The organism is [Chlorobium] sp. 445, from assembly GCA_002763895.1.
Lineage (GTDB): Bacteria > Bacteroidota > Chlorobiia > Chlorobiales > Thermochlorobacteraceae > Thermochlorobacter.
This window is the reverse complement of the sequence record NSLH01000006.1, coordinates 57,315-106,439: the sequence shown is the minus strand read 5'-3', so window position 1 is coordinate 106,439 and position 49,125 is coordinate 57,315. Positions and strand designations below refer to the sequence as shown.

39 protein-coding genes, 2 tRNA genes and 3 pseudogenes (1 of these 44 cut by a window edge) are annotated in these 49,125 nt (G+C 46.6%); 29 read left to right on the top strand and 15 right to left on the bottom strand.

Annotated elements, in window-relative coordinates; genetic code table 11:
- The first annotated feature begins 141 nt into the window (after positions 1 to 141).
- The 8 genes and pseudogenes from CMR00_04110 (at position 142) to CMR00_04075 (ending at position 12,006) form a co-directional block, all read left to right on the top strand.
- Complete coding sequence (locus CMR00_04110; GenBank protein ID PIO48663.1) at positions 142 to 2,076, top strand: hypothetical protein; 1,935 nt, start codon at positions 142 to 144, stop codon at positions 2,074 to 2,076.
- Between the two features lie 386 nt (positions 2,077 to 2,462).
- Positions 2,463 to 2,948, top strand: coding sequence for a hypothetical protein (locus tag CMR00_04105; protein PIO48662.1), 486 nt, complete (start codon positions 2,463 to 2,465; stop codon positions 2,946 to 2,948).
- Between the two features lie 258 nt (positions 2,949 to 3,206).
- A complete protein-coding gene (locus CMR00_04100; protein PIO48661.1) occupies positions 3,207 to 3,776 on the top strand; it encodes a hypothetical protein in 570 nt (189 codons plus the stop codon).
- 22 nt (positions 3,777 to 3,798) lie between these two features.
- The gene (locus tag CMR00_04095) at positions 3,799 to 7,290 is read left to right on the top strand and encodes a hypothetical protein (GenBank protein PIO48660.1); all 3,492 of its coding nucleotides are present in this window, start codon (positions 3,799 to 3,801) and stop codon (positions 7,288 to 7,290) included.
- 135 nt (positions 7,291 to 7,425) lie between these two features.
- Positions 7,426 to 7,626 (top strand): hypothetical protein, encoded by a 201-nt coding sequence (locus CMR00_04090; protein ID PIO48659.1) that lies wholly within the window; start codon positions 7,426 to 7,428, stop codon positions 7,624 to 7,626.
- Positions 7,627 to 7,799: 173 nt separating this feature from the next.
- A pseudogene (locus CMR00_04085) lies at positions 7,800 to 11,028 on the top strand (isoleucine--tRNA ligase).
- Between the two features lie 200 nt (positions 11,029 to 11,228).
- The gene (locus tag CMR00_04080) at positions 11,229 to 11,654 is read left to right on the top strand and encodes a molecular chaperone DnaK (protein PIO48667.1); all 426 of its coding nucleotides are present in this window, start codon (positions 11,229 to 11,231) and stop codon (positions 11,652 to 11,654) included.
- Between the two features lie 85 nt (positions 11,655 to 11,739).
- Positions 11,740 to 12,006: a twin-arginine translocase TatA/TatE family subunit gene (locus CMR00_04075; protein PIO48658.1), complete on the top strand. Its 267-nt coding sequence runs from the start codon at positions 11,740 to 11,742 to the stop codon at positions 12,004 to 12,006.
- Between the two features lie 197 nt (positions 12,007 to 12,203).
- Here the strand turns inward: CMR00_04075 and rny are convergent, their stop codons facing one another.
- The 4 genes from rny to CMR00_04055 all read right to left on the bottom strand — a co-directional run bounded on the left by rny (position 12,204) and on the right by CMR00_04055 (position 17,323).
- Complete coding sequence (gene rny, locus CMR00_04070) at positions 12,204 to 13,790, bottom strand: ribonuclease Y (GenBank protein PIO48657.1); 1,587 nt, start codon at positions 13,788 to 13,790, stop codon at positions 12,204 to 12,206.
- Between the two features lie 367 nt (positions 13,791 to 14,157).
- Entirely contained in the window at positions 14,158 to 14,436 is a 279-nt protein-coding gene (locus CMR00_04065; protein ID PIO48656.1) for a cell division protein ZapA, read from the bottom strand.
- A gap of 45 nt (positions 14,437 to 14,481) precedes the next feature.
- Complete coding sequence (locus CMR00_04060) at positions 14,482 to 14,802, bottom strand: hypothetical protein (protein PIO48655.1); 321 nt, start codon at positions 14,800 to 14,802, stop codon at positions 14,482 to 14,484.
- A gap of 94 nt (positions 14,803 to 14,896) precedes the next feature.
- Positions 14,897 to 17,323: a phenylalanine--tRNA ligase subunit beta gene (locus CMR00_04055; GenBank protein ID PIO48654.1), complete on the bottom strand. Its 2,427-nt coding sequence runs from the start codon at positions 17,321 to 17,323 to the stop codon at positions 14,897 to 14,899.
- Between the two features lie 289 nt (positions 17,324 to 17,612).
- On the opposite strand from CMR00_04055, the gene CMR00_04050 reads away from it, so the two are divergent.
- From CMR00_04050 to CMR00_03995, 12 genes and pseudogenes are all read left to right on the top strand, one after another.
- A complete protein-coding gene (locus CMR00_04050) occupies positions 17,613 to 20,084 on the top strand; it encodes a hypothetical protein (protein PIO48653.1) in 2,472 nt (823 codons plus the stop codon).
- Positions 20,065 to 20,460: a hypothetical protein gene (locus tag CMR00_04045; protein ID PIO48652.1), complete on the top strand. Its 396-nt coding sequence runs from the start codon at positions 20,065 to 20,067 to the stop codon at positions 20,458 to 20,460. The genes CMR00_04050 and CMR00_04045 overlap by 20 nt, the downstream gene beginning before the upstream one ends.
- On the top strand, positions 20,385 to 20,837 hold the full coding sequence (locus tag CMR00_04040) for a hypothetical protein (protein PIO48651.1): 453 nt from the start codon (positions 20,385 to 20,387) through the stop codon (positions 20,835 to 20,837). Before CMR00_04045 ends, CMR00_04040 begins: the two co-directional genes overlap by 76 nt.
- Positions 20,830 to 21,213, top strand: coding sequence for a hypothetical protein (locus tag CMR00_04035; GenBank protein PIO48650.1), 384 nt, complete (start codon positions 20,830 to 20,832; stop codon positions 21,211 to 21,213). The genes CMR00_04040 and CMR00_04035 overlap by 8 nt, the downstream gene beginning before the upstream one ends.
- A 62-nt stretch (positions 21,214 to 21,275) precedes the next feature.
- Positions 21,276 to 22,289: a hypothetical protein gene (locus CMR00_04030; protein ID PIO48649.1), complete on the top strand. Its 1,014-nt coding sequence runs from the start codon at positions 21,276 to 21,278 to the stop codon at positions 22,287 to 22,289.
- Complete coding sequence (locus CMR00_04025; protein PIO48648.1) at positions 22,252 to 22,470, top strand: hypothetical protein; 219 nt, start codon at positions 22,252 to 22,254, stop codon at positions 22,468 to 22,470. The genes CMR00_04030 and CMR00_04025 overlap by 38 nt, the downstream gene beginning before the upstream one ends.
- An 18-nt stretch (positions 22,471 to 22,488) precedes the next feature.
- Positions 22,489 to 23,214, top strand: a complete 726-nt coding sequence (bshB1, locus tag CMR00_04020; GenBank protein PIO48647.1) for a bacillithiol biosynthesis deacetylase BshB1 — start codon at positions 22,489 to 22,491, stop codon at positions 23,212 to 23,214.
- A 59-nt stretch (positions 23,215 to 23,273) separates the two neighbouring features.
- The gene (locus CMR00_04015; protein PIO48646.1) at positions 23,274 to 24,854 is read left to right on the top strand and encodes a phosphoglycerate dehydrogenase; all 1,581 of its coding nucleotides are present in this window, start codon (positions 23,274 to 23,276) and stop codon (positions 24,852 to 24,854) included.
- A gap of 93 nt (positions 24,855 to 24,947) precedes the next feature.
- On the top strand, positions 24,948 to 25,787 hold the full coding sequence (locus CMR00_04010; protein ID PIO48645.1) for an acetyl-CoA carboxylase carboxyl transferase subunit beta: 840 nt from the start codon (positions 24,948 to 24,950) through the stop codon (positions 25,785 to 25,787).
- A 128-nt stretch (positions 25,788 to 25,915) separates the two neighbouring features.
- Positions 25,916 to 28,194, top strand: a pseudogene (locus CMR00_04005) (aconitate hydratase).
- A gap of 239 nt (positions 28,195 to 28,433) precedes the next feature.
- On the top strand, positions 28,434 to 29,600 hold the full coding sequence (locus tag CMR00_04000) for a hypothetical protein (GenBank protein PIO48644.1): 1,167 nt from the start codon (positions 28,434 to 28,436) through the stop codon (positions 29,598 to 29,600).
- 24 nt (positions 29,601 to 29,624) lie between these two features.
- Complete coding sequence (locus tag CMR00_03995) at positions 29,625 to 29,987, top strand: hypothetical protein (GenBank protein PIO48643.1); 363 nt, start codon at positions 29,625 to 29,627, stop codon at positions 29,985 to 29,987.
- Here the strand turns inward: CMR00_03995 and CMR00_03990 are convergent.
- The 3 genes and pseudogenes from CMR00_03990 to CMR00_03980 all read right to left on the bottom strand — a co-directional run bounded on the left by CMR00_03990 (position 29,984) and on the right by CMR00_03980 (position 34,092).
- A pseudogene (locus CMR00_03990) lies at positions 29,984 to 33,738 on the bottom strand (2-oxoglutarate dehydrogenase E1 component). The gene CMR00_03995 and the pseudogene CMR00_03990 sit on opposite strands and share 4 nt — an antisense overlap.
- A 169-nt stretch (positions 33,739 to 33,907) precedes the next feature.
- Positions 33,908 to 33,994, bottom strand: a tRNA-Leu gene (locus tag CMR00_03985).
- 15 nt (positions 33,995 to 34,009) lie between these two features.
- Positions 34,010 to 34,092, bottom strand: a tRNA-Leu gene (locus CMR00_03980).
- A gap of 232 nt (positions 34,093 to 34,324) precedes the next feature.
- Here CMR00_03980 and CMR00_03975 point away from each other — a divergent pair.
- Genes CMR00_03975 through CMR00_03965 form a run of 3 tightly spaced genes read left to right on the top strand, consistent with a single transcriptional unit; the run spans position 34,325 to position 36,585 of the window.
- The gene (locus tag CMR00_03975) at positions 34,325 to 35,098 is read left to right on the top strand and encodes an ABC transporter ATP-binding protein (protein ID PIO48642.1); all 774 of its coding nucleotides are present in this window, start codon (positions 34,325 to 34,327) and stop codon (positions 35,096 to 35,098) included.
- Positions 35,099 to 35,135: 37 nt separating this feature from the next.
- Positions 35,136 to 35,813, top strand: coding sequence for a hypothetical protein (locus CMR00_03970; protein PIO48641.1), 678 nt, complete (start codon positions 35,136 to 35,138; stop codon positions 35,811 to 35,813).
- Complete coding sequence (locus CMR00_03965; GenBank protein ID PIO48640.1) at positions 35,797 to 36,585, top strand: hypothetical protein; 789 nt, start codon at positions 35,797 to 35,799, stop codon at positions 36,583 to 36,585. The genes CMR00_03970 and CMR00_03965 overlap by 17 nt, the downstream gene beginning before the upstream one ends.
- On the opposite strand, the gene CMR00_03960 is transcribed toward CMR00_03965, so the two are convergent.
- The 4 genes from CMR00_03960 to CMR00_03945 are packed head-to-tail and all read right to left on the bottom strand — an operon-like array spanning position 36,571 to position 39,253.
- Positions 36,571 to 37,326, bottom strand: a complete 756-nt coding sequence (locus tag CMR00_03960; protein ID PIO48639.1) for a hypothetical protein — start codon at positions 37,324 to 37,326, stop codon at positions 36,571 to 36,573. The two genes, CMR00_03965 and CMR00_03960, sit on opposite strands and share 15 nt — an antisense overlap.
- Positions 37,221 to 38,426, bottom strand: coding sequence for a hypothetical protein (locus tag CMR00_03955; protein ID PIO48638.1), 1,206 nt, complete (start codon positions 38,424 to 38,426; stop codon positions 37,221 to 37,223). The genes CMR00_03960 and CMR00_03955 overlap by 106 nt, the downstream gene beginning before the upstream one ends.
- 2 nt (positions 38,427 to 38,428) lie before the next feature.
- A complete protein-coding gene (locus CMR00_03950; protein PIO48637.1) occupies positions 38,429 to 38,602 on the bottom strand; it encodes a hypothetical protein in 174 nt (57 codons plus the stop codon).
- A 30-nt stretch (positions 38,603 to 38,632) separates the two neighbouring features.
- Positions 38,633 to 39,253 carry a hypothetical protein gene (locus CMR00_03945; protein PIO48636.1) on the bottom strand — a complete coding sequence of 207 codons (621 nt, stop codon included), beginning with the start codon at positions 39,251 to 39,253 and terminating at the stop codon, positions 38,633 to 38,635.
- Positions 39,254 to 39,493: 240 nt separating this feature from the next.
- Here CMR00_03945 and CMR00_03940 point away from each other — a divergent pair, with 240 nt between their 5' ends.
- The gene (locus CMR00_03940; protein PIO48635.1) at positions 39,494 to 40,402 is read left to right on the top strand and encodes a hypothetical protein; all 909 of its coding nucleotides are present in this window, start codon (positions 39,494 to 39,496) and stop codon (positions 40,400 to 40,402) included.
- Positions 40,403 to 40,514: 112 nt separating this feature from the next.
- On the opposite strand, the gene CMR00_03935 is transcribed toward CMR00_03940, so the two are convergent.
- Together CMR00_03935 and CMR00_03930 are read right to left on the bottom strand one after the other, a co-directional pair.
- A complete protein-coding gene (locus tag CMR00_03935; protein PIO48634.1) occupies positions 40,515 to 40,964 on the bottom strand; it encodes a hypothetical protein in 450 nt (149 codons plus the stop codon).
- Entirely contained in the window at positions 40,961 to 41,335 is a 375-nt protein-coding gene (locus tag CMR00_03930; GenBank protein PIO48633.1) for a hypothetical protein, read from the bottom strand. The genes CMR00_03935 and CMR00_03930 overlap by 4 nt, the downstream gene beginning before the upstream one ends.
- A gap of 254 nt (positions 41,336 to 41,589) precedes the next feature.
- Between CMR00_03930 and CMR00_03925 the strand changes: the two genes are divergently transcribed.
- Positions 41,590 to 42,435, top strand: coding sequence for a tRNA pseudouridine(38-40) synthase TruA (locus CMR00_03925; protein ID PIO48666.1), 846 nt, complete (start codon positions 41,590 to 41,592; stop codon positions 42,433 to 42,435).
- Positions 42,436 to 42,512: 77 nt separating this feature from the next.
- On the opposite strand, the gene CMR00_03920 is transcribed toward CMR00_03925, so the two are convergent.
- A complete protein-coding gene (locus CMR00_03920; protein PIO48632.1) occupies positions 42,513 to 42,959 on the bottom strand; it encodes a hypothetical protein in 447 nt (148 codons plus the stop codon).
- A 464-nt stretch (positions 42,960 to 43,423) separates the two neighbouring features.
- Between CMR00_03920 and CMR00_03915 the strand changes: the two genes are divergently transcribed.
- Positions 43,424 to 44,212, top strand: coding sequence for a hypothetical protein (locus CMR00_03915; GenBank protein PIO48631.1), 789 nt, complete (start codon positions 43,424 to 43,426; stop codon positions 44,210 to 44,212).
- A gap of 157 nt (positions 44,213 to 44,369) precedes the next feature.
- On the opposite strand, the gene recJ is transcribed toward CMR00_03915, so the two are convergent.
- Positions 44,370 to 46,079, bottom strand: a complete 1,710-nt coding sequence (recJ, locus tag CMR00_03910) for a single-stranded-DNA-specific exonuclease RecJ (GenBank protein ID PIO48630.1) — start codon at positions 46,077 to 46,079, stop codon at positions 44,370 to 44,372.
- Positions 46,080 to 46,284: 205 nt separating this feature from the next.
- On the opposite strand from recJ, the gene CMR00_03905 reads away from it, so the two are divergent.
- The 3 genes from CMR00_03905 to CMR00_03895 form a co-directional block, all read left to right on the top strand.
- Positions 46,285 to 48,129: an elongation factor 4 gene (locus CMR00_03905; protein PIO48629.1), complete on the top strand. Its 1,845-nt coding sequence runs from the start codon at positions 46,285 to 46,287 to the stop codon at positions 48,127 to 48,129.
- Between the two features lie 105 nt (positions 48,130 to 48,234).
- Positions 48,235 to 49,077 carry a signal peptidase I gene (gene lepB, locus CMR00_03900; GenBank protein ID PIO48628.1) on the top strand — a complete coding sequence of 281 codons (843 nt, stop codon included), beginning with the start codon at positions 48,235 to 48,237 and terminating at the stop codon, positions 49,075 to 49,077.
- Positions 49,078 to 49,098: 21 nt separating this feature from the next.
- Positions 49,099 to 49,125, top strand: partial view of a hypothetical protein gene (locus CMR00_03895; GenBank protein PIO48627.1) — the beginning only. 1,260 nt of this gene lie beyond the right edge of the window; 27 of the gene's 1,287 nt are visible here — the first part of the coding sequence; the start codon lies at positions 49,099 to 49,101; its stop codon lies off the right edge, out of view.

Below are 49,125 nucleotides of genomic sequence, written 5' to 3'. Positions count from 1 at the left end.
GCTAATGCTTTTACAACTCTCACTGTGACTGGAAATGTGACAGCGCCATCTCTCACTCATACTAATGAAGGCGTGGTGCTGGCGCTTGTGTCGCCAGCTTCAGGCAATGGCACAAATGATGCAAGTTCATCAGGCGCAATCATGACTGTAAATGGGAATTTTGATTTCACAGGGGCACGCTTGGGGTTAATAGGTAATGGTACGAACTTTTCTGTGATTTCGGGAGATGTAAGACAAGACAATCTACTATACCGAGGCGGCTTTGCCAATGGAACCATGCGTCTTGAGGTCAAAGGGAATTTCCAGCTCAAAAACACGAGTCGCTATAATGGTAGACGCGGTGGTGGCGGTAGCGTCCCCCAAATTCGATTCTCAGGCACGAGCTTACAAATATTTGATGCCGACCCAGACATATGGTTGGGGTCGAGTGGAGAAACCAATGCCATTACGAACTGGGAAATTGCCTCTGGGGCAACAGTACAAATGAACAGCAGCTCAGGTATCGCCATTCACAATCAGTTTGGGCTTACGGTCAATGGTACGCTGGTGTGTCAAGATGGTGCGCAGCTGATTGCAACCCTCACGGGCGGTGGCTCCGGTCAGACACAACTCAATATGGGTCCAAACGGCATCATCCGCGTTGCTGATGTGGATGGCTTAGGCGATGGAACGCTGCTTGACCCTACAAGCGCTGCTCCACTCTTTATCCGACGTACATCGCCAGGCTCATCTACACCAAATGAATGGAACCTAACCAGTATTAACACAAATGGTACGATAGACTACAACGGCAGCGCGCCGCAAGTCATTACGCCCCGCAACCAGCAAGCCTTGTATGTGCCTAACACGCAGTATTATAAACTTACTATCTCAGGTGGCGCTAAGACGCTTGGTAGCGCAACGGCGGTGGTAAGTAACCAACTGACGCTCCAAGGTGGTGCTGTGAGTGGCACGACAAATGACACTGTGCGCATCTTGAACAGTTCTACAGCAGCTATTTCACGCACATCTGGGTGGATTAATGCCCCACTTGAACGCGCGGTTACAGGTGTAAGCGCGCAATACTTTTTCCCATTAGGTGATGCGGCAGTCTATCGTCCAATTACGCTGCAACTTACAGCTAGTACGAGGCTGCTGGCAAAACTCGTTAGTAGCAATGCAAATTCCTTAGCGGGTGTTACTTCCCCTCTGCAAAAGGTGTCGGACCTGCGCTACTATGAATTCAACAACTTAGGTATTGGCGCAGCAACGATGGAACAAGTGCGCGATATGGCTATCAATAGCGATGATGCAGTTAATCTAGCCAGTTCAAACTCCACACTTAAAATTGCGACGCGCACATCGGCACTTTGGCTAAGCCAAGGTCCAGCCGCAGTCAATACCAGCACACTCCCGACAACCTTTAACTCGTTCACGTTCAGCGAGTTGGTCGGTGCAGGTACTGACTTTTTTGTCTCGCTTGCCACCGAAAATCCAGCGGATGATCCGCTGCCGGTGGAGCTTGTGGAGTTTGTTGGACGAGCGACGGGTTTAGGCGTGGAGTTGCGCTGGAAGACGGCATCGGAGCGAGACAATGCGGGATTTGTGCTGCTGCGCAACGGTCAGGAAATTGCACACTACCGTGATGTAGAGGCGCTGCGTGGCGCGGGCACACTGCCTGTCGGGCGGCAATATCAGTTTCGCGATGTTGCTGTGCAAGAAGGCGAGCGGTATGTCTATCGCTTGCGCTCGGTAGACTTTGACGGTACCACACACGACTACGAACAAACCGTTGAAGTTGAAGCCACACGCTTGATTCGAGACTATGAACTGATGCAAAATTATCCCAATCCCTTCAACCCAAGTACAACCATCCGCTATGCGCTTCCTGCAGCAAGCGAAGTGAGTCTGCGTGTCTATGATATGCTCGGACGCATGGTCAGTGAGGTGCTACGCTCTGTAAAGCAGGAAGCGGGCGTCTACGAAGTGCGTTTTGATGCGCGTGGGCTATCAAGTGGCGTTTATCTCTACCGACTGGAAGCTACATCGGCACAAAGGCGGTTTGTAGAGACAAAGAAAATGCTGCTAATGAAGTAGGTTTCAGATGCTTTGCCTCTGCTAAGTTTTTTTGAAGAGGAAACGGCAGAGGCAGAGCGCACCACAGCGTACTAGGCTTGCGGCGGCTTTGCAGAGCAATGGCTTTGCGAGTCTAAACAGGCGAGCGCAATTGAAATTGCTAATATGCAACGCACAAGACAAAGAAACGCAAGGCAAACACCGAAATTGGATTGATCATGTGCAACTCAAAACAGGTACAACTGTCTGCGAAAGTGATGAGAAAATGATTTGAGATTTATGACGATATTCTGGACATGAGTCTTCACCATACTAGTACCTCCTTCACCTGCAGTTTTAAAGGGCAACAAATCCAACATCTGTGAAAACATCAAAATGGAGGAACAATGATAAAGGTGACTACAATAATGAAAGCACTTCGCGTACGACACCAAGTGCGCTGGGGACTTAGCCTCATGCTGCTTGGGTGGCTAATGCCAACGGCACTGTTTGCTCAGAGCTCCTACACTTGGACAGGCGGCGGCGATGGAACAAGTTGGAATAACTCAAATAACTGGAATCCTAATGGCGTGCCGAATGGCACAACTGTTGATGTCATATTTCCGAGTGTGAGTCCGACGCTGACGAACATTCCTGTGAACACACAAGTGCGCGATTTTACGCTGAGCGGCACGAGCAATGTCACACTAAACGGTGACTTGAACATTGGCAGAAACCTTAGTGTCCCAAATGGCTGCACTTTTACTGCGGCGTCGGGCACCACTGTAAAACTAAATGGAAATAGCGTGACACAAGATATCGGAGGGGCTGGCACCACACAGTTCCATAACTTGACAATCGAGAAACTAGGTAGCGATGTTCAGACGACGATAGTTTCGTTGTCAACCGTGTGACAGGCTACACGCTCAATAACCCAGTACGGTTTGTGGGAAATATCACAACGACGGGAGAACTCTATGTGCGGCAGGGTGTGCTCAACTGTGCGCCTACTGCAGGTGCGACCTTTAGCCACCAAATCCAAAGCATGCGGGTAGGCGGACCTAACAGCACGCAGACACAGGAACCTTTCCCCTCATGTTACAGTTAATACGGGCTTTACGGTTACAGCAAATGCACAAAATGTTAATGCCACACTGACTGTATTAGGAGATGTGGTTGCAAATCAAGTTGCAACAACGAATGGTGGTGTTGCAATTGCAATGACTTCTCCTTTTTCAGGGGGAAGCACGGCAACCTTTAACGTGCGAGGCAATTTGCTATTGACTGTACCAACAGGTTTAGGATTTAATCTCTATTACAGCACGATACCTGGAGCATCAATTCCTGCATCAATTACGATGAATCTGGGGCAGACAGGTGTAGGCGGTACAGGCGGCTTTACCATGACAAGTGGAATAATTCAAGCCAATCCAAGCGGTACAGTTATCCCCACTATAAACTTTTTGGGCGGGACACTTGCAAATCCAGCGGTGCACAATGTAGTCTTTGGCGTACAGTCTGGTGGTACGCCCTCTGCAAATGCAAATATCACTTACAATGTCAATGGTGTCGTAAATGTGATTGGAGGGTCGAGCTTTGGAATTTCTCGAAATCAAACGCTGACGATCAACGGCACAGTAATTGTAGATAACAGCGCTGAAATTACAGGCGTGAACATCGGTACTGCTTCCGGGCAACCCCACACTGGCATTTGGGCCGAACGGGCGTCTGGTGGTGCGTAACCTCACAGGGTTAGGTGATGGTATGTCAGCAACTGCCTTCGGATTTTGTATTACACGGCGTGGTAGCCCTGTGAATTGGAATCTCACTAACATTAACACGCAAGGCACGATTGAATATGCTGCAAATGTGGCAGGGGATCAGACCGTAACAGCGCGTACCTACAACAATCTGGTCATTAACCGTCCTGCAAGCAACTTTACGCTGCCTACAACATTGACAAATCCGTGCATAGCAGATGGAAATATCACGGTCAACAATTCGCTGGTGATTCAACAAGGGGTGTTTGTTTTAACGAATGCGGCAAGTGGAACTCGTGCACACACCGTCAACGGAAATGTTACGATTGGCTCTGCGGCAAGTTCAGCTACACTGAGCTCTGCGAACACTGCCTTGCTGCTCAATACACAGAACACGACAACTTCTGCACTGACCATCAATGGAAATGTAACTATCAATGCCAGTGCAACAAACGGGGTCATGATAGCACTATCAGCGATTAGCACAAGCACAACCGGCAGCACGCTGACCATCAATGGCGCATTTACGACGGCCGGCTCAAGTTTTGTGCGGCTTTTTGGCAATGCGCAAACCTCAGGCAATCCAAACCTTACGCTCAATTTAAGAGGCGATGTAACACTGGGCACAAGCAGCCGATTTGTAGCAACACGCAATCCGACGGCAACAACGGTGCCGACGGTCAGCCTGGGCGGTCTGACCCCGAACACGGTCAATGTGCCTGTGGAAGTGTGGTGGGGCAGCGTAGGCGATGAAGGCAATGTGCGTTGCAATTGGTCAGTGCCATCAGGTGCAGATGTTACACTCAGCACAGGTTCAGCGATAGCATGCATGAACACATACTCGCTGACTGTAAATGGTACCTTGCGTTGCCAAGACAACTCGGCACTGATTGCAACGCTGACCGGGAGTGCCACAGGGCTGTCCAACTTTGTAATGGGAGCGGCTGGGTATCTGACTTGCGCTGACCCGCAGGGGTTAGGCGATGGGACATTCCTTGCTCCGGCAGCGAATCAACCGCTGTTTGTGCGTCAGCAAGCACCAAGTAATGCGGTGCCACAAGGCTGGGCACTTACGAGCATTGTCTCAAATGGCACGGTGGAGTTTAATGGCAGTAGCACACAGAATGTAGATGCGGGGACTTACTACAATCTGGTGATTAATAATACAGCAGGAAATATGGTGATTAATTTCCCTGAAACGAATCCAAGTCCGCCCCCATCGAGTTTGGGAGCGCCAGATATCGTAACAGGGAACTTGACGGTGACGAATTTGCTGGATGTGCAGCGTGGGATATTGGTGCTGACGCCAACAACGGGAAGTGCGCCGTTGACGCACACATTCAATGCAGTAACGATTGGAAGTGCAACCAGTACTGCAGACATTGTAGGTGTGCCAGCTGATCCGCCGCCGCTGCCACAGTATTACAGCTTTACGACCAACACGGGAATTGTGGTCAACAACCGTGCGAACACGACCGTGACGGTTAATGTCAACAATGACATCAGTTCTACCACGCCTGCACACAGCGGTGTAGGCGTGGTGATTGGCGGGATTGATGCAAACCCCGGTTGCGCAACAACCATCACGGTTGGAGGCAATTTCAATTTTACCCAAGAGCTCTTTCTGATTGGCAGTGCGAGAAGTGGCGGAACAGGGTCACTTACAAACAAAGTGTTGCAAGTAGGTGGCAACTTCACAATGAGCAACACTGCAAGTCGCTTTATTGGCGACTGGTTTGGATACGTGAGCGACCCGAGAATTCGTCTTGTGGGAACAAATGCAACGCTAACGATACCGTCTGTGGTATGGCTGGGCACAAAAGGAGAGACCAATGCGCTGTGCCAGTGGGAGATTCCATCTGGTGCGCAGGTAACGATTCCCAATGGGTCAGCACTGGTGTGTATGAACAATCGGTCGGTACAGCTGGGCGGTACGCTCATCTGCGAAGATGGCTCAGAGATGATCTCGACGCGTACGGGTGGCTCAAGCAGTCTTGCGGTGTTTCAGATGCAGCCTACTGGGGTGTTGCGCATTCGTGATGTGCATGGCTTAGGCACAGGCACACTGCTTGACCCACTAGCAGCAAATGCTCCTGTTTTTATTCGCCGCACGGCACCATTTTCCGAAGAACCGCCACCAATTTTTAACTGGGATTTGACGAGCCTCAATAACAATGGTCAGGTCATTTATGACAACAACAGTACGACACAAGCGATTACGCCCCGCAACGCCACAAGTGCCTTTGTCCCGAATGTGCGTTATCATCAGTTGGTGGTCAAAGGCAATGACAAGACCATTTCAGGGGGCAGTGTAGTGGTGGGCAATCTGTTAGATATCGATGCTGTGATCAACATTCCAAATGTCAATGATACCTTGCGCCTGCTCAATACGGCGCCGGCATCGCTGAACTATGCGGGCGGACATATCAACGGCTATCTGGAGCGGGCAATGTCGGGGACAAACACTTACCTGTTCCCGCTTGGGGATGGGAGTGTGGAGCGACAAATTGAACTTGTAGTCAATGCGGCAAGTGCGACAGCGATGCGCGGACGCTTGGTAACAGGCGATGCTAATGTTGAGGTGACAAGTAGTGTGGTATCGCCGCTGGTAGCGGCATCGTTCTTACGCTATTATGCGTTTCAGAACACAGGTAACGCTACAGTGGATGTGACGCAAATAACAAACATGCGTGTGCGTGCAGATGATGATGTGCAGAACAGTGCGACGAACACGACCTTGAAGGTGGCGACAGCGACGCCGAGTCCATGGACGGGGCGCGGACCTTCGAGCGTCAATACGAGTGCATTGCCAACGGTGATAACATCGGATGTGATTAGTCCGGCGCTGACGATAGGGAGCAATCAAGCGTGGTATGCGGCGTTGGGGACGGAGAATTTGGTGGATAACCCCTTGCCGGTGGAGCTTGTGGAGTTTGTTGGACGAGCGACGGGTTTAGGCGTGGAGTTGCGCTGGAAGACGGCATCGGAGCGAGACAATGCGGGATTTGTGCTGCTGCGCAACGGTCAGGAAATTGCACACTACCGTGATGTAGAGGCGCTGCGTGGCGCGGGCACACTGCCTGTCGGGCGGCAATATCAGTTTCGCGATGTTGCTGTGCAAGAAGGCGAGCGGTATGTCTATCGCTTGCGCTCGGTAGACTTTGACGGTACCACACACGACTACGCGCTGCAAGTAGAGGTAATTGGACCACGCGTGAGTCGAGAGTTTCGTCTGGAGCAGAATTATCCGAATCCATTTAATTCGAGCACGGTGATTGCCTACGAAGTGCCTGAGCCAAGTGAAGTGAAGTTGTCGGTGTATGACTTATTAGGTCGCAAAGTCGCGGATCTTGCTGAAGGGCGCAGAGATGTTGGGCGATACGAAGTGCGTTTTGATGCACAAGGCTTAAGCGGCGGACTCTACATTTATCGTCTGGAAGCCAGTTCAGCGCGTGGGCGCTTTGTAGAAGCACACAAGATGCTGCTTTTAAAGTGAGCGCTAGCAGAAAAGCGATCTCTAAATGCAAATTGAAATTCTCAGTAGCCTTTTTGCGTTAAAGCTCAATGTAGTAAAAAACACAGTAGTGCAAACAAACTTTGCTTGCAACACATAAACTTTTGGAGGAAAAAAATGGACGAAGTCCGTGGAGGTGTCATCACGCAGGTATTAGTCAGCATTGGCAGAGCGGCGGATATGGGCGCCAGCAACGCATGGAAAGTCGTTGAAAGCACTTTTGAAGCTGGCAACAAGACTGCAACCACGCTGGCTGAATCGTTTAGCAAAGCCATCAACCGCACCGTGGATTCACTGACGGGAGGCAATAAGAAGTAGTGTGCAAAATTGCCCTCGCTGAAGCAGCGGGGGCAACTTTTTTAAGATTTTTGGAAAATTCCCCTTTGTTTATTAAAGCTCACCCAATATATTTGCAACTTTCAATAAACCGCGCAATTGCGCATGCAAAGAGCCACAAAGCACCAAGTAAGTTTAGAGCAAGAATTACGGTAATGCGTAGGTTCAAAGAACTTCCCTCCGACGTTTCATACAGCGCACTTGAGACCGATATTCTCGGCTTCTGGAAAGCACATCGCATTTTTGAAAAAAGTATCTCCACGCGTGCACACGCACCAAGATTTACATTCTACGAAGGACCGCCCACAGTCAATGGCAAACCAGGGGTGCATCATGTGCTAAGCCGTACAACGAAAGACCTGATTTGTCGCTACAAAACGCTCAAAGGCTACTGCGTGCCACGCAAAGCAGGTTGGGATACACACGGCTTGCCTGTGGAAATTGCCGTTGAAAAAAAATTAGGTCTGAAAAGTAAAGCCGCCGTGGAGTCGTACGGTATTGCAGAGTTTAATCAGGAAGCACGGCGCTTGGTCTATTTCCATATTCAGGACAATAAGGAAGGGTGGGGCAAGCTTACCGACCAAATGGCGTATTGGTGTGATCTTGAAAACGCTTACATCACATGCGACAATAACTACATCGAATCGGTCTGGTGGGGCTTAAAACAAATCTTTGACAAAGGGCTAATTTACAAGGACTACAAAATCGTACCACAAGACCCCAAGTCGGAAACCGTGCTCAGTTCGCACGAATTAGCGCTGGGTTATAGAGAAGTCAAAGATCCAAGTGTCTATGTGAAGTTCAAGCGCAAAGGTGCAGAGAACGAGTATTTACTTGCTTGGACGACAACGCCATGGACACTGATTTCAAACATCAGTCTGGCTGTTCATCCAGAAATTGATTATGTGCGCGTGAAAGTTAAAGATGAAATCTATGTGCTTGCCAAAGCCCGGCTCAGTGTGTTGCAGGAATCATCGGATGGTGCACCAATTGAAATTCTTGAAGAGTTCAAAGGTAAAGCCCTGGAGTTTGTAGAGTATGAGCAGCTCTTGCCGCATTTGAAAGTGAAAGAAAAAGCGTTTTTCGTTACACTCGGCGAGTTTGTCTCTACAGAGGATGGTACAGGCATTGTGCATTGTGCGCCAGCATTTGGTGCCGATGACTATGAAATTTCTAAGAAGTATGGCTTGCCGATGTATCAGCCCATTGCGCGCAACGGGGTATTCACCGATGAGGTGCCGCGCTATAGCGGGAAGTTTTTCAAAGATGCTGATCCTGAAATCATTGCGGAACTCAAGCAAAGCGGCAAACTGCTGCGCAAAGAAACAATTACACACAGTTATCCTTTTTCGTGGCGCTACGATGTGCCCGTGATGTACTATGCGCGCGAGTCGTGGTATATCCGCACAACAGCGGTCGCAAAGCGCATGGTCGAACTCAATAAAACTATCAACTGGCAGCCACCTGAAATTGGCACAGGACGCTTCGGCAATTGGCTTGAAGAAAACAAAGACTGGGCGCTCTCACGCGAACGCTTCTGGGGCACACCGCTGCCTATTTGGGTATCCGAAGACTTCAAAATCGGTGATGACCATACCTCCGGCAATCTCTTCTGCATTGGCTCCATTGCCGAGCTGCGTGAAGGATTGATTGACATTGATGGCAAAACCTACAAACTTGGTGATGCCTTAGACCAAGGTTTAGTCGAACTTGATTTGCACAAGCCATTTGTCGATAGAATTTACTTTATCAAAAATGGCAAGCGCTTTACGCGCACCCCTGAACTCATTGATGTGTGGTTCGACTCCGGCGCAATGCCCTTTGCACAGTATCATTATCCGTTTGAGAACCGCGAGCTCTTTGAACAAAGCTTTCCAGCCGATTACATCTGCGAAGCCGTCGACCAAACGCGGGGCTGGTTTTACACCCTGCATGCAATTGCAACACTGATTTTTGACCAACCCGCCTTTAAAAATCTAATTGTGGACGGGCATATTTTGGACAAGCACAAGCAAAAAAATGTCCAAGTCCAAGGGCAATGTGGTTGACCCCTTTGTCGTGATGAATAAATATGGGGCAGATTCGCTGCGTTGGTATTTGGTAAATTCCAGTCCAGTGTGGCTACCGAAAGCCTTTGACGAAGATGAAATTGTCGAAGAGCAACGAAAATTCTTCCGTAGTTTTATTGAAAGCTATAAGTTCTTTGCGCTCTATGCTAATGTTGATGGCTTCGAATACAAAGAAGAGCGCTTACCAGTCGCAGAACGCACCGAGCTGGACCGGTGGATTTTATCGGCACTCAATACGCTCATCAAAGGTGTCGATGAAGCCTTGGCAAATTATGATCCAACCAGCGCCACTCGGCTCATTGAGGAATTTGCAGTAGATAATCTTTCAAATTGGTATATCCGTCGCTCACGCCGTCGCTTCTGGAAGGGAGAGATGGGCGCAGATAAACTTGCCGCCTATCAAACCCTCTATGAGTGTCTTGTGACATTAGCAAAACTTGTGTCGCCCTTCTGTCCCTTCATTGCTGAAGAGATTTACCGCAATTTGAATACCATAACGCAGAAAGAGCCTTACGAATCGGTGCATCTGGCTTACTTCCCTGAAGTAGAAGAAGCCGCTATCGATAAAGCATTAGAGAAGCGGATGAAAAAAGCGCAAACGATTTGCTCACTGGTACTCTCGCTGCGTAAAAAAGCCGAAATCAAGGTGCGTCAGCCGCTTCGACGGATGCTCTTGCCTGTACTTGAAAGTGAGACAAGACGCGAACTTGAGAAAGTAAAAGACATCATTTGCGATGAAGTCAATGTCAAGACAATTGAGTTTGTAGATGATGAGTCGGGTATTGTGAGTAAAAAAGCAAAGCCGAATTTCAAGACACTAGGCAAAAAATTTGGTAAAGATGTCAATGCGGTCGCAAATCGTGTGCGTGCGATGTCGGCACAGGAAATTTCAAGATTGGAAAAATCTGGTGCATGTGAACTCGAGGTGGCTGGACGGCACGTAAAGGTAGAACGAGAAGATGTAGAGATTTTATCGGAAGATTTAGAAGGATGGCTCGTAGCATCCGATGAATCGCAGAAGCTTACGGTCGCTTTGGATACTGAACTGACAGAAGAACTTCTTGATGAGGGTGCCGCACGTGAATTTGTCAGTCGGGTTCAAGCACGCCGAAAAGAAAGTGGCTTGGAGATTACCGATAGAATCATTTTACGCGTTGAAGCCTCTGCCGCATTGCACAAAGCTATTGAGCATAACAAAGCCTATATTCAAAATGAAACACTTGCGGTAGAAATTGATTTCGCACTCAATGGCGGTAAGCGTTTTGAAGAAGAGATTAACGGTGAACGATGTACGATTGAACTTGAAAAAAAATAGCGTCTTAATTTCATTAACCTCAATTCGTAGTAAGAGCAATGGCAGCAAAGGATAAAAAAGGCGCAAAGGCAAAAAAAGTTGTGGCAAAGTCGCCTAAAATTAGAGCCGCAGCAAAATCTACCAAGCTTGCAGGTGCAAAATCGGTGGAGAAAAAAAGCGCTGTCGAAGCGGCGCCTACGAAAGTAGTGAAACCGAAAGAGGTGAAAACATCAAGTCAAACGGATGCAAATGAAAGCGTGCAAGAGCAACGCCTGACCAAAACCTATCTGACACCTGAAGAGCTTAAGCACTTCGAAGAGATTTTACTCCAAAAACGTGCAGAGGTCTTGCGTGATTTGGAAATCATGCGCAATGCTTACAGCGAAGACAATAATCACGAAGAAAGTAATTCAAGCTACTCTATGCACATGGCAGATCATGGCACGGAGACCATGGATAAGGAGCAGCACTTTATGTTTATCGCCCGTGATGAACGCTATCTGAGTTATATCGATAAAGCCTTAGAGCGCATAAAAAATGGTACCTATGGCATCTGCGCAGTCTCTGGCTTACCGATTCCGAAAGAACGCTTGGAAGCTGTACCGCATACAGCTGTGCGCATTGAGTATAAAAATCGTGGTAAATGAAAACTCAAAAAAAGATTGGAAAACTGACGAATTTGTATAAATTGAATGGTTTCTTTCAACTTAGCTGAAAACTTAGAGGAACACCATGTTTGGACTTGGCGGACAAGAGCTGCTTCTTATTTTGCTCATCATCCTCATTTTCTTCGGTGCAAAGAAATTGCCAGAACTGGCACGGGGACTGGGCAAAGGAATCAATGAGTTTAAGCGTGCGCAAGCTGGCATAGAAGAAGAAATCAACAAAGTAGCAGAGATGCCAAAAAGCGTAGACAAAGAGTTAGCAGACAAGATCAGCCAGATGAGCGACGAAGAAAAAGCAAAACTGGCTGAACTGCTCAATACTTCAAAGAAGTAGCTACAATAAGAGACCGTAGAGCATACGGGCAGCAAGAGTGAGCGGCAGACAAGAAAATCCGTGGATTCAAGGCAGTTAAAAAGCACAAGGGTTATCCTTGTGCTTTTTTGTTTGGGTAGCGCGCAAGTGCCGCTAAATTTTGCCTTCGGTCAACACCATGATTTCCTAACAAGCAAACGCTTGCAGTGTGAGCAAAGTTATCGAGCATAGGCGACGGCACGTGTCTCACGTACGACCGTAACTTTAATCTGACCGGGGTACTGCACAGAGGTCATAATTTTGTTAGCGATGTCGTGCGCCAAAGCATGGGCTTGCTGATCGTCAACGCGTTCGCCCTCGACAATGACGCGAATTTCTCGTCCAGCTTGAAGTGCATAACTGCGCACCACGCCTGGGAAACTGCGCGCAATTTCTTCCAGACTTTCAAGACGTTTGATATAGCCGTCAGGCGTAATCGCGCCACGTGAGCCGGGGCGTGAGCCTGACATCACATTAGCCACATCAATCAATTCAGCAATAGGATGCTCTTTAGGAACATCGCTGTGATGTGCTGCAATCGCATTCAGCACAATGGGCAACTCTTTGTACTTTTTCAAAAACTCTGCGGCGGCAGGTCCGTGTGGCTCTTCTTGTGAATCAAGCACTTTGCCAAGGTCGTGCAAAATTCCGGCACGTTTGGCAAGTTTGACATCGAGTTTAAGTTCTGCTGCCATATACCCTGCAAGCATGGCAACTTCGAGCGAATGTTTGAGCAAGTTTTGCCCGTAGTTAGTGTGGAACTTCATCTTGCCAATGAGCCGAACAATATCGGGGTGGAAGTTTGGAATCCCAAGTTGAACAATCGCGTCTTCGCCTGTACTTATAATGAGCTCATCGAGTTCCTTTTGAGCTGCTTGATATGCCTTTTCAATCGTGCCGGGGTGAATAATGCCATCGACAAGAAGTTTTTGAAGAGTAATTTTAGCAAGCTCACGCCGAATCGGGTCAAAGCAGGAAATGATAACGACTTCAGGAGTATCATCGACAATAATTTCTGCGCCTGTCACATTTTCAAAGGCTTTGATGTTGCGTCCTTCACGCCCGATGATACGACCTTTAAGCTCATCACTTTGGAGATGGACAGCAGAGATTGTGTTCTCAATAGCCAGTGTGGGAGCAGTGCGCTCAATAGCAGAGAGAACAATATTTTCAGCGATTTTCTCGGCATTGGCTAAAGTTTCCTCATGAATTGCTTTGAGGGTTGCCGCGGCATCTTCTCTTGCTTTCGCAATAAGATTATCCATGAGCATGGCTTTGGCATCTTCAGCATTTAAGCCGCTAAGGTTTTCGAGCCGTAAGTTTTGCTCAGCGATAAGGTGTTGAAGTTCTGCGCTGCGCTGCTCGACAAACTGCATTTTTTGTTGAAGTTCTTTCTGCTGCTCCTCGAGCGCTTTCTCACGCTTTTGAAGTTGTTCAGCGCGGCGGTTCAAAGCGTCTTCTTTAGCTTTCGCTTGCTTTTGGGCTTGCGCAAACTTATTGTTTTTGATATTCACTTCTTGCTCAAACTCGCGCTTCTTGCGTCTCCACTCTTCATTGACTTCTTCCATTTTGGCATCTTTTTGCGCTTGAGCTTCACGCTGGGCTTCTTGAATGATTTGCGCCGCGCGTTCTTCCGCTTCAAGAATGCGTGTGGTCCCAACACGGTCTAAAAAGTAGCGACTGACAAAAAATCCAATAACAAAAAAGACTACGGCTGTCAAGGCAAGGAGAATAAAATTGATGGAGATATTAATTACGTTTTCCATGTGGCAAAGTGTTGAGTTGCATTAGCAAAAGTCAGAATTATCGAAATAAAAAATCCGCACGAATCTTCGGGCTGTGTTCGGTCCAAAGAATCCAGACCGGCATAGTGGGTGCGTCCTCCACGTCTCGTGCTTCCACTGCGCTGGTTAAAACCGAAGGTCGGTGACCAGCATCCTATCGCGAGGATAGGTGAGGCCTGCATTCAACGTCGAGAGATGAGCTCCCTAATCGTTTAATCAACGATTCTTTGTTTCAAAGACACAACCCCAAGCGTTGGTGCGGATGAAAGTAATAAAACCCTGTAAGCGTGACGCCTGAGTTGGAACGATGATGAAAAAGAACAATGAGTAATTTTACCAGCTAAATACCTTAATGTTTAGATATATCAGAATGTTGAATCAGGATATCGTGTGTAAGTGTTGTAATTTTACTGGTAAGCTGCTCTAAGCGTTGCTCTAACTCAATGACTTTTTCTGCAAAGGATATTGCTGTCAAAATTGCAATTTTTGAAGTGCTAAGATCTATCCCTTTGCGACGATATTCATACATCTGCCTATCAACTTGCCGAGCAGCTGCCTCAGTAAGCTCACGGTTTTCAACCAAAAGGGGATAGTCCTCACCAAACACACGCACCTTGATCGGTTCCATAGCAGAAAAATAAAGTGATAAAATTACTCACAGGTCCAGGCTTTGCTATCCATCGAGGCGAAGTAGTTCAAGATCGACCAGTTCCAAAAGGCGCTGCAGACGTTCCTTGAAATACAGGCGCTCCATGGCTGAAAGGATCAATGCACCAGAATCCGCCGAAGGTGCCTGGGAGGTCTCGGGAAGAGAAGCTAAAGAGGCAAGAGCAGTTGCTGCTTGCAACGCACGCTGTTGCTCATCGAGTTGCTGCTTGAGCGCTTCTTTCTCGAGCCGCAGGGCTAAGTTTTCCGATGCTAAGTGGCGCACAACTTGCTCTAACTCTGCGAGTGCAGCCTCTGGACTTTGAACCATCTCTTTAGACTTGTTCATCTTTAGACAAACGAACCACTTTCACATCAGAAAACCACCTCAGCAATTAAGGCGCACCACAACCCTCATCCTACTTTGCGACTTGCCACTTGACTTAGGATTGGCGAAGTTCCGCACCATATTTGGATTCGAGTTGCCTAACGACTTTTGCCAGCAGCGCGCTAATCTCCTCTTCTGTCAGAGTTCGCTCGCGGCTGACAAGTTTAAGCGAGAATGCAAGACTGCGTCGGCTTTCCATGTCAGTACGGCTGGCTTGCAATGTAGGATCGTAGACATCAAAAAGTTCTACCCGTTCAATTAACGGATGCGCTTTTGCAAGATCTTGCATAATATCATGCGATGCAAGATGCTTGGGCACATAAAACGCAAGGTCGCGCGTAACTGCTGGGAACTTTGCAGGAGCACGGTATTCAGACTCAAATTCCGCCAAGTTGCGTAAAACATTCATATCCAATTCAGCTATAAAAACCTCTCTTTCAATGCCATGCTTTGCTAGCCACTCTTTTGGCGCAATTTGCAGAACTCCCGCAAAGACACTGCCAGACGGCGTATTGCAGTTTGCATCTATTTCCAGACGCAAACTGCCATGAGTATAAAGAATAAATTTTGATTTTTCAAGTAGATGTAAGCACTGAAGTAACTCCTCGACCGCGCCTTTAAGATCAAAGAAGTCTGACATATCATTTGGATGCGCCCAGCTGCGGGGCCAGCGTCGGCCAGTGATGGCAATGCCCAGCATTTCACGCTCACAGTAACCAGAAACTAGCGTCGGTTCATCCGGTGAGGCACGTTCAAAAGTATGTCCAATCTCAAACATGCGCATATCCATATTGCTTAGATTTTGATTATGCGCCACACATCTCAGAAGCGACGGAATCAGACTTGGACGCATCGCTGCCATATCTTCTGAAATCGGATTCAACGTGCAAACCACACGCTCCGAAAACATTTGTGCTTCGGGCAGGCTTAGAAGCGGATTGGTCAGGATTTCTTTAAACCCCATGCCAATCATGAACTTGCGCACACGGTCGTTAAAATGCTCTTTTTCAGGGCGCTGCGAGGGATACGACGAGGTGAGTTTTTCTGCTGGCATGAGGTTATCATAGCCATAAACACGTGCAATTTCCTCGATAAGATCAACTTCAGCCGAAACATCGACTCGCCAACTTGGAACGCTAAAGCGAATGTGCTCTGGGGTTTGTTCAATTTTTTCAAAGCCTAAGCCTACGAGGATCGAAACCATCTGAGCATGCTCAATTGACGCGCCTAAAAACGCATTGACACGATGCGGTCGAAGTGTAACCTGAAGTCGCTCGCGTTCCTGAGCCAGCACTTCCGTGCTTTCAACAACATGTCCACCTGCAAGTTCCACAATAAGTGCCGTTGCCATGGCGGCGGCGCCACGAATGTTCCCCCAGTCAACGCCGCGCTCAAAACGATATGAGGCATCGGTCGAGAGCCCTAATTTTTTGGCAGCCCGCCGAATCTGACTGGGATTAAAATAGGCTGATTCCAAGAGCACGTGCGTTGTGCTATCAGAAATCTCAGAGTGCAAGCCGCCCATAATCCCACCAATTGCAACAGGCTTTTCAGCATCGCAGATCATAATCATGCCAGGCTCAAGCCGACGTGTCTTGCCATCGAGCGTCAGAAAGTCACCGGCAATATCAGTCCGCACGCGAATGCGATGCTCACGGAGTTTGTCTAAATCAAACGCATGCAGCGGCTGACCTACAGCGTGCAGCACATAGTTTGTAATGTCGACGACATTGTTGATAGGGCGTAAGCCAATAGCTTTGAGACGATGCTGCAACCATGCAGGTGATGGTGCAATTCTGACGCCTTCAATGATAACGGCAGCATAGTGCGGACATGCTGCAAGGTCTTCGACGACAATGCGAGAGGAGGAACGCACGAACGGCAAAGCACGATAACTAGGCAACTGCACGCCCGTAATGCCAACAAGCTCGCGCGCAACACCCAGATGCGAGAGCATGTCGGGACGGTTCGGCGTAATTGAAAGGTCAAAGATGACATCGCGCTCAACATACTTCTCAAAGGGTTCGCCGACACGAAACTCACCATCGGCTTGGCTCAATACCATAATACCATCGTGATTGTCAGAAAGCCCAAGCTCATCTTCAGCGCAAATCATGCCCACAGATTCAACACCACGAATTTTGGATTTTTTAATCGTGAGTGTCTGGCCGCTATAAAAACGCAAGGTTGCTCCAACCAACGCTACAGGCACGTATTGACCTACGGCGACATTCGGCGCCCCGCAGACAATTTGCAAGGCATCGGCAGCCCCAACATCGACTGTGCAGACCGACAATTTATCTGCGTTAGGATGCTTATCGCATTTGAGGACTTTACCAATGACCACGCCACTGAAACTTGCACCAAGATGCTCGATGTGTTCAACCTCAAAGCCAAGCAAGGTAAGACGCTGCGCTATTTCAAGCTCGCTTAGCGTCAGCGATGGGGCAAATGTTTTAAGCCAGTTGAGTGAAATTTTCATAACCAGGAAAGTCTTTTGAAATCACAAACAACAAAGATACGTAACTTTAGGCAGTAGTGTAAAGCCGAACTGTAATGTCGTGAAGCTATTCGGTGCCTTGTGCAACGTACAAAGGGTGAAGTAAATGCAAGGCTCAAGCAGCAGCGGCATGAAAGCCTATCTAGGCTTGGCAGAGCCACCAAGAAGCCGAAACTTTAAGTATCTTTCTGACTAAAATTTTTAGAACTGCGAGCGTTTAGAACTGTGAGTATTCTACGACAAGAGTCACAAAGAAAAACGTTTTTGCAACGTGGCATGCTGCGTATGGATAGCGCTGTCGTTGCTAATTACAGCTCACGAAGCAGCAGCGCTGGATCCCAAGAAAAAAATCACGCAGTATAACTATGAAACATGGGAGAAGAAAGACGGTTTGCCACATCAGTCGGTCTTAGCCATTTTGCAGACGCATCAGAATGAGAATCAAGGGTATATCTGGTTAGGTTCATATGATGGACTGATTCGTTTTGATGGGGCGAAGTTCATTGTCTTTAATCAGCGCAATACGCCAGAATTTCGCAACAGCACGGTACTGACGCTATGTGAGACACCTGACGGCACAATTTGGATAGGTACAAATGGTGGTGGATTGCTCGCGCTGAAAGCAGGAAAATTTCGTAACTATCAAGCCCAAGAAAACTTACCCAGTGATATCATTACAAGTCTGGCTTATGATTTGCTCTCTAATCGGCTCTGGATTGGCACGCGTAAAGGACTCTGCAAGTTAGATTTAAGTACTCAAACCTTCACGACCTACACGGTGAGCAATGGTTTACCTAGTAACAGCATCAATACGGTGATGGTCGATTCGAGAGGAGATGTGTGGGCAGGCACAGACTTAGGCTTATGGCATTTGCAAAATGGAATGGTCAACACGTATCGAAGTCAAACGAGTGTCGCCGCGCTGCCTGATAACTATGTGCGAGCAATTTACGAGGATAAAAATGGTAACATCTGGATTGGCACAAATGTAGGCATTTCTCGCTTCGAGCAGACACACTGGCAAACTTACACACCAAAAGATGGTCTGGTCAGCGAATCGGTCTACTCTATTTTTCAAGACTCGGGCGGGGCGCTCTGGATTGGCACTATTCGCGGGCTTTCGCGCTTCTATGATGGCAGGTTCGAGAACTTCACTGAGAAAGACGGATTTGAAGGCGTGCGGATTTATGCGTTCATGGAAGATCGTGAGGGAAGTCTGTGGTTCGGCACATCGCGCGCAGGCTTGAACCGATTTCGCGATGGGACATTTCTCACGTTTGCAAAGTCTGAAGGCTTGATAGACGATGTGATTTACTCGATTTATCAAGATTCAGATGGCTCGCTGTGGTTTGGCTCTTTCAATGGGATGACGCACTGGAAAGATGGAGAGATATGCAATTACACCACGAAAAATGGATTACCTGTAGACATCATTCGTGCGTTTCTACGCGCACGTGATGGCAAATTCTGGATTGCAACATTCGGCAGTGGCATTCTAAACTACGATGGAAAGACCTTCAAAGCTCTGACTGAAAAAGAGGGATTGGTAAACAATGGCACACGCACGATTTGCGAAGACAAAGACGGTGCGCTCTGGATTGGCACTAATGTGCATGGTCTTTCGCGCTACAAAGATGGCAAATTCACAAACTTCAAGACCACAATTGGCCTGACAAGCAATTCTATCATTTCACTCTTGTGTGATAGCGACAATACGCTCTGGATTGCAACTGACGGTGGTGGGCTCAACGCCTACAAAAACGGCAACTTCTTTGCCTACACCTCAAGAGACGGCTTATCGGGTGATGTTGTGTTTTGTATGTATGAAGACCAAGAAAAGGTGCTTTGGGTAGGCACATCTGGCGGGCTTTCACGACTCAAAGATGGGAAGATTACCGCCTACACCTCACGCAACGGTCTGTATGGCAATGATGTCTTTCAAATTTTAGAAGATGATGATGGCTATTTATGGATGAACTGCAACACAGGTATTTTTCGTGTAAGCAAAATTGAACTCAATGAGTTTGCGGAAGGCAAGCGAACGCAAATCAACTCGCGTGCCTTTGGTGTAGAAGATGGCATGAAGACCAATGAAGGTATTACGCCTGCTACAGCATGCAAGACCAGAGATGGCATGCTATGGTTCCCGACAGCAAAAGGGGCGGTGCAAATAAATCCGAGAAAATTGCCAAAGAACCTGATTCCACCGCCTGTGCACATCGAAGAAATCTATGTCGATGGCGAACGCCGAGAAAAGTCAGAGCAACTGGTTTTGGAAGCGGGCTCAAACAAACTGGAATTTCACTACGCTGGACTTTCGCTCCTTGCGCCGAGAAAAGTCAAGTTTCGATACCAACTTGAAGGGTTTGACAAGACTTGGAATGAGGCGGATACGCGCCGCACAGCTTACTACACGAACTTGCCGCCCAGTACTTACACATTTCGCGTGATTGCGTGCAACAACGATGGGATCTGGAATGAACAAGGCGATGCAATCACATTGACTATAAAGCCATTTTTTTACCAGACGGTGTGGTTTGCAGGACTGATAGCGATGGCAGTGCTCCTCACTGGTGTAGGCATTTTTACGCTGGCGCATCGCCAGTGTGATTCAGAGAGAAAAAGACTTGGCTGTGCTGGTGGAAAGACGCACGCGCGATTTAGCAACGGCAAAGCAGCGTCTGGAGATTGCGCTGCAGGAAGCTCAGTTAGCACGCGAAGAAATGGAAATCAAACGGTATGAAGCTGAAGTCTTGCGCCAAAAAGCTGAAGAAGCAAGCCGTATGAAAACCGAGCTACTGGGCATTGTCGCACATGACCTCAAAAATCCATTGCAATCCGTGCTGGGTTTTGCACTGCTCATTCGTGAAAAGATAGAGCCCAATTCTGACATTTACCTGATGGTGCAGAGCATTCTTAGCGCTGCTGAACGCATCCTGCGCAACATTGATGGACTGCTGAAGACTGCAGCGCTTGAGGAAGGTAAAATCGAATTGCATAAGACGCGATGCGACCTGTCGCGTCTGGTTGAAGAGGTGGTCGCATGCAACCAAACCCAAGCTCAAATAAACGCCAAGTGCTCTCATTTCAAGGTGAGCAGGGCTGCGTTGTGTTTGTAGACCCAGACCGAATGAGAGAAGTGATGGATAACTTAATTTCCAACGCAATTAAATACAGTCCTGAAGGTAAAAGCATCAGCGTCAGGGTGCAGCATATCACAAACAGCAATGGCAAAAAAGATGAGCAAAGTGTGCTGATTAGTGTGCGCGATGAAGGTCAAGGGCTGACGAAAGAGGACATGCAAAAGCTTTTTGGCAAATTTCAGCGTCTCTCAGCACGACCGACAGGCGGGGAAAGTTCAACGGGATTGGGGCTGGCTATTGTCAAACAACTTGTTGAATTGCACGGCGGCACCGTGTGGGCAGAATCGGAAGGAAAAGATAAAGGCAGTATATTCCGCGTAAAACTTCCAGTGGCAGGAGAGCAGGATGAGTAAAAAGATGAATGAAGCAGATACGTTTGTTCAAAAAGCAGAAGACGGATTTGCAAAAATAGACGCACTCAATGCAGCAGTGCTGGAACTGTGGGCGCATGAGCCGCTCCGTGCACTGTCAGCAGCTGAAGAAGCGTGTAAGCAGGCTAAAGTAGAAAATTATCTCTCAGGGCAAGCCTACAGCCTTCGAAACATGGGTATTTGCCACTGGCGTTTGGCAAATTATGACAAAGCCCTCGAAGCCCTCAAAGAAGCCTTAGCGATATTCAAAGAGCTTGAAGACTATGAAGGCAGCATTACGGTGCTGCACAACTTAAGCATCGTGCATCGCCAACTGGGCGATACCCACAAGCGCTCGAGCATGCGTTCAGTAGTCTAAAGTATAGTCAAGAAATTCACAGTCTTGCAAGTGAAGCAACGGCGCTGGCGACAATCGGCGCGGTGTATTTTCTCTTGCAAGATTTCCCAAATGCCTTGCGATACTATCAAGAAAGTCTTGAACTCTACCAGCGCCTTCAGGACAGTATGAGTCAAGGACGGGTCTTTAGCAACATTGGATGTATCTATGGAAAAATAGGGGAGAACAAAAAAGCGCTCGAGTGCTTTGCAAAAAGTCTGGACATTGCTCGCCATTTGAACGACCGAATCGGTGAAGCCATTGCTTTGCAAAATACAGGTGAAGTCTATGGTCAGATGAGAGACTATAAGCGCGCTTTAGAAATGCTCTCTCAAAGTCTTCAAATCAAAGAGAGCTTGAATGATCGAGCTAGCATTGCCGAAACGCTGATTATCATTGGCAAACTTTATGCTGCGCAGCAACAGCACGAGCAAGCTACTACATCACTTTACCGCGCACTGAAACTTGCAGAGAATGCAAATTGCAGAACTCAGCTCTTTGCAGCGCATCAAGCGCTCGCTTTGGTGCATAAATACAAAGGCGATTTTAAGATTGCGCTCGAGCATTACGAAAACTTTCATGTAATTGAGCGTGCGCTGCTCAACGAAGAAAATCATCGCCGCCTAAGAAGTTTGCAAGTGCAGTATGAGTTAGAAAAAAAACAGCGTGAAGCTGAAGAATATCGACGCAAAACGCTCGAGCTGACTGAAATTAATGCCATGCTACGCAAGCAAACTGAACAACTCTTGCTGCAAGCCATCACCGATGGATTAACAGGCGTCTACAATCGCCGCTATTTTGATGAGAGTGTGCAGCGTGAATTTGAGCGTACGCGTCGCTATGGCTGCGTAATGACAGTTGCAATTGCCGACGTGGATTTCTTCAAGCAAATCAATGATGCGTATTCACATCAAGTTGGTGATGAAGTCCTGAAAATCATTGCACATATTCTTCGCCAGAACTCTCGTAGTGCAGATATGGTGGCGCGCTATGGCGGCGAAGAGTTTGCTTTAATTTTCCCTGAAACCTTGCTTCAAAAACGCTGTGATTGCCTGTGAGAAAATTCGTGCCAGCCTGGAGTCGTACTACTGGGAAGGCATTTCTGAACGGCTACATGTAACGATGAGTTTCGGGCTTGCCGAGAGCACCGCTAAAAAAACAGTGCAGCAGCTGCTAAGCACAGCCGATACAAAACTCTACGAAGCAAAAACAGCTGGACGCAACCGTATCGCCTACTAACCACATCTGCTAGTCAAAATGTCTGAGTACATTTATGCTTTAGCTTTTGGGGCACATCCTGATGATATTGAAATTGCTTGCTCGGCAACGATGCTTAAACTTCGCCAAGAAGGTAAGCCAGTCGTGGCGTGCGATTTGACAGAAGGTGAAATGGGGTCGCGTGGTACACGCACACTTCGGCGAAAAGAAGCTGCAGAGGCTGCACAGCATCTGGGCTACACGGAACGCATCAATCTGAATTTAGGCGACACTCGTTTCGAAAACTCGCACGAAAACCTGCTCAAAGTCATTCGTATCCTTCGCCGCTATCGACCAACGGTGGTCTTTGCACCCCAGCCTATCGAGCGCCATCCTGATCATGAACGCGCCGCTAAACTCATCACCGATGCCTGCTTCTACTCGGGTCTCATCAAAATCAAAACTAAGGACAACGGCAAAATCCAAGAGCGGCATCGACCGAAATACCTGCTGTACTATCTGCAAGATCGATTTATGTTGCCGAGTTTTATCGTGGATGTCTCCGATACATTTGAAGCCTCGCGCAAAGCCGTGATGGCATTTAAGTCGCAGTTTTATGATCCGAACTCCAAAGAGCCCGAGACACATATTTCACGCAAAGAATTTTTAGAAGCGCTGGACGCTCGCGCCAAGTACTTTGGTGAACTTATCGGTGCACGCTATGGCGAAGGATTTGTGTATGCCAGCATTCTGCCCGTAAAGCATTTCTCGAGCGTTTTTTGCTAAGTTAAGCGCAGTCCCTCAGCAATTCGTATCTTTGCGTTTCACACATAAAAATACCATCTATGAAAACGCTCATTTTAGACAACATTGAAAAAAAATGTGGGGAAATTTTGCGTCAAGAAGGCTTTGAGGTCATAGAAAAGCAAAAGCTCTCCAAAGATGAACTTAAATCAGAAATTAGAGACTATGAGGTCGTGCTGGTCAGAAGTGCAACTAAACTGACAGGCGATATTTTAGAGTGCGCAAATAAACTCAAACTCATTGGCAGAGCTGGCGCGGGCGTCGATAATATCGACCTTGATGCTGCGACACGCAAAGGGATTATCGTGATGAATACGCCCGGCGGTAACACGATTTCAGCGGCGGAGCACACCTGCGCGATGATTTTAGCCGTAGCTCGCTTGCTGCCACAAGCACATGCCGAACTCAAGCAAGGCATTTGGGATAAAAAGAAGTGGCTCGGGCGCGAACTGGAAGGCAAGACACTGGCTGTAGTTGGGCTAGGCAAAATCGGACGTGAAGTCGCCTTGCGCATGCAAGCCTTCGGTATGCACATCATCGCATTTGACCCGATGGTCTCGCAGGAAATGGCAAGCAAGCTCGATATTCAACTCCTCCCGCTCGAAGAACTCTGGCGCAAAGCAGATTTTATCACAATCCACACCCCGTATAGTGAAGCCACACGTAACCTAATTTGCGCAGAGACCTTGGCACTGATGAAGCCAGGTGTGCGCATTATCAATTGTGCGCGCGGTGGTATTATCAATGAGCAAGATTTGGCAGAGGCTGTGGCATCAGGCAAAGTCGCTGCCGCAGCACTTGATGTGTTTGAAGTAGAGCCGCTCTTGCCTGATAACCCCTTGCTCAAACTTGAAAACGTGATTGTAACACCGCACATTGCTGCCTCAACCGTTGAAGCACAGGAAAAAGTGGCTATTCAGATTGCCCAGCAAATTGTAGAGTGGAAAAAGACAGGCGCACTGGTTGGCGCAGTAAATGCCACAACGGTTGAACTGGCACAAAAGACCGAAGTAAAAGTGCATCTGGCACTTGCAGAAAAACTGGGGGCAATGTGTGCACAACTCTTAGATGGCACGCCGAAATCCATAACGATTACAAGCTATGGCGACTTCCTGCGCAAGTTCTCTGAAGCCATTTCAGCAGCAGCTCTCAAAGGCTTACTCGATGAAATTCAACACCGAGAAATCAACTACATCAATGTCTTTGCAATGGCAAGCGACTTAGGGCTTGCTGTGCACCATCAACATGAAAAAGAGCATCCCGATTATCAAAACTTGATTGTGGTAGAGTATGAAACCAGTGAAGCTAAAAAGCGGCTTGGTGGTGTCGTGTTAGGTGCAAAGGATATGCGCGTGGTGATCTATGACCATTTTATCTGTGAATTCAAACCCGAGGGATACATTTTGATTTACACCAACGACGACAAGCCCGGCGTGATGGCGCGTGTTGGGGCACGGTTGCTGCGCGCAAGCATTAACATTGCGAATATCTCGCTCTCGCGTAACGAAGAAAAGACTAAAGCACTGACCGCAATCTGCCTCGATGAAGCCATCTCACCTGTAACCCTCAAACGCATCAGCGAAGTCGAAGGCGTCTATTCACCACGGCTAATTAAGGTGTGAAACATTGAGGCACTTTTGAGAGCAAAGTCAGTCATGTTATTTTCAAGGTCCAAAATCTTGTATTAACTAAAACGGGCAAATCAGGGCTGAGCTATGGCATGGTATAAACGAGCAAAACCAGCGATTCTCACTAACCAAAAGCGCGATACACCTGAAGGCTTATGGACAAAGTGTGACAACTGTGGTGCAATGATTCATCGTAAGCAGCTTGAAGATAACATCTACACTTGCCCCGAATGTGGTTATCATTTCCGAATTTCGCCGCAAAAGTATTTTGAAATTCTCTTCGATAGAGAAAAGTTCGAGGAACTTGATGCAAATCTCAAATCTGCGGATCCACTCAACTTCGTCGACACCAAGCGCTACATTGACCGTATTGAAACCACCATCAAAAAGACCAAGATGATGGATGCGTGCCGTACAGCAATTGGCACAATTGGCAGTCGCGAATGCATTGTCTCGGCAATGGACTTCGGCTTTATTGGTGGCTCAATGGGCTCTGTTGTAGGAGAAAAAATTTCGCGCGCAATTGACAGAAGCTATGAGCGTCATGCGCCGCTGATTATCATTTCGCAGTCAGGCGGTGCACGAATGATGGAAGCTGCTCTTTCACTGATGCAGATGGCAAAAACAGCCGCCAAACTCACGCGCTTGCACGAAAAAGGCATTCCTTACATCTCCTTAATGACCGATCCAACCACGGGCGGTGTGACCGCCTCATTTGCAATGCTAGGTGATTTCAACCTTGCTGAACCAGGTGCACTTATCGGCTTTGCCGGTCCCAGAGTGATTAAAGAAACTATCAAGCGCGACTTGCCCGAAGGCTTCCAAACCGCAGAGTTTATTCAAGAACACGGCTTTATTGATTTTATTGTGCCGCGCAAAGAATTGAAACACAAAATTGAGCAGCTGCTGAGCCTTATTTGCGATTAACACAAAGAAAAACTAAGAAAAAAAGACAGTCGCTCGAAGTTTCAAAACTACATTTTTACGCGTAAATTCTCGCTGTAGAAGGAAAATCTTACCCTGCCTGTTTTACAACTCAACTAAGGAGTATCCTTATGGCCTTCGATATCGACATCATCCGCGAAAGATACCGCGAAATTCCAGAGCGCATTGCGGCGGCGCGCAGCGTACTGAGACGACCCATGACGCTGATTGAAAAAATCCTTTACAGCCACCTTGCACAAGGTAATGCTACTGTAGAATATGAGCGAGGAAAATCATATGTCGAGTTTATGCCTGATCGAGTCGCAATGCAAGATGCTACTGCACAAATGGCACTCTTGCAATTTGCTCAAGCAGGTATTCCAAAAGTGGCAGTACCAACAACTGTGCACTGCGACCATCTAATTGTGGCACAGTCTGGTTCAGAGCCCGATTTGCAAGCGGCGTTGCAAACCAACAAAGAAGTCTATGACTTTTTAGCCTCCGCTTCGAGCAAGTACGGTATTGGGTTTTGGAAACCGGGCGCAGGTATCATCCACCAAGTCATTTTGGAGAACTATGCCTTCCCGGGCGGCATGATGATTGGGGCAGATTCACATACGGTGAATGCTGGCGGCTTAGGAATGATTGCCATTGGCGTGGGCGGCGCCGATTGCGTCGACGTGATGGCAGGCATGCCATGGGAATTGCGCTTCCCGAAATTTATTGGTGTGAAACTCACAGGCAAATTAAGCGGCTGGGCGTCAGCTAAAGATGTGATTTTGAAAGTCGCCGGTATCTTGACCGTCAAAGGCGGAACAGGATACATTCTCGAGTATTTCGGCGAGGGCGCCACATCAATCTCCTGCACTGGCAAAGGAACCATTGCTAATATGGGCGCAGAAATTGGGGCAACTACATCGGTCTTCGGCTATGATGAAGCTATGCGGCGCTACCTTGTGGCGACAGGACGCGCCGATGTTGCTGAAGCCGCTGATAAAATTGCCGAACATCTCACAGGTGATGCCGAAGTGTATGCTCAGCCTGAAAAGTTCTTTGACCAAGTCATTGAAATCAATCTCTCCGAATTAGAGCCGCACATCAATGGTCCTTTTACGCCCGATCGAGCTACGCCGCTGTCAAAATTCGCAGAAGAAGTCCGAAAAATGGCTGGCCCGAAAAGTTGGAGGTGGGATTGATTGGCTCTTGCACAAACTCTTCTTACGAAGATATCACGCGAGCAGCCTCACTGGCGCGTCAAGCCGTCGAAAAAAAACTCAAAGTAAAATCGGAATTTACCATCACGCCTGGCTCGGAGCAAATTCGTTACACCATCGAGCGCGATGGCTTGTTAGGTGATTTTGAGAAAATTGGTGGCGTCGTGCTCGCTAACGCGTGTGGACCCTGCATTGGGCAGTGGGCACGTCATGGCTCTGAAAAGCAAGAGAAAAACTCTATCATCACTTCGTTTAACCGTAACTTCTCCGCACGCAACGATGGCAATCCGAATACACATGCCTTTGTCGCCTCACCTGAAATCGTAACGGCACTGGCGATTGCAGGACGATTAACTTTCAATCCTCTCACAGATACGCTGACTAATGAAGAAGGCAAAGAAGTCAAACTCGATGAGCCAAAAGGATTAGAACTGCCGCCACAAGGCTTTGCTGTCAAAGAGTCAGGCTATGTGCCGCCCGCAGCAGATGGCACAGACATCAAGGTGGTGGTCGATCCAAAATCAGAGCGGTTACAACTCTTGGAGCCATTTCCCGCATGGGAAGGCACAGACCTCAAAGGTCTGAAACTGCTCATCAAAGTCAAAGGCAAGTGCACTACCGACCACATCTCTATGGCAGGACCATGGCTCAAATATCGTGGGCATCTCGATAACATTTCCAACAACTTGCTCATTGGTGCCACGAACTTCTTTAACAACAAAACAGACTGCGTGAAAAATCAATTGACAGGGCAGTACGAGTCCGTGCCGAAAGTGCAGCGTCAATACAAAGCCAAGGGTATTGGCTCAATTGTTGTCGGCGATGAAAATTACGGCGAAGGCTCTTCGCGAGAACATGCCGCAATGGAGCCGCGATACTTAGGCGTACGTGCTGTGCTAGTAAAATCCTTCGCACGTATTCACGAAACAAATCTCAAAAAGCAAGGTATGCTGGCGCTGACCTTTGCAAACAAAGACGACTACAACAAAATCCAAGAAGACGATACGATTGACATTCTGGGACTGACAAGTTTTGCGCCAAACAAACCCCTCACAATTGTGCTACACCACAAAGACGGCACAAGCGAGGAAATCCTTGCAAATCACAGTTACAACGAGATACAAATCGAGTGGTTTAAGGCAGGCTCCGCACTGAACTTGATGAAACAGCGGTTGCAACAGCAGCAAGAAGCCTAAAGCATGATGAGAGAGCAAAGAGAGTCGCAGCGATGCGGCTCTCAAACTCTAAAGCCGCATGCTTCCCCTCAATTCGAAGTTTAGCCCTCTCTGCTATCTGCTTTCCCTATCCTGAACCGCAGGTATTTGGCACATTTTTTTAGAGCGTGTGAAACTTTTGGGCAGACTTCACCGTTTTTGCTGACCGCAAGTCAGTTTATAACTCAAAGTCATTTGCAGTTATTAAGGATGATGATAAGTTGCAGCGCATTGCCAGATGCGGCGTGCGCGTGTGGCTGAGTCTCAATAACCACTACTCAATAACCACTATAAAAACGCTCAAAAAAATAATGTTTGGCATACGCATTCATCAGGTATCAATCAGGTTATTTCTAACCGTCTGCACGCTGTTACTTGCATTTATCAGTGCTGCAGAAGCTCAAACGCGCCGTCTTTCTTTGAACGATGCGCTCTCACTTGCCTTGGAATTTAACCGTGAGTTAAAGGTGGCAAAATTGGAGCGTGAAAAGTCAGAGCAATCGGTACGCGAAGCATGGGGCAATGTCTATCCTGCACTTAATCTTACTGGACAATTTGCACACAGTTTTCGCAACACCAACTTCTTTATCTTTCCAGCAGGATTTGGCGGACTGCCGGGCGCAGGGGGCGGTGGCTCAACTGTACCAACGCAAATTGTCGCGACAGGTATCAACAGCATCAATGCGACACTACAATTCACGCAGCCGATTTATCGTGGTGCTATCTGGGCAGGCATTCGTGCTTCATCAGTCGTGAATGAAATCAGCGAAGAAGCCTATATCAATGAACGAGCAAAAACAATCACAGACGTCAAAAAAGCCTATTACGACGTGCTTATTGCCCAAGAATCGGCAAAGCTGATTGAGCAGAGTATCGCACGAAATGAACTTGCCCTGCAAGATGTACGCCAACTCTACAGACAAGGACTAGCAGCAGACATTGACACGCTGCGTGCCTTTGTTGCGCTTGAAAACTTGCGCCCGCAACTTATCAAAGCCCTCAATGGCGTAGAGACAGCAAAAATTGCACTGAAAGTCAAAATAGGGTTGCCTGCAAATGAAACGCTGGAACTGACTGACGCACTCAAATTCGATGATGCCGCGCCTGATATAGATTTTTCAACCGCCTACCAAGAAGCCTTGGCAAAGCGTCCAGAAGTGAGACAGTTGCAATTGCGCGTGCGTGCCAGTGAAGAGCAAGTCGCAGCAGAGTTCTCGAATTTTTTACCCACGCTTGATGCCTTCGTTCAAGCCCAAGTGCTGACACTGCAAACAAACTTCAACATTGGCTCATATCAATGGGGAACAAACCTTGCTGCAGGCTTGCAGCTTTCTGTGCCAATTTTTCCGGATTTCGCAATGATGCACGACTTGCACGCGCAGAATTAGAACGGCAACAAAACCAAACAAGTCTTGAAAACTTGCAAGAAATCATTCGGTCTGAAATTTCAATCTCTCTGGCTAAATGTGTCAGAGGCAAAAAAGAGAATTGCTGTGCAAGCAACAACTGTACAGTCTGCAGAGCGCAGTTATGCCATTACGCGCAGTCGCAGGCAACAAGGCATCGGCTCGCAGTTGGAACTTACTGATGCGGAACTCTCACTCAATCAAGCAAAGGTCAACTACTTGCAAGCCGTCTATGACTACTTAGTTGCAACAGCGAATTTGGAAAAGCATTGGGCAGAGCCGGGCGCATGGCAGAAGAACGCTAAATGCGCCCTTTGCCATCCAAAATTGCAAATGAGCTTATCGTATGCAATAATGCAAGGGTCTTAACTCAAGGCTTCGCGCACCAAGGTGGCTTGTTCTTGCTCATGCTTTTTGATGTAGCCTGTGGCAGGGCTTGCTGAAGCAGGGCGACCGACATAGCGTAGGGTTTGTCCAGGCAAAAGTTGTTCAGAAAGCAACGGCATAATGAAAGACCAAGCACCCATGTTCTTAGGTTCTTCTTGTGCCCAGACGATATCTTTGGCAGAGCGGTATTTCTCAAGTAAGTGCGAAATGCGTTTTTCCGGGTAAGGGTAAAGTTGCTCTATGCGCAGAATCGCAATATCGTTGCGTCCCATTTTTCGGCGCTCTTGCAAAAGATCGTAATAGACTTTACCTGAGCAGAAAATCACACGGTTTGGCGAGACGATCTCATCAGTTTCATCGAGCACATTTCTAAATTTTCCTTCGAGCAACTCCCTGACTTTCGACATTGCAAGTGGGTGGCGCAAAAGACTTTTCGGTGTCAGCACCACAAGCGGCTTGATGTTGCCTGCAAAAACTTGGCGGCGTAGCAAATGAAAATACTGTGCGGGTGTCGTGCAGTTGACCACTTGCATATTAACTTCTGCGCATAGCTGCAAGAATCGCTCCGGGCGTGCTGAGGAATGCTCCGGACCCTGACCTTCGTAGCCATGAGGCAAAAGTAACACCAATCCTGAGGGCTGTCCCCACTTTGATTCGGTGCTAGAAATAAATTGGTCAATGATGATTTGAGCCCCATTTGCAAAATCACCGAACTGTGCCTCCCAAATGGTAAGGGTCAGCGGATCGGCAACACTGTAGCCAAACTCAAAGCCCATTGCCGCAAATTCGGAGAGCAGACTGTCATTGACATAAAATGGAGCTTGATGCGGCGAAATGTGTTTGAGCGGCGTATATTCTTGACCCGTCTCCGTGTCAAAGAACGAAAGATGGCGCTGGCTAAAGGTGCCGCGTGTGCTATCCTGTCCGCTAAGGCGTACAGGATAGCCTTCGAGCAAGAGCGTGCCAAAAGCGAGCGATTCAGCAAATGCCCAATCAATGAGCATCTCATGTGCACCCTCACCTAAGAGTTGACCACGTTTAAAGAACTGCTGCTCTAGCTTTTTATTTAAGTGAAACCCAGCTGGCAAATTCAGCATAGCACGCACAACCGTTTGCAGTTGTGCAAGTGTCGAATGCGTTGATGGAGATTTGCCACGATAGCGTGCTACAATTTCTCTTGGGTCGACAGCAAGCGGTAAATCGGCTTTCGCTTCAAGGGTTTTCTCGCCTTCTTGTGCAAGGGCTTTCGCTTTTTCTGAAGCAGCATCAAGCTCACGGCGAAACTCTTCCATCATAGCTTTCGCTTCTGCGGCGCTGAGCACACCCTCACGAATAAGTTGTGCTTCATAAAGTTCTCGCACAGATTTATGCTCACGAATACGCCGATACATCACAGGCTGAGTATAGCCCGGGTCATCGCCTTCATTATGTCCGTGCCGACGGTAGCAAAGCATATCAATCACCACATCACTGTTGAACGTCATGCGGTAGTCAAGAGCAAGTTTAGCGACAATGAGGCAAGCTTCAGGGTCATCGCCATTGACGTGGAAAATCGGTGCTTGAACCATCTTAGCAACGTCGGTTGCATATAGCGTGGAGCGTGCATCATTTGGTGTTGTCGTAAAGCCAATTTGATTGTTAATAATCAGATGAATGGTGCCGCCAGTGGTGTAGCCTTCAAGTTGCGAGAGATTAAGCGTTTCTGTAACGACGCCTTGTCCAGCAAAGGCCGCATCGCCGTGGATGAGAAAGGCAATAACAGCGTTGCGCTTCTCATCCTTCATGCGATCTTGCTTAGCGCGCACAATGCCTTGCACGACAGGATTGACAGCTTCAAGATGACTTGGGTTGGAGGCCACAGACACTCTGATTTGTTTTCCATCTTTGCAGATGCGATCGCCTGTTGCACCTAAGTGATACTTTACATCGCCTGACCCTTGCGTCAGATAATCAGCTGTCATAGGTAAGGGCTTGCCTTCAAATTCTGCAAAAAGTGTCTCATAAGGCTTGCCGACAACATTGGTGAGAACATTCAGTCGACCACGATGTGCCATACCAATCACAATTTCCTTGACATGATTGCGTGCGGCTTCCTCAATGATAAAGTCCGTAATTGCAATGGCAGATTCACCTCCCTCAATTGAGAAACGCTTGTGTCCGAGATACTTGGTATGCAAATATCGCTCAAAGCCTTCAGCGCGAATCAAGTTCTTGTATATGGCAATTTTATCTTCCTTTGAAAATTGCAGTTGTTCAGAGCGGTTCTCAATATGGCGTTGAATCCATCGCTTCTGATCGAGCGACTGAATGTTCATATACTCCACGCCAATCTTTTCGCAGTACGCTTTGCGGACCTTTTCCAAAATCTCGCGTAGCGTCATGGAGGCTTATCGCCAAAGTTGGTCGTGATAAAGATGCGGTCTAAATCCCAAATCGAGAGATCATAGAAGTCTGGTTCAAGTTCAGGGTGATAGTGCGGCTTATATTCGAGTGGGTTGATGTTTGCAATAAGATGACCACGCACTCGGTAAGAATTGATCAGCTGCATCACACGTGCTTGCTTGCGTATAGCATCTTCTGTGCTAAGGCCGCCCATCAAGCCCAAGTGTGATTTATCAACCGTATGCCGAAATGGACGATGCGGAACAGTCATTGCCGCAAAAATCTCATCATAAAAATTCTCTTCGCCTAAGAGCAAGCGGTGAATGTAAGCCAGAAATTCACCTGACTCCGCACCTTGAATAATGCGGTGATCGTACGTGCTGCTGAGCGTCATTACTTTACTAATGCCCAGTTGCGAGAGTGTTTGTGGAGACATGCCTTGATATTCAGCAGCATAGTCAATGGCACCAGAAGCGATAATCAAACTCTGACCTTGCATCAAACGCGGCACACTCATTGCCGTGCCAATCGTACCCGGATTCGTCAGTGAGACAGTCGTGCCTTGAAAATCGGCAGGCTCGAGTTGGTTTTTACGTGCCTTCTCAATGAGCCGATTGTAAGCTTCGAAGAATTGCGCAAAGTCCATTGACTCTGCACGCTTAATGTTAGGCACCACGAGCAAGCGCGACCCATCTTTTTTGACAAGGTCGACAGCTAAGCCAAAGTTGATATGTGCACGCTCAATGCGCTGCGGTTTGCCTGCGACAAGCGCATAGGTCGCATTCAGCGAGGGATACTTTTTTAAGGCTTTGATAATTGCCCATGCAATCAGATGTGTGAAAGCGGCTTTACCTTGACCAATCAGTTGCAGATGTTGATTCAAAATCAAGCGATTTTCTTCGAGTGCCTTGACGGGCACCGTGCGAAACGATGTAGCCGTCGGTACACTAAGCGAAAGCTCCATATTGTGCGCAATCAGTGCCGACGCACCTGAAAGCGGTTTAGCACGATCGTCAAGATCTAAGTTCAATTCATCAATCGACGCATAGCTAGGTGAAATAGGTGTGTAGGACGTTGGAGAGCTCAATGAACGATGCGGCGCACTCGGTGTGGTCTCGTGGTGGGTCCCATTTGCCTCAGAGCGAGAACCATTGGTCAGGAGGTGAGTTTCTAAGGAACTCAGGTCGAGCGTGCCCGATTCAAAAGCCTGAAAGAACGCTCGCCAATCTTCACGAACAAGGGAAGAATTTTCAAGGTATTGAGCGTAAAGTTCTTGCACAAACGTAGTGTTTGCCCCAAAAATCTCAACGAGTTTTTCTTTCAGTGAGTCCGATAAGTCAGCGACTGCCATAGTTAAAGTTATAGGTTTTGGTAAAGTGCAAATGCACAAAATCTACATAAATTGCAGTTTATTTCAACGGCTTTAAGGGATGAGAAGTTCTTTGACGCAGATACTGGAAGCAAGCAGAAAAGCAAAGGTACGGGGAGAGAGTGCAAAGAAAGCAGAAAAAAGATGTATGTGCCGAAGGCGAGAGTCGAACTCGCACGAAGTTTGAAGCTTCGCCAGATTTTGAGTCTGGTGCGTCTGCCAATTCCGCCACTTCGGCAAGGCTACAGCGCAGTGCGAGAGGAGGGACTTGAACCCACACGCCTTATGGGCACTGGCTTCTAAGACCAGCGCGTCTGCCAGTTCCGCCACTCTCGCTTGCAGCGATGCTGTCATAGAACAGAGGGCTATAAAAATACGCGAATCTGCGTTATTTTGCAAGTCATGTTTTCTGAAGTAACGAATAATGCAAAACGGAAGATGAACTTTGCGATTAACGCACGACTGCAAGATATTGGCTTGCATCAAAAAACTCGATCATGAAAATCATGCTAATGAAGTATATTAAGCAGCGTAACAGAAAAACAGTAAGAAGACAATAAACAGTATCATGATACAGGTTGAAAATTTGACTAAGGTATTTGGAAAGGGCACACTCAACGAAGTCTACGCGCTCGATAGAGTAAATCTGACTATCAATGAAGGTGATTTTGCGGTTGTCATCGGCGTAAATGGCAGCGGAAAATCCACTTTGCTCAACGCTATTGCCGGCAGTTTTATATGCGATTCGGGTCGAATTATGATTGACAACACTGATGTAACCAAAGATCCAGACTACAAGCGTGCAAAATACATTGGCAGAGTATTTCAAAATCCTTACATGGGGACAGCACCAAACATGACGATTGCTGAAAATATGCAAATGGCGTCACTGCGTGGCGAGCGTAAGGGGCTAAACATCGGGCTTTCAAAACAGAGGCGAGAATTTCTGCGCGAGAAATTGGCGGAGCTGCAAATGGGACTGGAAAATCGCATGGATACGCCTATTGGACTCTTGTCAGGTGGACAACGTCAAGCGGTTACGCTCTTGATGGCTGCAATGCGCCGACCAAAAATTTTACTACTCGATGAACATACTGCAGCACTCGATCCAATTTCTGGCGAACAAGTGCTATTTATTACCCAGCAACTTATCGAGCGCTACAATCTTACAGCGTTAATGGTAACACACTCCATGAACCATGCGGTACGCTTTGGCAACCGTGTGATTATGATGAACCTTGGTGATGTAGCTTACGACATTCGTGGAGAAGAAAAAGCCTCGCTCACAGAAGAGACATTACTCAAACGCTTTAATGAACGCCATATTCACTATATTTACTAAAAAACTTATAGAGGATTCAAAATAAGAATTTAGCCCTGTGAAGCGAGTTATTGTATGGCATCGGCGCGATTTAAGAATTTTTGATAATACCGCGCTGAATGCTGCACTCAAATCTACCCAAGAAATTCTTCCCCTATTTATTCTTGCTGACGATATTCTTAAAGAGCGAGATGATTTCTCGCCTGCCTGTGTAAAATTTATGCTCGAATCACTTGCTGAGCTTGACGATTCATATCAAAAAATTGGTGGAAAACTCATTTTAAGAAAAGGTAAATTTATTGAAACATTGCACCAAGTTGTAAAGGAATCAGAAGCACGTGCAATTTATTTTAATGAAGACTATGAACCTGCAGCAAAAGAACGCGATAGAAAAGTCGTTGAAGAATTTTCAAGAATGGGTTTGGAAGTCAAAGCCTTTAAGGATCAAGTGTGTTTTTCATCAAAAGAAATTCTAACGCAGCAAGGTAAGCCATACACGGTTTTTACACCCTACAAGAAAACTTGGCTGTCACAAATAGAAAAGATAGCAAGACCAGAAAGTATCAGCAAGAAAGTGATAACACCAGATATTGAGACAATTACGGTGCCAAAATTATCCGAGCTTGGTTTTTCATTTGAAGGAAATTTGCTCGTCAGCGCAGGAGAAAAAAGTGGGCGAACACAATTAAAACATTTTATTGAGAAGAAAATAAAATGCTATAAAGAAAAAACGTGATTATCCGAGTGAAGATGGTACAAGTTTGCTTTCGGCACATTTGCGTTTTGGCACAGTATCAGTAAGAGAAATTCTCGATCAGGCAAAGATAGTACTTGAAGATGCGAAAAGCGAAGAAAAACTTAGCATTGAGACCTTTATTTCCGAAATTATTTGGCGAGATTTTTATTTTCAGATTCTCGATCATTTCCCCTTTGTTGAAAAAGAAAGTTTTAAGACCGAGATGCGGAATATAAAGTGGGAAAATAGAGAAGATTACTTTGAGGCATGGAAAAATGGTAGAACTGGTTTTCCTATCGTGGACGCAGCGATGCGGCAACTTAATCAAACGGGCTGGATGCATAATCGCCTAAGAATGATTGTTGCGAGCTTCTTAGTAAAAGATTTGCTGATTGATTGGCGCTGGGGAGAGAAGTATTTTATGCAAAAACTGGTCGATGGCGATATGGCGGCAAACAACGGCGGCTGGCAATGGTCTGCCTCAACAGGAACAGACTCACAACCATATTTCCGAATTTTTAACCCAATTTCTCAAGCTCAAAAATTCGACCCAAAAGGTAGCTTTATTAAAAAATTTTTACCAGAACTTTCAAAAGTTCCTGAAAAATATATTCATAATCCTGCTGAACTCTTGCAATCATCACCGCTACTGCAATCTGAATTAGGTATTAGGCTTGGCGTAGATTATCCACTCCCAATTGTGGATCATGCAAAGCAGCGTGAAAAAGCATTAAAATTGTTTAAGCCTGAAAAAGCGTCATTTGCTGAGTGAGTCAGATATTTTTCTTAAAACTATACCAGAGTAAGCCCGAAGTGAAATCTGCAATTTGGGAGTAGAAGCAGGATTAGAATATAGTATTTCCCCTGAAAGCTCATCTCGCCATGTCCCCGACAGTCCTTCAAGGGCGAGACTAATTTTACTATCTGAAGGATTGAGAACCACAACAACTGTGTCATCTTCAAATTTGCGTTCATAGCAAACTGCGTTGTTGGGCAGATAAATCGGCTTAAATGAGCCAAATTTTATGGCTTTACTCTGCTTGCGAATAGAAATAAGCGTTTTATGATAATTGAAAAGTGAGCTATCAAACTCGACTTTATATGAAATTCCTTTGCGACTCAGAGGTGTTTCATTGTCATATTTGAGGTCCGCCCAGAGCATAGGTTTACGGTTGTCAGGGTCATCAGCGCCCCACATGCCTGCTTCTGCACCATAATAAATCATAGGCGAGCCGATATAAGTCATCTGAAAAAGCGTAATAAGCTTTTGTAAGTTGCGCTCTTTTGCATTAGGCTTTCGTGTATCGTACTGAGGATTATAGCGAAAAGAAGACTGTCGATCATAGTCGCGATTAGGATTAATAATCATTGATGGAAGTCGATCAGTATCGTGGCTCTCGAGCAAGTTTAATAAGCCATAGTTTGCATCTTGTGGATAAGCATGCAGAAGCGCATCAAGTTTAGCGAGGAATTCCTTGCTACTACGAATGCTTTTTTGATAAAAAATTGAAATGTCAAAATAGCGAACTGGTAGTTCGTAACTGCATCAAACTCATCACCATGTAGCCAGTCTGCAGCATTTTTCCAAATTTCACCAACAATATAAGCATCTGGATTAAGGGATTTTACATATTGACGCCAGCGTTTCCAAAAGAGGTGTGGCACTTCATCAGCGGCATCAAGGCGCCAGCCATCGACCCCATCTTGTGTGTGACCGTTGGGCTGCATCCAGCGTTTGGCAATTGCAAAAATATGCTCACTGACTTTCGGATGTAAGCCGAAAAGAGAATCGTGTGCAAAAGCAGGAAGCGATTTGGAACCAAACCACCCACGATAGTCAAACTTTGTACCACGTGCAGAGTCATCCCAACTTACAATTTGATACCAATCCTTATAGCGTGATTTTTCTTGATTCTTCAAAATATCGCGAAATGCCCAAAAGTTTCGTCCCGTATGATTAAATACACCATCAATAATAACACGGATATTTCGGCGGTGCGCCTCTGAAATAAGTTTTAAGAAAAGTTTGTCTGCGCTAGTCCATTGCCACGTATCAGGATCTTCTGGATTTTCTTTAGCAATAATTTCAAGATCGCCAGCAGGATCAGGTCCAAAATTCACATCAATATGGTGAAGAAGAGAAGCATCGTATTTGTGAAGTGATGGCGCCTCGAAGAGAGGATTGAAGTAAATTGCCTCAATACCTAAATCTTGCAAATAATCTAGCTTATCTATCACACCTTGAAGATCGCCACCGTAACGACGCCGAAAAATATTGTCATAAAAATTTGGAGAATGCGTTTTTTCTTCAGCAGAAAGTTCATACCAGTTGCTCGTCCAAGAGTGCGCTTTGGCAGTTGGAGAAGATTTGTCGTGTGCAGGATCATTGTTTAGATCACCATTGCGAAATCGCTCAGGAAAAATTTGATAGAACACAGCACCACGTGCCCACTGCGGAGAAAATAGAATGGAATTATGCTTATGCATCTGGCTAAATAAATTCTGGGTTAGAAAAGGCACTTGGAGGAGAACAAGTGAAAGAAAAGTGAATCTCATTTTAAGAAAAGATAAAGAAGTAGCAAAGAGTAAATAAAAAGGAATATCTAAAAGCAAAATTAGCTTGATGCACTTTCATAGCGACTTAAAGCAAAATAAAAAAACTGTCTGGTTGCAAAAAGTGCGATTACACTAATTGCAACACAAGTAAAGAAAGTTTGTGCATCAAATCCACGAAGAATCATTGTAGCTGGCACGGAGGAAATGACAATCATTGGCAAGAGATAGAGCAAAAAAATCGCATGATGCCTTTGTAAATCGCTTCAGGACGCATAGCAAGTTGATATAGATGATGAAATCCCCACTGTAAGCCTGTCGAAGCATTGACGAAAATAAATCCTAACGCAGCAAAAAAAGACTTGAATAGAATACATCACAATTAAGCCTGAAAGAGCTAAAACAATGTATGCTAAAACATCGAGCGCAGTAGGGGATACCTCGAGATTGAAAAAGGCAATAGTAAGCAAGCCAAGTGCAAAAATAAGGTCTAATAACGACCCAAACGACACATAACGCATTGTGGAATAAACCAGCGGCGAAACCGGCTTAGAAAGGATTAAATCAAACTCACCTTTACGAATAAAATCGCTGATTTGCCAGATTCCAGAGGCAAAAAAAGTCATATCAATTGCATCAATCACAAAAGTAGTAGCCATAAAGAAAAATACATCGTTTCGAGTGTATCCAGCAATCGTAGCAGTATTGAGATAAATCACTTCAAAAAAGCCTAAATTCACAGCATACCAAATAATATCCATGAGAAACACCAAAAAGAAATTTCCACGATATTGAATATCACGAGTTAGGCAATTTTTGAAAAATGCCCACTCGAGACGCAAAAATCGACTTGTAGCACGAAATCCCTTAGAAATGAAGTTTGACATCGGTAAAGAGAACCTTTTTGAAAGATGATGCTACAAATTTTGGGTTGATGTTGCTATCAAGCAAAGCAAAAATATCATGAGATAGTGTAGATTACAAAATACTAACTGTAATTTGAACTAAGCGCTCTCACTGTGCTTTACTGCATTGTTTTTGACTTGGGATCAAGACCGAAAGAAGTATTGCTAAAATGGCGAAAGGATTTTTATATTAGCAAGTCTTAGATAAATCCCAATCAAAAAATGAAAAGGCTGAAAATGCGCATAATCCCTTACATGCAGGTAAAGTGTCCATTGGTTCTTAGCCTATGCTTAGCAATTCTACTCTTTGGTTGCTCCAACAAAGAAATGGAAGAGAAAATCCAACAGCTTGAAAAGGAGAAAGTACAGGTACAGGCTGAAAGCGAAGAAAAACAGCGTCAAATTGACGAAATTTTGGCAGCGATGAGCGAAATACAAGAAAGCCTAAACAGCGTGCGAGAAAAACAGGCTGTGGTAACCAAGACTGCAAGCGATGTAGAGACAAGGCAGAGAGAGAATAGCCAAGCCATCAAGGCTCAAATCATAAGCGGGATTCAGGACCTGGAAGTAGCAATGGTGGAGAACCGCAAGAGACTGCAAGAACTCCAAGCGAAGGTAAAAGGATACCAAGGCAAGATAAAGAATTTGGAGCGAATGGTGCAGACACTCCAAGAAACGGTGATGCAGAAAGACAAGGAAATTTCAATGCTGAAAGAAGAAGTGGCACGGCTGAATATTCAAGTCGCAACGCTCACAAGCTCCATGCAAGAGAAAGAAGGTATCATCCAAGAACAAGAAAAAAGCTTGCGCTCAGCTTACTATATCGTAGATACGGAAAATAATCTCAGAGAAAAGGGTATTCTGGAATACAAAGGGGGTATCATCGGCATTGGAAGTACAATCACAACTACGCAGGATTTTGATGTTTCAAAGTTCAAGAAAATTGATATCAACGAGGCAAAAGAAATCTCAATTCCGCGAAATGTCTATCAAATCAAGATTTTGACCACACACAGCTCCAACTCATACGAACTTGCGTCCGTTACCGAAAAGGAAAGTGTGCTAAAAATCAAAGACCCGCAGACCTTCTGGCAAAAGTCAAAGTTCCTTGTCGTGATGATGTGGAATTGAGCGCCCAAACATGGGTAAGTGTAGAGCAGTGGCAGTGAGAGCAACACCGCTGTCCAAACTCGATGCCGAGAAACCCAAAGCGCAAAGTCAAGAAGGCAAAATTAAAAAACACTTACTCATGAAAAACAGGCATACGTTCAATGGCTTCTTCAGTGAAGCGGTCACGTGCTTCGGAGAGTTTCCAGCAGCGTACATGCACATTGCCTAAACCTTTGACACTCACAATCGGATACCACCAGTTTGTGAAAGGAAAGTGCTGACGATCGAATTCAGAAGGAATGGCGTCAGCATTAGGATGAGAGTGATAAAAGCCCCATACCCCAAGATGTTTTTTCATCGCGTAGCGCTCTGCTTTAGCATAATCAAGAGGGTTGATTTCAATGCGATTGTGTCGTGACTCTAAACGCACATTCTCAAGCCGAAGGGCTTCAACAACACTCAGAACCAGCTTGCCAGAGTGCTCTGACAGCGTGCCAAGCAAAAGCCCGCCGCACTCTTCAGGAAAAGTGCTTTGAGCATGAGCGACCATCATTGAGAGAGTAGAATCAGAAATGCGTATCATGAATTAACGATAAAAGAAGAAAGTGGAACAACCATTGCGCGCCCAATGAAAACAAGATTGGCATCCTCGTAAATGCCTTGACGGGTCGGTACAAACGCGTGTGGAATGAGATAAACATTTGCCCAGTTCGATTTGCCTTGAAGCAAGCGTATCGTTGCATGTTCTGAATCACATTGAAGCAAAAGACTCGAGCCTGATGTACCTGAAATACAAACCTCTGTATCGAGTTGAAGCACAATCGCTTTCTCCAAGTACCCCGGCAGTTTTTTCTCGAGTTCCACAACCGTAGAAAGCGTACCGTTAATTTCTGACGAAGCTAAGTTATCAAAATAGAAATCTGTTGGAGATGTGATTTTTACATTGACGCGCATACAGGAATGGGACTTGTGACGGATAAGCGTATTGAGCATGTACATAGTCGTAGTAAGTTTAGTGATTTTAGACAACTTGAGCAATGAAGTGTCGCAAAGCGTCAAATGTTCAAGTAAAGTGCGTTACGCTGTTTCCCTATCGAAACTGCACGCATAAAAATTAGTTTCAGTAAATATGCACTTGCTGTGCGTTGGCACACAGCACAGGAACACAATCACATAAATCACATAAAACGCAGCAATACAGTGCAGCGATGCGATTCAAATTAGAAATTGAGTATGAAGGCACACGCTACAGCGGTTGGCAAGTGCAAAAACATGCACGGACAGTTCAAGGTGAACTGCTTGAAGCGCTAAAGCGCATTTTGCCAGAGCGTGAAATTGACCTGCAAGGTGCTGGACGCACCGACGCTGGCGTACATGCTCTATGCCAAGTCGCACACCTCGAGTGCCAAACACGCATCCCGCCAGACATCTTGCAACTCAAAATCAATGATGAGTTGCCGCCCGATATTCATGTCTTGCATCTTGAAAAAGCCCCAGAGACTTTCCATGCGCGCCATAGCGCAGTGGCACGCAGCTACATCTATCAAATCTCACGGCGACGCACCGCCTTTGGCAAACGCTTCGTGTGGTGGGTCAAAGATAGCCTCAATGTCGATGCAATGCGCCAAGCCAGCGCACTCTTTGTGGGAATGCACAACTTTGAATCCTTCACCGCTGACGACAGCACCGAAAAATCAACCAAAGTCTTGCTGGCTCCAATTGAACTTAAAGAGTGTGGCGAACTCATTTTACTGCGTTTTTGGGGCTCGCATTTTCTGTGGAAAATGGTGCGCCAAATCGTGGGCGTGATTGTAGAAGTTGGACGGGGAAAATTGTCGCTGGCAGAAGTGCAAAGTTTTTTTGAGAGTAAGTCGCAGCGACCAGCACAACTGACTGCACCACCGTCAGGCCTGTTCTTCGAGCGCGCCTATTATCACGCCACGGAAACGCCGGGGGAACTTAAACCTGCGCTGATGCTTGCATTTGAGACCCTGCACACCAGCAAAACGCAAGGAGTGAAAAGCCATAATCAAGGCAAAAATCAAAGCGTCTGAGCAGAGTTCTATATCACAACAAAAAGGCATCTTACGCATGGCAAGATGCCTTGTCTTCAAAGTCGTATCAGAGAAAGCTAAGATTTTACGACACTGGCACTTTCGCCTGAAAGACGAGCCAGTTCTTTCAGCTTCTTATACTCCGTGATGTTGGTAACTGCGGTAACTTTGCAACGCGTACCATCTTTACGAATCATTAATGATGGCACAACATAGACATCGAGCAGTGTGCCATCACGGCGCATCACCTTCCACTCGTCAGGCATTTCAGGCGCGCCAGCAATAAAAGCATCATGAATTTGCTGACCTTTCTCTCGCATCGATTCAGGCAAGACCATCGTGAAAGATTTGCCGATGAGTTCTTCTCGCGTATAGCCATAAAGTTCGCAATACGCTCTGTTGACTTCCACATAATAGCCATGCTCATCCGTGACACAAATGGCAGTGCCGACGGCATCATAAATCTCCATTAGGAATTCGCTGTCTGTGATGCTCGGTGAGAATTGAAATTTATCTTTTGCCATTGTTTTGACCTCCTAAGTTGCCCTTGTGGCATTTTGTTTGAAAGTTGCACAAAAACATACAAAAAATGTAGAAAACTAAACCAACTTAGTCCGAGATATTCAAAAAGCATGACCAAAAAAAGCATAAAAAGATACGCAGGAACAAATCTATAAGCTCTATAAGCGCACCAACGCATGATAGTCTCACATAAGATATCATAGGCAAACATCATGCCAAGAGCGAAAGCAAGCAGTAGGTGATCTCGTTTTGGAGAGAGTCTCAAATCCCAGTGGGCGATGGCAGCATGTGGCAGCATAATGAAAGACTGATGCAACAAAAATATTTTTGTGCGCACTTGCATGGAGTGTTAAATAATAGTTAAATTTCACTTTGCAGTTATACTACAGTTATCACTTTGCAGTTATACTAATACATTGGTCTCAAGTCTATCATTTCAAGCAACTTACAACATAGGAAACAAAATATGACAAAGAAAGCGCTTTTTTGCGCCGTCGCAATGAGTCTTGCTGTAAGCAGTGTGGCTATGGCGCAGGGCCGTGTTATTGGACGAGTGGTAGATGAGCGTGGCGAACCGGTCAGCGGGGCAACTGTCTCACTGATTGGAAAAAATGTACCGGGGGCACAAGCTGCAATTTCAAACGGTCAAGGCTACTATGTGTTTTTGGGAGTACAAGAAGGCGGCTATGAGATGCGTGTCAAGCGGCGCGGTTTCCCGGAATGGAAATCTGAAATTGCTGTGGCTTCGGCCGTAACAAAACGAATGGACATCAAGCTCGGTGAAGCACCGGAGCTTGTTGTGAAAGCTAATCCAGTCAGTGATAAGAGCAAGCCACAGGAAAGTGAAGCGCCGCAGTATAATGTGGCTCGCGATATTGAAGTGAGCGCAATTTCAAACGATGCTGGCCTTTTAGAAGCCTTGAGAAGCGCAGAAGAAATTGCAAAAGTCGAATCCAATATTGTTGTACCTGATAAAGAAATTGAAATCGTAGGCGGCATCGAAAGCCTCTACAAAAAGGTGATCTATCCATTTGCCGCTGAGCGAGCACGAATTGAAGGACAGGTGGTCGCAAAAGTCTATGTCGATGAATCGGGATACATCATGCAAATCAGTCTACTCAAAAGCGCACATCCCTTGCTCAATGCCGAAGTGGTGCGTGTGATCACCGAAGAAGCACGGTTTGTGCCCGCAAGCATCAAAGGCAAGCCTGTCAAGAGTGCAATGGTGATTCCGATTCGCTTTACTCTCAAGTAACTGGGATAGGGTCTTGACCGTAGGAAATGGCAACTTCAGCGCAGAAAGGAAAAGCACTGTGAAGCAGCGGGAGTCAAAGGCGAATTCACAGTGCTTGAATGCACAGCAAGGTCTCAAGAGCCCGCAAAAGGGCAGCCCACAAAAAACACTCACCGATTTATGAGCAACTTGCGCGTAAATCACGCAAGCGTAGCTGCACACTGGTATTGCCGTTGTAAGTGTTTTCCTCAATCGAATAGACAATGTCTAAAGTGCAACTACGGTCTTTCACAAGGTCGTGATAGCGGTACAAGTTAAAACCGATAGCGTCATAAATTCGACTTTGCGGTGTAGCAAGGCTAAGTTTAAGATGCTGGTCTTTGAGCAAGCGTGCGTGACTGGTCTGTTTGAGCCCTCGCGTTAAGAAAATCGGGTGAGGGTTTCCCGGACCGCACGGCTCAAAGCGTTTAAGCACCTTCACAAAGTTTGGCGTAATCTGCTCCAGATTAAGTTCTGCGTCAATTCGAATTTCAGGTATGCGTTGCTCGAAAGTAAGCCGCTCGGCACAGACTTGATCGAAAGCAGCACGAAAATTTTCTAGCGATGTAATCGAAAGCGAAAGACCAGCTGCTGCGGCATGCCCGCCAAACTGAATGAGATGTGCTTTGCAGGCAGCAATGGCTTCGTACAAATTAAACCCTGACACACTTCGCGCCGAGCCTTTCAGCACGCCATTGACCTCCGTCAGAATGATGGTCGGGACATAGAAGTGCTCTACCAGGCGCGAGGCAACAATGCCGATGACCCCCAAGTGCCAATCAGGCTTGTAAAGCACAATTGAAGAAGGATAAGTCAGAAGCAAACGAGCGGCTTCTTCAATAGCTTCTGCTGTTATAAGCTGATCGAGACTGCGGCGTTGTGTGTTGAGGTCGTCAAGTGAGAGTGCAAGCTGCTCTGCAAGTTCGCCATCCGGCGTGGTAAGCAGTTCGATGACTTGCCGTGCATGATCGAGCCGACCGGCCGCATTGATGCGGGGCGCAATCGTAAAGACCGCAGAAGAAGCTGTAAAATTCGAAAGCGATAAGCCCGCACATTTAGCCAGCGCAAGCAGTGAGGGACGTGGATTTGTCTGTATGCGCTCAATCCCTGCCGCAAGTAACACCCGATTTTCACCAACGGCATCGACAATATCGGCAGCAATAGCGAGTGCAACCAGGTCTAGATAGTTTCGCGCTAAATTCAAGTCTAGGCCACGCACATAGCAGAGCGCTTCAGCAAGTTTGAAGGCAACACCGCATCCGGATAACTCCTTGAAAGGGTAGTTACAGCCTGGGCGCTTAGGATCAAGAACTGCAAACGCATCGGGGAGTTCATTGCTCGATTCATGGTGGTCGCAAATGATAAAGTCAATCCCAAGTTTTTTACAGTACGCTGCAGGCTCAAAGGCAGTAATGCCACAATCGACAGAGATGATGAGCTTGATGCCATGCTGATGCGCATACTCAATACCCGAGCGCGCTACGCCATAGCCTTCCTTGAAACGGTCGTTGACATAGAACATCACATCGGCGCCGAGTTCACGCAGAAAGAGTACTAACAGCGATGTGCCTGTGGTGCCATCCACATCGTAGTCGCCATAAATCATAATTTTTTCAGCACGATCCAGCGCATCAGAGAGCCGTTGTGCAGCTTTTTGCATTTCTACCATTTCAAAAGGAGAATGAAGATGCTCGAGCGAAGGACAAAAAAACTTGTGTGCCTGCTCATAAGTGAAAATGCCACGATGGCACAAGGCTCTGGCAATTGGCTCACTGACATTAATTGCACGCATAAGTGCCGAAACTTTTTCTTGATCGGCTTCAAGGAGTGTCCAACGAAAGTGTTTCATTGTACGAGAGTAGCGTTCAATGTTAAAGAGTTAAAGAAATCAAAGATGCGTTATAGCAACATACGAGCAAGCGTGTCAGAAAAACGCACGGCAAGATGCCGCATGGGTGCAAAGCAAAAGTGAAACCTAAAAATTGAAACGGATTTCGTTATATTAAAAGTTATTTAGAGGCCAAACAATTTTCACAGCATTTGCAACTTCGAAAATGAGCGCGGTTCAATCGCTTGCATATCTTGCGAAAACAGAACTATCGCAGGATAAAATTCGCAACTTCTGCATCATCGCCCATATTGACCACGGTAAATCTACGCTGGCTGATAGACTCCTTGAGGTAACGGGCACGATCTCAAAACGCGAGATGATGGACCAAGTGCTCGATGATATGGATTTGGAACGAGAGCGTGGGATTACGATTAAGAGCCACGCAATTCAAATGCACTACAAAGCCAAAAATGGCGAGACCTACACACTAAACCTCATTGATACGCCCGGGCACGTGGACTTTACCTACGAGGTCTCACGCTCACTTGCGGCGTGCGAGGGCGCCTTGCTGGTGGTCGATGCGGCGCAGGGTGTCGAAGCGCAAACGATTGCAAATCTTTATCTGGCGATTGACGCTGGACTTGAAATTATCCCTGTCATCAACAAAATTGATTTGCCTTCTGCGGATTTGCCCAAAGTCAAAGCGCAAATTCATGATTTGATTGGTGCCAAAGATGAAGAAATCCTTCTGGCGTCAGCAAAAGAAGGGATTGGAATTGAGGATATTTTGGAAGCCGTGGTGGCGCGAATTCCAGCCCCAAAAGCAAATGTCGATAAGCCGTTGCGGGCGCTGATTTTTGACTCGGTCTTCGATGCGTATCGTGGCGCGATTGCTTACATACGCATTGTTGATGGCGTCTTGCGCAAAGGCGATAAGGTGCGCTTCTTTGCAAGTGGCAAAACTTACACGGCGGAAGAAGTTGGCGTTTTAGGCTTGAAGAGACAGCCAACTGATATTCTTGAGACTGGCAATGTGGGCTACTTGATTTGCTCGATTAAAGATGTCAAAGATACCAAAGTCGGAGATACGGTAACAACCGTCGACAATCCTGCTGCAGAACCGCTGGCAGGATACAAGGAAGTCAAACCGATGGTCTTCAGTGGGATTTACCCAGTCAGTACCGAAGATTTTGAAGAGTTGCGTGAATCACTTGATAAACTCTCACTCAACGATTCCTCGCTGGTGTATGTGCCAGAGAGTTCTGTAGCGTTAGGGTTTGGATTCCGCTGCGGATTTTTAGGATTGCTGCACATGGAAATCGTGCAAGAGCGCTTGGAACGCGAGTATGGAATGAACATCATCACGACCGTACCAAATGTGGAGTATATCGTTTATACAACGAGCGGTGAAAAAATTTTGGTGGATAATCCCGCCAAGATGCCTGATGCAGGCAAAATCGAGCATATTGAAGAGCCATATATTCGTGCGCAGATTATCACGGCAACCGAGTACATCGGCAACATTATGAAACTTGCAATGGAGCGACGCGGTGAATACAAAGACACACAATATCTGGATGCAACGCGTGCCGATCTCAAATTCGAATTTCCACTCTCTGAAATCATCTTTGACTTCTACGATAAGCTAAAATCGATCTCCAAAGGCTACGCTTCAATGGATTACGAGCCGATTGGCTATCGCGAGTCGGACCTTGTCAAACTTGACATTCTACTCAATGGCGAGACTGTCGATGCGCTTTCAATGATTGTGCATCGCAGCAAGAGTTATGAGTGGGGCAAAAAACTTTGCGCCAAACTCAAAGAGCTGATTCCGCGCCAGATGTTTGAAGTGGCAATTCAAGCGGCAATCGGTAGCCGTGTTATTGCACGCGAGACCATCGGCGCAATGCGCAAGAATGTGCTGGCAAAGTGCTATGGCGGTGATATCTCACGCAAGCGCAAGCTCTTAGAAAAACAAAAGGAAGGTAAAAAACGAATGAAACAGGTCGGCAGAGTAGAAGTTCCGCAAGAAGCCTTCCTTGCAGTGTTGAGTGTCAATGACGACTAAGACCCCGTTTTGAAAATTTAATCTTACACAACGTGTCAACGGCAAAAGCAAAAACAAAAAAAGCCCGACGCTCAGCGGCAGCGCTCGGCAAGTAAAGCAAGTGAAATTCTCAATGGACAAAAAGCAACCAACCAACCTGTAAAGAAAAGCAAGTCACGTGAATGGATTGAAGCGCTCATCTTTGCAGGTATCGCAGCCTTTATCCTGCGCTCATTTGTCATTGAGGCTTACCGCATTCCAACCGGCTCAATGGAAGACACCTTGCTGGCTGGTGATTTTCTTCTGGTCAATAAATTCATTTATGGTGCAGTTGTGCCGTTTACAGACTACCGCCTGCCAGGCTTCAAGGAAGTCGAGCAAGGTGATATTGTGGTCTTTAAGTATCCACGCGATAAAGACGTCAACTACATCAAGCGCTGCGTGGCAACCGCTGGCAAAACTATTGAAATCAAAGACCGCAAAGTCTTTGTGGATGGTGCAGAGTTTGCTTTGCCGCCTGAAGGAAAGTTTCTCTCCACACAACCTATGCCAGCAGGACAAGCCGAAATGAACATCTTTCCGCTGTATTCCTCTTTTAATAAGGATAACTTTGGACCGCTGCACATTCCTAAGAAAGGCGAAAAGATTACACTCACACCAGAGAACTTCCAGACATACAAGTTCGTCTTGGAGTATGAAGGACACACTGCCTCAATCATGGGCAGACAAGTCTATGTAGATGGCAAGCCCACAAATGAATATGAGATTAAACAAGATTACTACTTCATGATGGGCGACAATCGAGACAACAGTTTAGACAGCCGATACTGGGGTTTTGTGCCACACTCACATATCGTGGGCTCTGCACTCATTATTTATTGGTCGTGGGACCCCGATATGAGTTTCTTCCAGCTGTGGGATAAACTGGCTTCAATTCGCTGGACGCGTATCGGGAGGCTAGTTCATTAAAACTGGAAAGTAATCGAGTTCGTGAAAAACAAGCTCTTTTTCATTGCA

What these genes read in the sequence shown, in the direction of transcription:
- CMR00_03935 (PIO48634.1), bottom strand. Translation starts at nt 40,964, where the DNA reads ATGATACGCATTTCTGATTCTACTCTCTCAATGATGGTCGCTCATGCT.
- recJ (PIO48630.1), bottom strand. Translation starts at nt 46,079, where the DNA reads ATGAAACACTTTCGTTGGACACTCCTTGAAGCCGATCAAGAAAAAGTT.
- CMR00_04065 (PIO48656.1), bottom strand. Translation starts at nt 14,436, where the DNA reads ATGGAACCGATCAAGGTGCGTGTGTTTGGTGAGGACTATCCCCTTTTG.
- bshB1 (PIO48647.1), top strand. Translation starts at nt 22,489, where the DNA reads ATGTCTGAGTACATTTATGCTTTAGCTTTTGGGGCACATCCTGATGAT.
- CMR00_04035 (PIO48650.1), top strand. Translation starts at nt 20,830, where the DNA reads ATGAGTAAAAAGATGAATGAAGCAGATACGTTTGTTCAAAAAGCAGAA.
- CMR00_03945 (PIO48636.1), bottom strand. Translation starts at nt 39,253, where the DNA reads ATGTCAAACTTCATTTCTAAGGGATTTCGTGCTACAAGTCGATTTTTG.
- CMR00_03905 (PIO48629.1), top strand. Translation starts at nt 46,285, where the DNA reads ATGAGCGCGGTTCAATCGCTTGCATATCTTGCGAAAACAGAACTATCG.
- CMR00_04060 (PIO48655.1), bottom strand. Translation starts at nt 14,802, where the DNA reads ATGAACAAGTCTAAAGAGATGGTTCAAAGTCCAGAGGCTGCACTCGCA.
- CMR00_04010 (PIO48645.1), top strand. Translation starts at nt 24,948, where the DNA reads ATGGCATGGTATAAACGAGCAAAACCAGCGATTCTCACTAACCAAAAG.
- CMR00_04040 (PIO48651.1), top strand. Translation starts at nt 20,385, where the DNA reads ATGCAACCAAACCCAAGCTCAAATAAACGCCAAGTGCTCTCATTTCAA.
- CMR00_04045 (PIO48652.1), top strand. Translation starts at nt 20,065, where the DNA reads ATGGAAATCAAACGGTATGAAGCTGAAGTCTTGCGCCAAAAAGCTGAA.
- CMR00_04110 (PIO48663.1), top strand. Translation starts at nt 142, where the DNA reads ATGACTGTAAATGGGAATTTTGATTTCACAGGGGCACGCTTGGGGTTA.
- CMR00_03930 (PIO48633.1), bottom strand. Translation starts at nt 41,335, where the DNA reads ATGCGCGTCAATGTAAAAATCACATCTCCAACAGATTTCTATTTTGAT.
- CMR00_03915 (PIO48631.1), top strand. Translation starts at nt 43,424, where the DNA reads ATGACAAAGAAAGCGCTTTTTTGCGCCGTCGCAATGAGTCTTGCTGTA.
- CMR00_04090 (PIO48659.1), top strand. Translation starts at nt 7,426, where the DNA reads ATGGACGAAGTCCGTGGAGGTGTCATCACGCAGGTATTAGTCAGCATT.
- CMR00_03920 (PIO48632.1), bottom strand. Translation starts at nt 42,959, where the DNA reads ATGGCAAAAGATAAATTTCAATTCTCACCGAGCATCACAGACAGCGAA.
- CMR00_04055 (PIO48654.1), bottom strand. Translation starts at nt 17,323, where the DNA reads ATGAAAATTTCACTCAACTGGCTTAAAACATTTGCCCCATCGCTGACG.
- CMR00_04015 (PIO48646.1), top strand. Translation starts at nt 23,274, where the DNA reads ATGAAAACGCTCATTTTAGACAACATTGAAAAAAAATGTGGGGAAATT.
- CMR00_04105 (PIO48662.1), top strand. Translation starts at nt 2,463, where the DNA reads ATGAAAGCACTTCGCGTACGACACCAAGTGCGCTGGGGACTTAGCCTC.
- CMR00_03975 (PIO48642.1), top strand. Translation starts at nt 34,325, where the DNA reads ATGATACAGGTTGAAAATTTGACTAAGGTATTTGGAAAGGGCACACTC.
- rny (PIO48657.1), bottom strand. Translation starts at nt 13,790, where the DNA reads ATGGAAAACGTAATTAATATCTCCATCAATTTTATTCTCCTTGCCTTG.
- CMR00_04075 (PIO48658.1), top strand. Translation starts at nt 11,740, where the DNA reads ATGTTTGGACTTGGCGGACAAGAGCTGCTTCTTATTTTGCTCATCATC.
- CMR00_03925 (PIO48666.1), top strand. Translation starts at nt 41,590, where the DNA reads ATGCGATTCAAATTAGAAATTGAGTATGAAGGCACACGCTACAGCGGT.
- CMR00_04095 (PIO48660.1), top strand. Translation starts at nt 3,799, where the DNA reads ATGTCAGCAACTGCCTTCGGATTTTGTATTACACGGCGTGGTAGCCCT.
- CMR00_03940 (PIO48635.1), top strand. Translation starts at nt 39,494, where the DNA reads ATGAAAAGGCTGAAAATGCGCATAATCCCTTACATGCAGGTAAAGTGT.